This window comes from Dyella flagellata, assembly GCF_030160275.1.
Lineage (GTDB): Bacteria > Pseudomonadota > Gammaproteobacteria > Xanthomonadales > Rhodanobacteraceae > Dyella_B > Dyella_B flagellata.
Window position 1 is genome coordinate 1 of sequence record NZ_BSOA01000010.1, and the last position, 57,039, is coordinate 57,039.

The 57,039-nt window shown below is 58.7% G+C and carries 53 protein-coding genes and 1 pseudogene; 27 read left to right on the forward strand and 27 right to left on the reverse strand.

The features are described from left to right. The 6 genes from QQJ96_RS06240 to QQJ96_RS06265 form a co-directional block, all read right to left on the reverse strand. On the reverse strand, positions 1-3,569 hold a 3,569-nt coding region (locus tag QQJ96_RS06240; protein WP_284331106.1), incomplete at its 3' end, for an amino acid adenylation domain-containing protein. A 52-nt stretch (positions 3,570-3,621) separates the two neighbouring features. Beyond that, positions 3,622-4,992, reverse strand: a complete 1,371-nt coding sequence (locus QQJ96_RS06245; protein ID WP_284331107.1) for an MATE family efflux transporter — start codon at positions 4,990-4,992, stop codon at positions 3,622-3,624. 69 nt (positions 4,993-5,061) lie between these two features. Next, positions 5,062-6,144, reverse strand: a complete 1,083-nt coding sequence (locus QQJ96_RS06250) for a TauD/TfdA family dioxygenase (RefSeq protein WP_284331108.1) — start codon at positions 6,142-6,144, stop codon at positions 5,062-5,064. A gap of 177 nt (positions 6,145-6,321) precedes the next feature. Continuing rightward, a complete protein-coding gene (locus tag QQJ96_RS06255; protein WP_284331109.1) occupies positions 6,322-6,636 on the reverse strand; it encodes an MbtH family protein in 315 nt (104 codons plus the stop codon). 314 nt (positions 6,637-6,950) lie between these two features. Next, positions 6,951-7,703, reverse strand: coding sequence for a LytR/AlgR family response regulator transcription factor (locus QQJ96_RS06260; RefSeq protein WP_284331110.1), 753 nt, complete (start codon positions 7,701-7,703; stop codon positions 6,951-6,953). Next, a complete protein-coding gene (locus QQJ96_RS06265) occupies positions 7,700-8,899 on the reverse strand; it encodes a sensor histidine kinase (protein WP_284331111.1) in 1,200 nt (399 codons plus the stop codon). Before QQJ96_RS06265 ends, QQJ96_RS06260 begins: the two co-directional genes overlap by 4 nt. A gap of 153 nt (positions 8,900-9,052) precedes the next feature. On the opposite strand from QQJ96_RS06265, the gene QQJ96_RS06270 reads away from it, so the two are divergent. The 5 genes from QQJ96_RS06270 to QQJ96_RS06290 are packed head-to-tail and all read left to right on the forward strand — an operon-like array spanning position 9,053 to position 12,975. Further along, positions 9,053-9,976 carry a sulfurtransferase gene (locus QQJ96_RS06270; RefSeq protein ID WP_284331112.1) on the forward strand — a complete coding sequence of 308 codons (924 nt, stop codon included), beginning with the start codon at positions 9,053-9,055 and terminating at the stop codon, positions 9,974-9,976. A gap of 2 nt (positions 9,977-9,978) precedes the next feature. Continuing rightward, positions 9,979-10,488: a YeeE/YedE thiosulfate transporter family protein gene (locus tag QQJ96_RS06275; RefSeq protein ID WP_284331113.1), complete on the forward strand. Its 510-nt coding sequence runs from the start codon at positions 9,979-9,981 to the stop codon at positions 10,486-10,488. After that, on the forward strand, positions 10,485-11,024 hold the full coding sequence (locus tag QQJ96_RS06280; RefSeq protein WP_284331114.1) for a YeeE/YedE thiosulfate transporter family protein: 540 nt from the start codon (positions 10,485-10,487) through the stop codon (positions 11,022-11,024). The genes QQJ96_RS06275 and QQJ96_RS06280 overlap by 4 nt, the downstream gene beginning before the upstream one ends. After that, positions 11,021-11,605 carry a rhodanese-like domain-containing protein gene (locus QQJ96_RS06285; protein WP_284331115.1) on the forward strand — a complete coding sequence of 195 codons (585 nt, stop codon included), beginning with the start codon at positions 11,021-11,023 and terminating at the stop codon, positions 11,603-11,605. Before QQJ96_RS06280 ends, QQJ96_RS06285 begins: the two co-directional genes overlap by 4 nt. Next, a complete protein-coding gene (locus tag QQJ96_RS06290; RefSeq protein ID WP_284331116.1) occupies positions 11,599-12,975 on the forward strand; it encodes an aminotransferase class V-fold PLP-dependent enzyme in 1,377 nt (458 codons plus the stop codon). Before QQJ96_RS06285 ends, QQJ96_RS06290 begins: the two co-directional genes overlap by 7 nt. A 7-nt stretch (positions 12,976-12,982) precedes the next feature. Here QQJ96_RS06290 and QQJ96_RS06295 read toward each other — a convergent pair whose 3' ends face one another. The 3 genes from QQJ96_RS06295 to QQJ96_RS06305 form a co-directional block, all read right to left on the reverse strand. After that, the gene (locus QQJ96_RS06295) at positions 12,983-13,249 is read right to left on the reverse strand and encodes a Txe/YoeB family addiction module toxin (protein ID WP_284331117.1); all 267 of its coding nucleotides are present in this window, start codon (positions 13,247-13,249) and stop codon (positions 12,983-12,985) included. Between the two features lie 20 nt (positions 13,250-13,269). Beyond that, on the reverse strand, positions 13,270-13,521 hold the full coding sequence (locus QQJ96_RS06300) for a type II toxin-antitoxin system Phd/YefM family antitoxin (protein WP_284331118.1): 252 nt from the start codon (positions 13,519-13,521) through the stop codon (positions 13,270-13,272). A gap of 164 nt (positions 13,522-13,685) precedes the next feature. Further along, positions 13,686-14,435, reverse strand: coding sequence for an SDR family oxidoreductase (locus QQJ96_RS06305; RefSeq protein WP_284331119.1), 750 nt, complete (start codon positions 14,433-14,435; stop codon positions 13,686-13,688). A gap of 90 nt (positions 14,436-14,525) precedes the next feature. Between QQJ96_RS06305 and QQJ96_RS06310 the strand changes: the two genes are divergently transcribed. Next, on the forward strand, positions 14,526-15,188 hold the full coding sequence (locus QQJ96_RS06310) for a TetR/AcrR family transcriptional regulator (RefSeq protein ID WP_284331120.1): 663 nt from the start codon (positions 14,526-14,528) through the stop codon (positions 15,186-15,188). 77 nt (positions 15,189-15,265) lie between these two features. On the opposite strand, the gene QQJ96_RS06315 is transcribed toward QQJ96_RS06310, so the two are convergent. Beyond that, positions 15,266-16,168, reverse strand: a complete 903-nt coding sequence (locus QQJ96_RS06315; protein ID WP_284331121.1) for a LysR family transcriptional regulator — start codon at positions 16,166-16,168, stop codon at positions 15,266-15,268. Positions 16,169-16,327: 159 nt separating this feature from the next. Between QQJ96_RS06315 and QQJ96_RS06320 the strand changes: the two genes are divergently transcribed. The 6 genes from QQJ96_RS06320 to QQJ96_RS06345 all read left to right on the forward strand — a co-directional run bounded on the left by QQJ96_RS06320 (position 16,328) and on the right by QQJ96_RS06345 (position 20,763). Beyond that, positions 16,328-16,651 (forward strand): carboxymuconolactone decarboxylase family protein, encoded by a 324-nt coding sequence (locus tag QQJ96_RS06320; protein WP_284331122.1) that lies wholly within the window; start codon positions 16,328-16,330, stop codon positions 16,649-16,651. A 47-nt stretch (positions 16,652-16,698) separates the two neighbouring features. Next, positions 16,699-17,694 (forward strand): aldo/keto reductase, encoded by a 996-nt coding sequence (locus QQJ96_RS06325; protein WP_284331123.1) that lies wholly within the window; start codon positions 16,699-16,701, stop codon positions 17,692-17,694. Between the two features lie 384 nt (positions 17,695-18,078). Beyond that, the gene (locus QQJ96_RS06330) at positions 18,079-18,921 is read left to right on the forward strand and encodes a class I SAM-dependent methyltransferase (protein WP_284331124.1); all 843 of its coding nucleotides are present in this window, start codon (positions 18,079-18,081) and stop codon (positions 18,919-18,921) included. Positions 18,922-19,003: 82 nt separating this feature from the next. Further along, positions 19,004-19,339 carry an ArsR/SmtB family transcription factor gene (locus QQJ96_RS06335; protein WP_284331173.1) on the forward strand — a complete coding sequence of 112 codons (336 nt, stop codon included), beginning with the start codon at positions 19,004-19,006 and terminating at the stop codon, positions 19,337-19,339. A 4-nt stretch (positions 19,340-19,343) separates the two neighbouring features. Beyond that, entirely contained in the window at positions 19,344-19,844 is a 501-nt protein-coding gene (locus QQJ96_RS06340) for an SRPBCC family protein (protein WP_284331125.1), read from the forward strand. Between the two features lie 64 nt (positions 19,845-19,908). Then, positions 19,909-20,763 carry an alpha/beta fold hydrolase gene (locus QQJ96_RS06345; RefSeq protein WP_284331126.1) on the forward strand — a complete coding sequence of 285 codons (855 nt, stop codon included), beginning with the start codon at positions 19,909-19,911 and terminating at the stop codon, positions 20,761-20,763. A 55-nt stretch (positions 20,764-20,818) separates the two neighbouring features. Here QQJ96_RS06345 and QQJ96_RS06350 read toward each other — a convergent pair whose 3' ends face one another. Then, positions 20,819-21,406 (reverse strand): hypothetical protein, encoded by a 588-nt coding sequence (locus QQJ96_RS06350; protein ID WP_284331127.1) that lies wholly within the window; start codon positions 21,404-21,406, stop codon positions 20,819-20,821. A 287-nt stretch (positions 21,407-21,693) separates the two neighbouring features. On the opposite strand from QQJ96_RS06350, the gene QQJ96_RS06355 reads away from it, so the two are divergent. The 5 genes from QQJ96_RS06355 to QQJ96_RS06375 all read left to right on the forward strand — a co-directional run bounded on the left by QQJ96_RS06355 (position 21,694) and on the right by QQJ96_RS06375 (position 24,888). Beyond that, positions 21,694-22,173, forward strand: a complete 480-nt coding sequence (locus QQJ96_RS06355; RefSeq protein WP_284331128.1) for a DUF7010 family protein — start codon at positions 21,694-21,696, stop codon at positions 22,171-22,173. A 69-nt stretch (positions 22,174-22,242) separates the two neighbouring features. Continuing rightward, positions 22,243-22,401: a peptide-methionine (R)-S-oxide reductase gene (locus QQJ96_RS06360; protein ID WP_284331129.1), complete on the forward strand. Its 159-nt coding sequence runs from the start codon at positions 22,243-22,245 to the stop codon at positions 22,399-22,401. 563 nt (positions 22,402-22,964) lie between these two features. Further along, entirely contained in the window at positions 22,965-23,330 is a 366-nt protein-coding gene (locus QQJ96_RS06365) for a helix-turn-helix domain-containing protein (protein ID WP_284331130.1), read from the forward strand. Next, complete coding sequence (locus QQJ96_RS06370; RefSeq protein WP_284331131.1) at positions 23,327-24,625, forward strand: type II toxin-antitoxin system HipA family toxin; 1,299 nt, start codon at positions 23,327-23,329, stop codon at positions 24,623-24,625. The genes QQJ96_RS06365 and QQJ96_RS06370 overlap by 4 nt, the downstream gene beginning before the upstream one ends. A gap of 95 nt (positions 24,626-24,720) precedes the next feature. Then, a complete protein-coding gene (locus tag QQJ96_RS06375; RefSeq protein WP_284331132.1) occupies positions 24,721-24,888 on the forward strand; it encodes a hypothetical protein in 168 nt (55 codons plus the stop codon). A gap of 193 nt (positions 24,889-25,081) precedes the next feature. On the opposite strand, the gene QQJ96_RS06380 is transcribed toward QQJ96_RS06375, so the two are convergent. After that, positions 25,082-26,170, reverse strand: coding sequence for a helix-turn-helix domain-containing protein (locus QQJ96_RS06380; RefSeq protein WP_284331133.1), 1,089 nt, complete (start codon positions 26,168-26,170; stop codon positions 25,082-25,084). 288 nt (positions 26,171-26,458) lie between these two features. On the opposite strand from QQJ96_RS06380, the gene QQJ96_RS06385 reads away from it, so the two are divergent. From QQJ96_RS06385 to QQJ96_RS06395, 3 genes are all read left to right on the forward strand, one after another. Beyond that, positions 26,459-30,082: a hypothetical protein gene (locus QQJ96_RS06385; protein WP_284331134.1), complete on the forward strand. Its 3,624-nt coding sequence runs from the start codon at positions 26,459-26,461 to the stop codon at positions 30,080-30,082. Between the two features lie 204 nt (positions 30,083-30,286). Then, entirely contained in the window at positions 30,287-32,374 is a 2,088-nt protein-coding gene (locus tag QQJ96_RS06390; protein ID WP_284331135.1) for a pentapeptide repeat-containing protein, read from the forward strand. 367 nt (positions 32,375-32,741) lie between these two features. Beyond that, complete coding sequence (locus tag QQJ96_RS06395; RefSeq protein WP_284331136.1) at positions 32,742-33,005, forward strand: FAD-dependent oxidoreductase; 264 nt, start codon at positions 32,742-32,744, stop codon at positions 33,003-33,005. 96 nt (positions 33,006-33,101) lie between these two features. Here the strand turns inward: QQJ96_RS06395 and QQJ96_RS06400 are convergent, their stop codons facing one another. Next, positions 33,102-33,965: a hypothetical protein gene (locus QQJ96_RS06400; RefSeq protein ID WP_284331137.1), complete on the reverse strand. Its 864-nt coding sequence runs from the start codon at positions 33,963-33,965 to the stop codon at positions 33,102-33,104. Between the two features lie 370 nt (positions 33,966-34,335). On the opposite strand from QQJ96_RS06400, the pseudogene QQJ96_RS06405 reads away from it, so the two are divergent. Further along, positions 34,336-34,743: pseudogene (locus QQJ96_RS06405) on the forward strand (TolC family protein); the annotation flags it as partial. Here QQJ96_RS06405 and QQJ96_RS23580 read toward each other — a convergent pair. Next, entirely contained in the window at positions 34,627-35,070 is a 444-nt protein-coding gene (locus tag QQJ96_RS23580; protein ID WP_404649111.1) for a PIN domain-containing protein, read from the reverse strand. The pseudogene QQJ96_RS06405 and the gene QQJ96_RS23580 overlap by 117 nt on opposite strands. Before the next feature lie 8 nt (positions 35,071-35,078). Then, entirely contained in the window at positions 35,079-35,321 is a 243-nt protein-coding gene (locus QQJ96_RS06410; RefSeq protein WP_284331138.1) for an antitoxin, read from the reverse strand. Between the two features lie 538 nt (positions 35,322-35,859). Here QQJ96_RS06410 and QQJ96_RS06415 point away from each other — a divergent pair. Both QQJ96_RS06415 and QQJ96_RS06420 read left to right on the forward strand, forming a co-directional pair. Then, positions 35,860-36,366: a hypothetical protein gene (locus QQJ96_RS06415; RefSeq protein ID WP_284331139.1), complete on the forward strand. Its 507-nt coding sequence runs from the start codon at positions 35,860-35,862 to the stop codon at positions 36,364-36,366. A 275-nt stretch (positions 36,367-36,641) separates the two neighbouring features. Continuing rightward, complete coding sequence (locus tag QQJ96_RS06420) at positions 36,642-37,721, forward strand: tyrosine-type recombinase/integrase (RefSeq protein WP_284331140.1); 1,080 nt, start codon at positions 36,642-36,644, stop codon at positions 37,719-37,721. A gap of 70 nt (positions 37,722-37,791) precedes the next feature. Here QQJ96_RS06420 and QQJ96_RS06425 read toward each other — a convergent pair whose 3' ends face one another. From QQJ96_RS06425 to QQJ96_RS06455, 7 genes are all read right to left on the reverse strand, one after another. Beyond that, positions 37,792-38,757, reverse strand: a complete 966-nt coding sequence (locus QQJ96_RS06425; RefSeq protein WP_284331141.1) for a hypothetical protein — start codon at positions 38,755-38,757, stop codon at positions 37,792-37,794. A 25-nt stretch (positions 38,758-38,782) separates the two neighbouring features. After that, positions 38,783-39,727 (reverse strand): HNH endonuclease family protein, encoded by a 945-nt coding sequence (locus tag QQJ96_RS06430; RefSeq protein ID WP_284331142.1) that lies wholly within the window; start codon positions 39,725-39,727, stop codon positions 38,783-38,785. Next, positions 39,724-41,106, reverse strand: a complete 1,383-nt coding sequence (locus tag QQJ96_RS06435; RefSeq protein ID WP_284331143.1) for an AAA family ATPase — start codon at positions 41,104-41,106, stop codon at positions 39,724-39,726. Before QQJ96_RS06435 ends, QQJ96_RS06430 begins: the two co-directional genes overlap by 4 nt. A gap of 868 nt (positions 41,107-41,974) precedes the next feature. Then, entirely contained in the window at positions 41,975-44,671 is a 2,697-nt protein-coding gene (locus QQJ96_RS06440) for a TrlF family AAA-like ATPase (RefSeq protein ID WP_345782695.1), read from the reverse strand. Positions 44,672-44,788: 117 nt separating this feature from the next. Beyond that, complete coding sequence (locus QQJ96_RS06445) at positions 44,789-46,102, reverse strand: hypothetical protein (RefSeq protein WP_284331145.1); 1,314 nt, start codon at positions 46,100-46,102, stop codon at positions 44,789-44,791. A 116-nt stretch (positions 46,103-46,218) separates the two neighbouring features. Continuing rightward, entirely contained in the window at positions 46,219-47,313 is a 1,095-nt protein-coding gene (locus QQJ96_RS06450) for a nucleoid-associated protein (protein WP_284331146.1), read from the reverse strand. Positions 47,314-47,388: 75 nt separating this feature from the next. Further along, positions 47,389-48,318 (reverse strand): DNA-binding protein, encoded by a 930-nt coding sequence (locus QQJ96_RS06455; RefSeq protein WP_284331147.1) that lies wholly within the window; start codon positions 48,316-48,318, stop codon positions 47,389-47,391. A gap of 11 nt (positions 48,319-48,329) precedes the next feature. Between QQJ96_RS06455 and QQJ96_RS06460 the strand changes: the two genes are divergently transcribed. After that, the gene (locus QQJ96_RS06460; protein ID WP_284331148.1) at positions 48,330-49,064 is read left to right on the forward strand and encodes a site-specific integrase; all 735 of its coding nucleotides are present in this window, start codon (positions 48,330-48,332) and stop codon (positions 49,062-49,064) included. Next, on the forward strand, positions 49,051-49,524 hold the full coding sequence (locus tag QQJ96_RS06465) for a tyrosine-type recombinase/integrase (RefSeq protein ID WP_284331149.1): 474 nt from the start codon (positions 49,051-49,053) through the stop codon (positions 49,522-49,524). Before QQJ96_RS06460 ends, QQJ96_RS06465 begins: the two co-directional genes overlap by 14 nt. 58 nt (positions 49,525-49,582) lie before the next feature. Here the strand turns inward: QQJ96_RS06465 and QQJ96_RS06470 are convergent, their stop codons facing one another. Genes QQJ96_RS06470 through QQJ96_RS06485 form a run of 4 tightly spaced genes read right to left on the reverse strand, consistent with a single transcriptional unit; the run spans position 49,583 to position 53,943 of the window. Further along, positions 49,583-49,999, reverse strand: a complete 417-nt coding sequence (locus tag QQJ96_RS06470) for a Mov34/MPN/PAD-1 family protein (RefSeq protein ID WP_284331150.1) — start codon at positions 49,997-49,999, stop codon at positions 49,583-49,585. Positions 50,000-50,031: 32 nt separating this feature from the next. Beyond that, positions 50,032-51,708, reverse strand: a complete 1,677-nt coding sequence (locus QQJ96_RS06475; RefSeq protein WP_284331151.1) for a ThiF family adenylyltransferase — start codon at positions 51,706-51,708, stop codon at positions 50,032-50,034. 1 nt (position 51,709) lies between these two features. Beyond that, positions 51,710-52,873: a CBASS cGAMP synthase gene (locus QQJ96_RS06480; RefSeq protein WP_284331152.1), complete on the reverse strand. Its 1,164-nt coding sequence runs from the start codon at positions 52,871-52,873 to the stop codon at positions 51,710-51,712. After that, positions 52,867-53,943, reverse strand: a complete 1,077-nt coding sequence (locus tag QQJ96_RS06485) for a CBASS cGAMP-activated phospholipase (RefSeq protein WP_284331153.1) — start codon at positions 53,941-53,943, stop codon at positions 52,867-52,869. Before QQJ96_RS06485 ends, QQJ96_RS06480 begins: the two co-directional genes overlap by 7 nt. A gap of 559 nt (positions 53,944-54,502) precedes the next feature. Between QQJ96_RS06485 and QQJ96_RS06490 the strand changes: the two genes are divergently transcribed. Further along, positions 54,503-54,793 (forward strand): hypothetical protein, encoded by a 291-nt coding sequence (locus tag QQJ96_RS06490; protein WP_284331154.1) that lies wholly within the window; start codon positions 54,503-54,505, stop codon positions 54,791-54,793. Next, positions 54,790-55,368 (forward strand): Cap15 family cyclic dinucleotide receptor domain-containing protein, encoded by a 579-nt coding sequence (locus QQJ96_RS06495; protein ID WP_284331155.1) that lies wholly within the window; start codon positions 54,790-54,792, stop codon positions 55,366-55,368. The genes QQJ96_RS06490 and QQJ96_RS06495 overlap by 4 nt, the downstream gene beginning before the upstream one ends. Positions 55,369-55,635: 267 nt before the next feature. Here QQJ96_RS06495 and QQJ96_RS06500 read toward each other — a convergent pair whose 3' ends face one another. Continuing rightward, complete coding sequence (locus QQJ96_RS06500; RefSeq protein ID WP_284331156.1) at positions 55,636-56,316, reverse strand: hypothetical protein; 681 nt, start codon at positions 56,314-56,316, stop codon at positions 55,636-55,638. Positions 56,317-57,039 lie beyond the last annotated feature (723 nt).

Consider the following 57,039-nt stretch of genomic DNA (forward strand, 5'->3'; position numbering starts at 1 on the left):
AGATAGGCCGCGCCGGCCTTGAGCACGGCGAGCAAGGCAATCACCAGCTCGGGCGAGCGTGGTAGGGCGATGGCCACGATCTGTTCGCTGCCGATGCCGCATTGGATCAGGTAATGGGCCAGCTGGTTGGCCCGCACATTGAGCTGGGCATAGTTCAGCTGCGTCTGTTCGCAGACCAGTGCAATCGATTCGGGCGTCAGGGCCGCTTGTTGTTCGAAGCGTTCCGGCAGCGTAGCCGGAGGCACCGGCTTGGCTTGATGCATTGCCTGCACAAGCTGTTCGCGTTGTGCGGGCAATAGGATTGCCAACCGCTTTATCGGCGTGTGCGGCGCGGTTTCCAGCGCATTGGCCAGGCCATTCAGTGCCTGCTCGACGTAGTCACACAGTTGTCCCGGATCGAGCGGGGAGGCCGTTTGCGAAATAAAGCCAAGGGCATGCCCGGCGTCTTCGATGGTCAGCGTGATGGGATAGTTGGTGCGCTCTTCGAAGCGAAGCGGCTCAATGCCGGCCACATGCTGGATCGCTTCATCGGGCATTGCGGTGTTATGCACATAGTTGAGCAGGGCGCTGAACAGCGGTGCGGAAGCGGCGCACCCGCTGCAGCGCTGCGCAAGCGCCAGCGAAGCATGTTCATGCCGAAGCAAATCGGCCAGTCGCATATGGGTCTGCTGTGCACATGCCAGCACATGCGTATCGCCCAGGTCCAGGCGCAGCGGCAGGGTATTGATGAACAGGCCCATGGCACGATCGGCACCTTCGCCGGCATTCATCCGACCGAACAGCACGGTGCCGAACACCACCTGTTCACGGCCGCTGGTCTTGCCTACCACCTGCCCAAAGGCCAGGTGGCACAAGCTTGCCAGGCTGATGCCTAGCCGGCGCGCCTGCACGCGCAGGCGATCGTGCAGCGATGTCGGCAGCATTCGGCGGACTTCGCGCACCTCGGAACCGTCGCGGTGCACATCGCTCAAGCCGAACGGCAGGGTGGGTTCATCGATATCCGCCAACTGGCCGCGGAAGAACCGCTCATGTTCGGACTTGGGCAAGCCCAGCCGCACCTGCGCAATCAAGTTGCGGAAAGGCTGCGCTGCCTCCAGCGTATCCGCTCGCCCTGATAGCACGTCGCGCACTTCCGCCTGCAGCATTTCAACCGTGGAGTGGTCGCCGATTAGGTGATGCATGTGCTGTAACAGCAACCAACGCTCGTTCTGCGGATCGTGCGCAACGACGTAGTGCAGAAGGGGAGCGCAACCAAGATCGATGCGATAATGGCGGGCATCGAAATGCTGCAGCAATTGTTCGAGCACGTCGCCGTTTCGCGGTTCGAGGGTCAGCTCGGTTACCGGCAATTCGACCCGTCGCAAGACCACCTGCGCCGCTTCGTTCAAGTCCTCCCACATGAAAGCGGTGCGCAGGATGTCGTGCCGGCCGACCACCTGTCGCATGGCATCCAGGTAACGGTTCAGCAGCGCGCGATCGGCAAACGCAGTTACGTCCAGCAGCAGATAAGGGTCGCCCTCGCCATCCAGCAGATGGTGAAAGAGAATGCCTTCCTGCAAGGGCGACAAGCCGTAGACGTCTTGGATATTGGCGAGGCCGCCGCGCACGCGCGCAACGATCCGATCGATGTCCGTCTGAGTCAGGTCAATCAGCGGCAGCAGGTCCGGCGTAAGCGCCGTGCAGTCGGGCGTGATTGATGCGGCCGGCACGATCACTTCGTCATGGCTGCCCAGCGTCGCGGCCAGTGCGGCAAGGGTAGGGGCGGTGAACAATGCATGGGTGTCGGTGGCCAGCCCCATGCCGCGTAAGCGTTCCATCAAGCGGATCGCCAGCAGCGAATCGCCGCCGAGTTCGAAGAAACGGTCGTTTCGGCCGATCTGCTCGACACCGAGCAGCTCCTGCCACAATGCCGCCAGGATCGTTTCTAGTTCACCTCGCGGCGGTTCGTCGCTGCGATCGGCAAAATCGGAACGGGCCGGCGCGGGCAGCGCCTTGCGATCGAGCTTGCCGTGAGCGGTGAGCGGCAGGGCATCCAGAGCCACCAATGCCGCCGGCACCATGTAGTCGGGCAACTGTTCGGACAACGCGCGGCGTAAGTTGGCGGGGTCCGGCACTTGATGGTGCGAGGTCGCAACATAAGCGATAAGTTGCTTGTGTCCTGGCGGGTCTTCGCGTATCACCACCACCGCCTGCGCCACGCCAGGCTGGTGGAGTAGCGCGTTTTCGATTTCGCCCAGCTCGATGCGAAAGCCGCGCAGCTTGACCTGGTGGTCGGCACGGCCAAGGAAGTCGAGATGGCCTTCCGGCAGCCAGCGCACCAAGTCCCCGGTGCGGTACATGCGGCTGCCAGGCAGGCCGAACGGATTGGCGACGAAGCGTTCGGCACTAAGCATGGGGCGATGGAGATAACCACGCGCCAGGCCGGAGCCTGCGATATACAGCTCACCTTCCATGCCGGTCGGCACTGGCTGCAACGCGGCATCCAGCACGTAGACCTGCGTGTTGTCCAAAGGTGCGCCGATCGGCACACTAGACCCCACGCGATACGGCTGCTGCATGGCGTGGTTGGTTGCGAAAGTGGTTGTTTCCGTTGGGCCGTAGCCGTTGACGACGCGCAATTGAGGGAAGCGGTCGAGCAAGGTTTGCACCGCTGTCGGAGCAAGCACGTCGCCCCCGGCGACGATCTGCTGAAGGCCGGCAAAGCAATCGAGGGCCTCTTCCACCATGATGTGAAACAGGCCCGCGGTAAACCACAGCGAGGTAATCTGCTGCTGGGTGATGACCTGTTTCAGTACACGCAGATCGGTTTCGCCCGGTGGCGCGACGATCACCTGATGGCCGGCCAGCAATGGCACCCATATTTCAAAGGTGGACGCATCAAACGCTTGTGCCGAATGCATCAAGACGCGCTGTCGCGACGAACCTTGCCAGCGCCGATCCGTCGCCAGTTCCAGTACGTTGCGATGCGTGATGCCAATACCCTTCGGCGTGCCGGTGGAGCCGGAGGTGTACATCACATAGGCCAGCTGGTTGGCATGCACCGGCACGATGGGGGGTGTTCGCGGACGCATCGCAATGTGCGCGGCATCGTCATCGAGGCAGACCAGCTGCGCCTCGTGTGGCGGTAGGCGTTCGACCAGCGCCGATTGGGCCACGACCACACGAGCCCGGGTATCGGCCAGCATGAAGGCCAGTCGTTCGCGGGGGTAGCGAGGATCCAGCGGCACATAGGCGCCGCCAGCCTTGAGAATGCCCAGCGCGCCGATTAGCACGTCCAGCGAGCGTTCCACGCATAAGGCGACCATGCTTTCCGGACCGACGCCGCAGGCTTGCAACTGATGGGCAAGTTGATTGGCGTGGAGGTCGAGCTGGCGATAGGTCAGCGATTGCTCGCCTGCGACGGCGGCCACTACATCAGGTGTGCGCGCAGCTTGCAGCTCAAAATGCTGCTGCAGCGTACCCTGGGCGATCGTGCGTTCGGTGGCGTTCCAATCGACGAGAACGCGCAGGCGTTCCACCGCATCCAGGGGCGCGCTGTGCCTGTCCGGAGTTGTCGTTCCGTTATTCATCGATATGGCTTCCTCAGGGAGCAAATTTGCACCGAGGCCTGACGGCCACGCATCAGACAGGGCACTCCAAGGGCTGCTGGCTGATGCCGAAATCCAGTTTCTTTCGGAACTCCGCGCGAAGGAAAAGCAGCCCGATCGCCATCTCGGCGACGGAGCAGATCACCATCAAGTCCCACATCCAAGCAGGAGTGAAGCCGGGGCGGAAAGAAAGCATCCACGCAGGAACGATCAACATCAGCGAGGTAATCACCTCAGTGATGAGGCTCGCCTTGGTGTTGCCCATGCCGGTTAGCGTACCGAAGCAAGAGAAGATCGCCACCATGGGAAAGAGGTTGAACGAGGTAATGCGCAAATAGCTTGTCGCACCATCGATCACGGCAGGATCGCTGGAAAATGCAGCGCATATTGGCCTGGCGAACAACTGCGCCAACACGAACATCAGTGGCGTCACCACGAAGCCGATGACTGCCGAGGTTCGAAAGCTCTCTCTTACGCGGGTACCCAGCTTGGCGCCAAAACTTTGTCCGACCACGACGCTGGTTGCGCTGCTCAGTGCGATCAGCGGCATCAGCGAGGATTGCAGCAAACGTTGCCCGATGCCCAGTGCTGCCTGCTCGGCCGGACCGAACGGACGCAGCAGCTGAATGACCACCAGCATGTAGCAGCCGATCACCGCGTTTTGCAAACCGACCGGCAGCCCGATCTTGAATGCTTTCCACAAGATCAGTGGGCGCGAAATCCAGCAGCGCAGATCGAAGCGCATGTAAGCTTTGGCGCCGATGAAATGGGTCGCCAACACCAGCATGGCGGCCAGCGAGGAAACAAAGCTCGCCAGGCCCGCGCCCACGACGCCCAACCGCGGGAAGCCAAGCCAGCCAAAAATGAGCAGGGGCGAGATCACAATGTTGGCAAGCACCGATACCAGCTGGGCTACCATGCTCGGCCGCATGCGGCCCGACCCGCCCAGCGCGGAACCCATCACCGCGGACGGGATCTGGATGGCGATGGACGGTATGTACCAGTACAACAAATCGGCAATTAACGTAGCTGTCTTCAGATCCGGCGTCAGCAACTCGCCAAACTGCCGCCTGCAAAGCCATGCGCAAAAACCGACCACGCTGAGCAGGATCAGCGCTGCGCCGAATACCTCGTTGAACACACGAACCGCCTGATCTTTTTCCTGGCCACCCACCGCATGCGAAATCAGCACTCTGGCGCCGACCGTCATGACCGGTGCGAGGGTCATCACAATGGTGATGGGGCTAGCGGCAAGGGCTACCGCCGCTTGTGCGTCGGCACCCAATTTTCCCAGCCAAAAAAAATTGATCAGCGTGTACAGCGTGCCCGCCAGCATGTTGACCATCAACGAAGCCGACAGCTGCAGCAAGTGCCTAACCACCGACCCTTTGGTCAAATCCCTCATGGACTACTCCGATATCCCTAGCGACCGAATTGCTAGCCCGGGCCTGTACGACCACCCGTGAACGTCTTCTCAGCTGGCAAGCTCGGTGCCAGCTTCCAATGCATCCCGGGACATCATCTGGCCCATGGCGACGACGATCTTGCGCGGGCCCGTATAAGGATCGCGCGCGTGCGCGGCTAGCATGTTGTCGAGCATGACGACGTCGCCCCTTTGCCAGGGGAAACGTACCGCACATGTCTCATACAGCTCGCTGATCAAGCCCATGACTTCGTCTTCGATAGGCATTCCGTCCCCATACAACACATTGCGCGGAAGCCGGTCGGCGCCAAAAATGTTGATGAGATCGTCATGCATGGCTGTACCGAGGCTGGACGGATGATGCAGCTGCACCTGGTTGAAAAAGACCCGCTCACCCGTCACTGGGTGACGAACGATCGCGTGACAGAACGTGCGCGTCTGCAGCGTGCCGTCTTCAAACCACGTGAAGTCAGTGCCTGCTGCGCGGCACCTGGCCTCGACTTCGGCGCGATCCTCTGTCTTGAAAAATTCGCGCCAGTCGACGTCGAAGCCTTCGTTGAACGTGCGGATATACTGCAATCCCGTCCGATCGAACTTCTCGGCAAGCTCCTTCGGCATGCGGCGCACCATTTCCCGTGTATCCACCAGGGGGGTTGCGCCACCGGTCTGCGATGGAAGCTCACAAAAAAACCATTGCTTGCGCGGCCAGGATGCGAGATGCGAGCTTTCGTTATGGAACAGGATCATTTTCTGTTCCGGGTATGGCGTCGAGCGGTAAATGTTCTTGCCTTCTTCCTTTTTGGGAAGGTCGCCGTACTGGCCGTAAAGGCCGGGCGACATGGCCTCCGCGAAAGCCTCGAAATCGCTCGGCGTCGCCAGCGGGAATCCCCGGAACAGAATGGCTCCATGACGCTGCAATACAGCCTCTATGGCGTCCTTTCTTCGAGTCGCCCAATCGGCTGCGTTCGATATCGATTGATTTGCCTCGATAACGAGTGGAAGCGTTTTCTGCGGATTGAAAAACCAGAGCCGTACAGCTTCCTCAGGTGAATCGCACGCTTGCTGCGTAAACGATATCGACGCGACGGGGGTTGATTCCGAGGCGTCGTTGCGTGAACTGGGAAAATCAACCATGGAACATCCCCGATGCGTTCATGTTGGAGAAAGCGCCAAAATTTATTATGTGCGCGCACAAGTGACGATGCGTGCGAAATAGGCGCACGCATATTCAATGCGCGCCATAAGGCGGCGCGCAAAATTTGGGCGGCAATGAAGCGGCTGGATTATTTCAAGTTGCGCAAGGCGACTTAATCAGCCTGAGTGGCTGGCCGACTCCATCTCACGAATAAGGCTTGTCGGACGCATGTCCAACCAATTGTTTTCGATATATTCGGAACAGGCTTCCTTGCGGTCAGGTCCAAATTTGACTGACCATCCTTCCGGTACCTGGCAGAAATTAGGCCATAACGAGTACTGGCCTTCGTCGTTAATTAGTACGATAAAAATGCCGTCTTTATCTTCAAATGGATTCGTCATATTTCTTCCTTCGACATGAACGAAATGTTTCTTGTCACGGATGCGAAACACAAACGTGCTGCGGGGGAGAAAAACACCTCGCAACGTCATGCGGCCACTCTGAAAAAGATGACTTGCCCCTGCAGCGATGAATGGCGGAGTGAACACTCTCGTTACGTCATCGCGATCCTCACGAAGCTACCCACAGCATAGTGAAAGTGGCGTGAAACATTTTCACTCTTGCATTTGTATGCGCCGGCTTCGCTGATACTGTGACGCAGTAGCCGACTGCGCAGTGAAGCGTCTCAACCGAACCAGCAGGGATCGGGTCGCGGCCCTGTAGGAGTTGATCGTGCTTCATGGCCTGCCGAAATGCAGCCTTCTGCAGAACGAGGTGGTCCTAGCGTCCTTATGGGGGCCTGACATCACATGGCGCGGAAGCGATGGCGGAACGCGTCGCTCACGCGCAACGGTTCTGCAATGCCATGCAGCCAGACCAGTAGGCGGCCATCCCCATCCGGCTTGGCCTGCCGGATCGCCGAGACGCGAATGATGGCGTTGCGGTGAATCCTCCAGAACACTTCAGGATCGAGCTTGGGTATCAGATCCTTCAGCGGCGTCCGGATGTAGGCCGAATCGGTGGCAGTGGCTACGCGGGTGTACTTTTCCTCGGACTGGAAAAGAATGACATCCCCGATATGGATCATCCGGAGGGTATCGCCGACGCTGGCGGTAATCCAGGTGATCGTCTCCACCGGCTTCAGTCGGCCGGCGAGGCTGTCGATCAGTGCCGTCAGATCGACTTGCGTTGCGGGCTGACGGCTACGCAGGCGTGCCACCGTTTCGGTAAGGCGATCGGTGCGGATCGGTTTTAGCAGGTAATCGATGGCGCCAGCCTCGAAGGCCTTCAGCGCGAATTCGTCATGCGCGGTGATGAAGACGACCTGGGCTGGACTCGGGGCCTGCCGCGCTACTTCGAGGCCGCCAAGCCCCGGCATGCGGATGTCGAGGAAGGCAACATCCGGCTTTTTCGATATCCACGCATCGAGCGCACTGACGCCATCCTCGCATTCGGCGACGACGATCAGTTCCGGCCACAATGTTGCCAGTAAGCCGCTCAGCTCAGTTCGCTGCGGTTCTTCGTCTTCGGCGATAAGGGCCGTGATGGGTGCGGTCATGGGAACGTGAGCGGAATGTGGATGCGCGCACTCACCCCGCCTCCGGCACGTGATGCGATGTCCAGGCGCGCGAATGTTCCGAAACGATCGTGGAGCTGGGCGCGAATATTCGCCAGGCCCAAACCGGGCGTGGTGCCGGGCTGCAAGCCCCGGCCATCATCCTCGACGCTCACGCTCAGGAAACCGTCCGCGGCGCCGGCGACGATCTCGATCGTGCCGGGGCCAGGTTTCGGCTCGATGCCGTGGGTCATCGCGTTCTCCACCAGCGTCAGCAGGATCAATGGGGGAAAAGGCATCGCCCGAACCTCGTCGCTTGCATCGACGTGAACCTCGACGCGGCCAGCCGTACGGACTTTCATGATCTCAAGATAGCCCAGACAGAGATCGATCTGGCGACCGAGCGTGGCTTCTTCGATGCCTGTTGTGCGGATGCGTGGCAACGCGATGCGCAGATACGCCGCAAGCGCGTCGATGGTTTTCGCCGCTCGCTCCGGTTCGCTGGCGATCAGTGACCGCACCGATGCCAGCGTATTGAACAGGAAATGTGGTTCGACCTGCGCCTGCAGTAGGGCCAGTCGCATGTCGGCCGCATTCCGTTCCGCGCGCAGGCTTTCTATTTGGCGACTGGCTGCGTACTGGGCAATGCGTCGCTGTTCGCCAAGATAGTAGATGGCTGCGAAGCCGCCGCCCGCGACGATCAGTACAAAGATGGATGCGTCGATGGTGGTGGCGAGAAAGTTTGAGACGGCATGGCCGAGCAGGTTGGGCCCCATCGGGCGCCCGGCATAGGCTTGCATAAGATGGGCGTGATAGGCGCCCGCCCAGTTCAGGACGATGACTCCGATCCAGAGCCCAAACAGGATCGCCAGCAGCACCAGCGCGCGCTCCACGACGAGCGGCAGACGCCAATGCCGAATCAATGTGGCGAGCAAAGGGCCGGCCGAGACCGTGATCAGTGACGCGGCGCAAGCCCGCAGCGCCAGGCCAGTCCAGTCACTCCATGCATCCATGCCCGACGCATGCCAGGTGGCATACGCGCAACCGGCCAGGACCGCCAGCGGCCACAACACGATTCCCCGGCGCAGCAACCAGGGCCAGGTGAAGGTGCGGAAGTTCTGGTAGAGCGTCCAGCCCCCCAGATCCGACAACACGCTTCGCGGCAGTCGGGCATGTAAGTCGTCGTTGGGAAAGTCCATGAGTGACACGTTAGCAAAGCACACGTCATGGCGCACACGAACCATCCGCGCCTGGACCGTTTCATCGCACCGGCGAACGGTTTCGTCGCATGCCGATCCCGCTGCGCCTCTGCGTGGCCTATATCTGTTGCACACACAAAATCGGGGAACACCATGCAGATCAAGATGCTGGCGAAGGCTGCCGTTACTTTTGCGATCCTGGTCGGATCGGCGGCCCTGCCGTACGGTGCGCATGCACAAACCGCTGCGTCAGCCGCCGTGCAAGCCGAGCCTTGGGTATCCACAGCGTGGCTGAACAGCCATCTGCACGACCCGAACCTCGTGCTGCTGCAGATTGGCGAAGAGTCGGACTACAAATCCGCACACATTCCCGGTGCGCGCTTCGTCCGCCTTGAAGACGTCGCCGCCACCTCGGGTAAGCTTTCGCTGGAAATGCCAACGGCGCAGGAGTTGCGCCAGCGACTGCAAGGCCTCGGCATCTCCAACGATTCCCGCGTCGTGATCTACTTCGGCAACGACGAGGTCTCCGAGTCGACGCGGATCTTATTCACGCTGCAATCGGCCGGGCTGGGCGCCCATGCCGATCTGCTTGACGGCGGCATGCCGAAGTGGCGCCGCGAGGGTCGCCCCCTCACCGACCGGGCCACCGCAGCCACGTTGCCGGGAACACTGACGCCCTTCAAGCTTCAGCCAACCATCGTCGATGCCGCGTTCGTACGCGCGCACGCCCGACAGCCGGGGTACGTACTCATCGACGCGCGTGCCGCGATGTACTACGACGGCCTCAAAGAGTGCGGTGCGGAGGGCCACCTCCGCCGCGGCCATATTCCCGGTGCACACAACCTGCCGTTCACCGACATCACCAACGACGATCTGACCCTGAAGAAGCCGGCCGAACTGCTGGCCTTGTTCCGCAAGGCCGGGGTCAAGCCGGGCGATCGGGTGATTGCCTATTGCCATATCGGCCAGCAAGCCACAGCGGTGCTGCTCGCGGCGCGTGCCTTAGGGATCGATGCCGTGCTGTACGACGGTTCGTTCGAAGACTGGACGCTGCGCGATCTGCCGGTCGAGCGCTGACCATGCGCCCCCTCCGTCCTTATGCCGAACCCCATATCACCGGCGTGTGCCTGGGCCTGGTGCTGCTCGCCTGCTTCGCGCTGAGCGGGCAGGGGCTGGGAGCATCCGGCGCATTCGCGAGCGTTGCGAGTGGTGTCGTCGGCGCCGTCTCGCCGGAAACGGCTGGGCATAGCGCCTACTTCCAGAGCTACCTTCAGGACGGTTCGCCGTGGACTGCCTGGATCGTGGTCGAAATCATCGGCGTGCTGATCGGCGCCGCCGCATCGGCGGCTCTGGCAGGACGAACACGACTGACTTACGTGGGCGCAGTCCGTCCGTCCGGTGGCAAGCTGTGCGCTGGCGTCGCAGGCGGCATATTGATGGGCATTGGGGCGGCGCTGGCGCGAGGCTGCACCAGCGGCCTCGCCTTGAGCGGCGGGGCGATGCTGAGTGTCGCTGCCTGGATCTTCATGCTGGCACTGTTCTTCGCCGGCTTCCTTGCCGCTCCGCTCGTGCGCAGGCTCTGGCCATGAACGATCTGCTGATCGCAGGCGGCATCGGCGTGGCTTTCGGTTGGGCACTCGAATGCGCCGGCTTGGGCCATCCGCCGAAGCTTGCCGGCCAGTTCTATCTGCGGGATTTCACCGTGCTCAAGGTGATGCTGAGCGCGATGCTGACCGCGATGCTCGGTGTCTTTTGGGGCGGGCGACTGGGCCTGCTCGATCGCGGTGCGTTGTATGTGCCCGAAACGTATCTGCTACCGCAACTCGTCGGCGGTCTGGTCTTCGGACTCGGCTTTGTGCTTAGTGGCCTGTGTCCGGGCACATCCTGCGTCGCGCTGGCCAGCGGCCGCATCGAAGGTGCCGCGACGATGCTCGGGCTGTTTGCTGGCGTGCTGCTGGTCGGTTTGGCCTTCCCCGCAATCGAAGCCTTTTACCGTTCGACGCCACACGGCCCATTGACACTTCAACGCCTAACGGGGCTGCCTTACGGAGTCGTCGTCGCACTGGTCACGGTGCTCGCCGTTTCGATGTTGGCATGGATCGCGAAGTGGGAGGCAAGACGATGAAGTTCGTACGACAGCTGGGCATAAGTGCGCTTGCATTGGGCTTGGGGGCACCTTTCGCAGGTAGCCTCCAGCGCACGCAGCAGCGAGGGCTGGACCTGGATTCCATCGCTCGGGCGATCAACGAAGGCTCCGATCATGTCAGCGCGCGCCAGCTCGCACGGTGGATACGCGATCGCCGATCTGGACTGCGCGTCATCGACGTGCGCTCGCCTGCCGAGTTCCACGACTACGCCATCCCGACGGCGGAGAACGTGCCAATCGACCAGTTGGCGAAGGCGCACTTTGCGCCCGATCAGACCATCGTTCTTTACTCGCAGGAAGGAGCGCATGCCGGGCAGGCCTGGGTGATACTGCGCTCGCTCGGCGTGACCCAGGCGGTGTTCGTGCCCGGTGGGCTTGCCGACTGGCGTGAAGAGGTACTGAATCCGCGGCTGCCGGCGAACGCCTCGCCCGCGGAGCGTGCACAGATCGAGGATTTGAGCCATTACTTCGGCGGCACTCCCCGGATTGGGGGAGAGCAGGGCGGCGATGTTGCGAGTGCGGCGCAGATCGGGCGCGGTTCGCGGAGGCGCGGATGCTGACTCGTGCCGTTGAGCCCATCGATGCGGCCGATGCATTCGACTTCGCCGCTCTTCGCATCAGCGAATTCGCGCGTCTGGATACCGCCGGCATCGCCTATCTCGATTACGCGGCGAGCGCGCTGTACGGTGCCTCCCAGGCACGAGCGCATGCTGACCGGCTGGCACACGGGATTTTCGGCAATCCCCATTCGGAGCATCTGGCTTCCCGCAACAGTGCTGCCGCGCAGGCGTCCGCCCGCGTCGCGACGCTCGCCTTCTTCGATGCTGATCCGGACATCTACGATGTCTGCTTCACTGCCAACGCGACGGCAGCCATCAAGCTGGTCGCCGAGAGCTATCGATTTTCGTCACGCCGCGGGCTCATTCTCTCGGCCGACAACCACAATTCCGTCAACGGCATGCGGGAGTTTGCCAAGCGCGCACAGGCACCCATCAGCGTGTTGCCGCTAGATGCGGAACTCCGGCTCGATCGCGCATGTGAGAGCCTGCGGGCGAGCGTCGATCGACAGGGCGGGGGCTTGTTCGCATTCCCGCAGCAGTCCAACTTTTCCGGCGTGCTGCACGACCTGTCACTTATCGAAAAGGCCCAGGCACTTGGATGCGATGTCCTGGTCGATGCGGCAGCGGCCGGCCCATCCGGCGCGCTCAGCCTGAGGAAGCATTGCGCAGACTTCGTCGTGTGTTCGTTCTACAAGCTATTCGGCCTGCCGACCGGTGTTGGAGCATTGATCGCGAAAAAGTCGGCTTTGGATCACCTTCACCGGCCGTGGTTTTCCGGCGGAACTGTGGAGTTTGTGTCCGTCGCGCACGGGCGACATGCGCTTAAGCCGGGCCACGAGGGATTCGAGGACGGAACCCCCAACTTTCTCGACCTTGCCGCCATCGAATCCGGATTTGCCTTTCTCGCCCGCATACCGCGCGTGCACCTGCGTGCCCATATTCAGTCCCATGTGCAGCGTTTTCTGGGACTGACAGCGACACTGCGACACCGTAATGGGTCACCGCTGGTGCGTCTGTATGGCCCTGCGGGTATGGAGCAGCGGGGCGGTATTGTTGCCTTCAACGTGCTGCAGAACGACGGACGCGTCTTGCCCTACGAGCATGTCGAGCAGCTAGCGCGCGAGCATGGCGTCGCCATTCGGGGTGGCTGCTTCTGCAATCCCGGGGCGGCCGAACAGGCCTTCGGATTCGACGCCCTAGGAGTGGAGCGCTGCTTGGACAAACTCGAAGCTAGCTTCAGTATCGAGGCGTTCCGTAGCTGCATGGGACGTGCCGCCACCGTGGGTGCACTGCGTTTGTCCGTCGGCGCACCCACGACGCCCAAGGACATCGAGCGTGCCGTGGCATTGATCGCTGCTTGCGGCGAATAGGTTCGGCTTAGTGATCACCGTAGTGAAACTTGCAGGCGATGATGGAGATGCACTCATCATCAAAGGCGTAGACCAGGCGATCTTTCTTGTTGATGGACCGAGACCAAAAGCCGGCCAGGTCACCGCTCAGTTCGTGGGGATCACCCAATCCGCTATTCGGATTCCTTTGCGCATCCTTGATGAGGGAATTGATTTTCTTGAGAGTCTTCTTATCTTCGGCCCAATCCTGGTAGTCCTTCCAGGCTTCGTCCGTGAACTTGATGCTTCGTGACATTAAGTGGCCTCCTCTTCCTCCTAGTCGATCAGCTCTCGTTTCTTGGCTTTGTCCGCTTTGAACTGAGCAATGGACTTGGCGAGGTGATCACGGTTTGCTTTGCTGCTGAGCAGGTGAATGGTGTCTGCCATGGAGTTGTAGTCCGCAAGGGACATGACTACTGCATCCTCGTGGTCGCGGCGATGGATGATCGTGATGGAGCAGTCGCTCGCTACGGTATCCAACACCTCTTTGAGGTTATTACGGGCGTCTGAAAAGCTGACGACTCGCATTAGGTTCTCCTGTCTGCCTTATCTTTTCTTGACTTGTACAATATATTGAACAACTGAAGTCTAAGCCATGTTCCAAGGGACTACAAGTGCGTAGGCTGGGATGCCGATCCCAGCTTTCCACACGGCATCCCGATGCTGGAATTGTCATCCCAGCCTACGCGCTGTCATACCTGAGCCCAGCCGCCGTCGACGCTTAACTCGATCCCTGTCACATAAGACGAGTCGGAGCAGGCCAGAAACAGCGCGGCATTGGCAATCTCATCGGCCGAGCCGCTGCGGTGCATCGGAATTTGCGGATGGACTTGAGCCTTGGTCTGTTCGATCATCTCCTCGCTCATGCCTGCTTTGCGGGCCTGATCCGTATCGATGTAACCAGGCGCAAGAGCATTTACGCGAATACTCCTATCGGACAGCTCCACCGAGAGCGAACGTGCGAGAGAGCGCAGAGCCGCCTTCGCTGCCGCATAGACGGTTACGTACGGGCGTCCTTGCGTGCCCAAGGTTGAGGTAGTGAAAATCACCGAGCTGCCGGCGCCCATAAGGGGCAGAAGCTTCTGCACGGTGAAGTAGGCGCCCTTGAAGTTGGTGCCGATCATGAAATCGAAATCATCTTCTTTCGTCTCCTCGAACAAGGCTGGCCTTCCACCACCGGCATTGGCGAAAAGGATGTCGACGCGACCGTGCTTTGCATCGACATAGGCTCGGAGTGCTTCGATATCCGCGAGCTGCGCATTGTCGCAGCGAACAACATCCACGCCATGGCCGATGCCCCGCTTGGCTACGTCGAGCGCCTGCTGGTCGCGCCCGGTGATGACCACCGTCGCACCTTCGCGCACGAATAGTTTGGCGGCCGCCAGGCCTATTCCCGCGCTACCACCCGTGATGACGGCGACCTTTCCATCCAACTTGCCCATCTTTGTCTCCTGATTCCTAAGTTTGGGTACCGCGCCAACGGCGGCGGTAGACTTAAGATGTAGGGCGTTTTCGAGATGTGGTATTCGCTTATGGAAACTGGGTCGACGCCAGCGCTAAATCCCCGGAAATTGCCGCGTCAGGGCAGATCCATCGCGACCGTAAACGCCATTTTTGAGGCAACCGCTCAGGTTTTGCTGAGCGACGGGCCGGTTAGCCTGAACACCACTCGCGTGGCCCGTCGGGCGGGTGTTTCGATCGGGACGCTGTACCAGTACTTCCCAAACAAGCAGGCGCTGCTCTTCGCGACCCTGGAGCGGTACATGACGAGGTTGGTCGAGGCCATAGAGAACGCTTGCAGTGATAGCTTGGGCACCACGGTAGACCTGATGGCCGGTGCCGTAGTGAAGGCCTATCTAAAGGCGAAGATGGCGCAATCGGAGATCTCTCCCGCCCTCTACCAGGTCGCGATGGAGCTGGATCCCCGCCGATTGGCTGAATTGGCAACGCAGCGCAGTGAGAAGGCGATCGAGGCCATGCTCTGTAGCGCGGGCGATGATCGTCCAACTGATCCACATGTCGTTGCCCAGACCATGACAGCGGCCATCTACGGTACCGTGCCAGCCTTTTGCCCCCGCGTCTTGTCCCCGGTCAACGGCAGGGAAGCCGAGAAGCAGCTCACGATCATGTTTCGGTCGTATCTCAGCGCGCAGCAGGCGACTTCAGTCGGGCAACGCAACACATCGCTGGGATAGCAACTGATCGAGCTGGGGAAGGGGGATTGGAAGGAGTTGCCTGGGGTAGGGTGGCGATGTTCAGGGACAGCTTCCGCCTACGCCTTATGTGAGCGGTATCGAAGCGCATCGGCCAGCAAGGCAAATGCACGCGATGGTTGTCGCCGACTTGGGTAATACAGGTGATAGCCCGGAAACAGCGGGCACCAGTCATCCAGTACTTGGCGCAGACGGCCGGCTGCTATGTGCGGATGGACCATGTCTTCGGGCAGATAGGCGAGGCCAAAGCCGGCAAGCGAGGCGGCGAGGATTCGCTCGATGCTGTTGAAGGTCAGTCGGCCTGCCACACGCACGTTGAGTGCGTGGTTGTCCTTTTCGAATTCCCACGCATACAGGCCGCCATGCGTAAGGAAGCGCAGGTTGATGCAGTCGTGTCCGGTGAGGTCGCGTGGGGTAGTGATCGCAGACATGGCATCCAGGTAGGCCGGTGCGCCCACTACCACCAGCCGCGTGGGCGGGCCGATGGGCACCGCAATCATGTCCTGTGCCACCTGTTCGCCCAGGCGAATGCCAGCGTCAAAGCGCTCGGCGGCGATGTCGGTGAGCGTGGAGTCGCTGATCACTTCCACGCGGATGTCCGGGTACTGCCGCAAGAAGATCTCCAGCACGGGCCACAGGATGGTGGCGGCAGCGTGCTCGCTACTGGTGATGCGGATGGTGCCACTGGGCTCGTCGCGCAGTTCGCTCAACCCGGCGAGCGCGGCGTCGATGTTTTCGAAGTTGGGCGTCAACGCCTGCTGCAGCCGTTCGCCGGCTTCGGTGGCTGACACGCTGCGTGTAGTGCGGGTGAGCAGGCGCAGGCCTAACCGTGTCTCCAGCCCTTGAATCTTGTGGCTGAGCGCCGACTGCGACACGCCAAGCTGGGCGGCGGCGCGGGTGAAGCTGCCTTCGCGCACGACTGTGAGAAACGCCTGCAGGTCGTTGTAGTTCTCGCTGCCCATGGTCGGGCCCCATGATTTATCGATACAGATCATAAGTCCATTCGATATTTACCGTCTTATCAGATAGGTATGCGGGGGTCAGACTGGCGTAGCCGTCGCGGCCTGGCGCTCATCAATGGGCTGGTCGGCGAATGGGCTACGTTCTCAAGGAACCCGACCATGACCGACTTCACCCAGAAGACCCAAGGCCCATTCGCCGACATCGCGCCTGCACTCGATCAACTTACGCAGCAGGTGTTGTTTGGCGAAGTCTGGGAGCGGCGGGAACTGACCAAGCGTGACCGTAGCCTGGTCACTGTCGCCGCCTTGATCGCGCAATACCGCATCAACGAACTCCCGTTCCATCTGAAGTTCGCGCAGCAGAATGGTGTCACGCGCGACGAACTGATCGAACTCATCACGCACCTGGCCTTCTATGCCGGTTGGCCGGCGGCGAGTACCGCCGTAGGGATTACGCGCAAGGTGTTCGCGGAAAACAGCTGAGCGGCCCGCTTGCGTTGATCCATTTTCCAAATCTAGTGAGGTGACCTGTGCAAAAGCGTTTGCTTGGAAAGACCGGCCTGGAAGTCTCGGCCCTCGGCTTTGGCTGCATGGGGCTGAATTTCAGCTACGGTCATGCTCTTTCGGACGACGACGCCATTGGCTTGATTCGCGACGCCTTTGACCGGGGCGTGACTTTTTTCGATACCGCGGAAGTCTATGGACCGTTCACTAACGAAGTGCTGGTCGGCAAGGCCTTGGCGCCCGTTCGTGAGCAGGTGGTCATTGCCACCAAATTCGGCTTCGACATCGACCCCGCGACCGGGAAGAACAGCGGCCTCAACAGCCGACCGGAGCATATTCGCGCTGTGGCCGACGCCTCACTCAAGCGCCTTGGCGTCGACACCATTGATCTGCTGTACCAGCACCGTGTCGATCCCGATGTGCCGATCGAAGACGTGGCTGGTGCAGTCAAAGATCTGATTGCCCAAGGCAAGGTCCGCTATTTTGGTCTGTCCGAGCCGGGCGCGCAGACGGTGCGTCGAGCCCATGCGGTGCAGCCGGTCGCCGCCCTGCAGAATGAGTATTCGCTATGGACCCGTGGTCCTGAGACCAATGGCATTCTCGACGCGTGCAAGGAACTCGGCATCGGCTTGGTCGCCTATAGCCCGCTAGGCAAGGGCTTTCTTACTGGAGCGATGAGCAAAGACACCAAGCTCGGCGACAACGATTTCCGCAAAAACCTCCCGCGCTTCTCGCCTGAAGCGATGGCTGCAAACCAGGCATTGGTCGACCTGCTGAAGGCGATCGCCGAAGCCAAGTCCGCAACGCCCGCGCAGATCGCGTTGGCATGGCTTCTCGCCCGCGAACCGTGGATTGTCCCGATTCCGGGCACCACCAAGCTGCATCGACTGGAAGAGAACTTGCGCGCCGCCAACATCGAGTTGACGGCTGCCGATCTAGCCAGCATCGAGAAGGCTGCTGCGGCCATTCGGATCGAAGGGGAACGCTATCCGCCGCACCTGATGGCTATAACGGGCCGTTGATGGTCCAGCTGTCGCTAAGGATGGATGCCATTCCCTAAACATATATCTATCAAATTCATAGTGTTATATCTACAATCTCGATAATATATCACGTAGTCAACCGGCCAAAGGGGTGGCGTGCGCAGGCCAGGCATATCATGATCTATTTTGTCAAGAAAGTAACATAACTTAATGAAATTATTTAACTAAATAATCTCTTGGCGCGGACGTGAGCCACTTCTCCCTAGCCGCGCTGATAACGACTTACCAGATCCTTTAGCCGCGCACGCTCCTGGCTATCCATGGCGGCCTCGTCGATCATCGGCATTCGCATGGCTGTCATGTGGGGGAGGCGTCAGGTGGCTTGGATTCCTGGTCTATTCAATCCAGATATGCAGGCGGCCCATGAATAATTCCGTCGCGCCTTCTGGACTCCTTGGAGATACCGCAGCCCGTGACTACTCCGGGAAATTGAAGCTATTCAATGCATTCGCCAAGCCAGAGCTTTGCCAATCGATCGCGTACCTTGAACCGAAGCCGGGCATGCGTGTCCTGGATGCTGGATGCGGAACGGGTGAGGTGCTCGATTGGCTCTCAGCCACGGTCCAGCCTGAGGGAATGGCTATTGGCATTGATCTCGCTGCGGCACATGTAGCCGCAGCACGCGCCGTGGCCAGTCGAGGCACGCTGCTTGTACAGGCGGACCTGTTGATGGCTCCGTTGGCTCACGCGAGCTTCGATTTGATCTGGTCAGCCAATGTCATCAATCATCTGCGCGTTCCCTCAGTGGGAGTGGAGGCCCTGATTAGCTTGCTCCGCCCAGGAGGCAGCATTGCGTTGGGACAAAGCTCGCTCCTCCCGGATATGTATTTTGCGTGGGATGCAAGGCTCGAACGCGTATTGAATGAGGCTATTCGTCAGTACTACCGCGATCGTTATCAAGTTAACGAGCGCGAGCTGACAGCTGCTCGCGCGAATGTGGGGTTGTTGCGCCGATCCGGGTTACGAAACCTCAGGGCGCGCACAATCATGATTGAGCGCATGACACCGCTACGTGATGAAGACAAGAGCTATCTTGTCGACGTTATTTTTCGTCACGCTTGGGGGCCGCGCCTGCAGCCCTACATGTCAAGCGATGACTATGATGAGCTGTCGCGGCTGTGTGATCCTTTGCACCCGGATTTCGCGCTGAACCGCCCCGATTTCCATTTTCTGCAGACCTTTACTCTAGTAGTCGGCGAACGCTAGGCAGGCCCCGTTCGGGTTGCAGCTTAAGCCCGCGTGGGGCATCCGCTTGTAAATCACCCATGCGGGCTTTACAGTGAACCAAATGGTTCACTGTAAAGCCCGCCTCGACGCAACGTTTGCCGCGCTCTCCGATGTCACCCGACGCGGCGTGCTGGAGCAGCTCGGGGATTCAGACGCCTCCATCACCGACCTTGCCCAAAGGTTTCGCATGACCCTCACGGGCATGAAGAAGCATGTCAGCGTCTTGGAGCAGGCGGGGCTCGTGATCACGGAGAAGGTCGGGCGCGTACGAACCTGCAAGCTCGGCCCGCGCCGGCTGGAAGAAGAGGCCGCTTGGATCGAGCGACACCGGCAACTCTGGAGCGCGCGCTTCGACGCGCTGGACGAGCTTATCGAGCACTTGAAACGCAAGGAGTAGGCAGATGCCCAACGTAAAAGAAGGTAGTTCCGCCGCCATGAACCGCACCGACGTGAAACGCAAGTCCGACCGCGAACTCATCGTGACGCGAACGTTCGATGCTCCAGCACACATCGTGTTCGAAGCGTGGAGCAACCCGGAACTATTCAAGCTTTGGTGGGTTCCGAAGTCGGTGGGCATGTCGCTGCTCTCGTGCGATATGGATATTCGCACCGGAGGCAAGTATCGCCTTGTGTTCAACCATCCGGACTTCGATCAACCGATGGCGTTCTTCGGCACGTACAGAGAAGTGACGCCGCACAAGCGCATCGTATGGACAAACGAAGATAGCGCCCAGGGCGCTGTGACCACGGTGACGTTCGAAGAAAATGCCGGCAAGACGCTGGTCACCTTCCACGAACTCTATCCCACCACAGCGGCTCTCGAGGAAGCCCTCGCCGGTTCGGCGGAAGGCCTGCCCGAACAGTTCGCGCAGCTGGATGAATTGCTCGCAGACAGATCGTGACCACGGCCGCGGTCACCAGCATAGTGAGGACGATATGCTCAGACGCGATTTCCTGAAGACTGCCATGGCGACCGCGGTGCTGACTGCGGTCCTTCCCGTTCAAGCCAAGGAGACGCTCGCCGTTTCGAACGAGCATTTTGCCGACGTCAATGGCCTGCATCTCTTTTACAGCGTGCATGGCGCCGGCAAGCCGCTCATTCTTCTCCACGGTGGCATCAACCCGGACAGCTTCGGGAGCAATCTGGCCGAACTGGCCAAGGGCCGGCAGGTGATCGCCGTCCACCTCCAGGCACATGGACGCACGCCAGACACTGACAGGCCACTGCGCTGTGAAACGATGGGTGACGACGTTGCCGCCCTGATCGGCCATCTGAACTTCGGCAAGGCCGACGTAATGGGCTACTCGCTGGGCTCCCACGTCGCGCTGCAGACCGCTGTCCGCCATCCGGAGCTGGTCGACCGGCTCGTGCTCGTGTCCGCAGCGATGAGGCAGGACGGCTTTTATCCGGAGGCGGTGGCGGCCTTCAAGCAGTTGGAGGCCAACGCCGTCACGTTGGGCCCTAGCGTCAAGGCATCGCCGTTAGGGAAGACCTATCCCGATGTCGATTGGACCAAGCTCTTCAGGAAGGTCGGCGACCTGACCAAACGCCCCTTCGACTGGAGCGCCGGCGTCGCCAAGCTTCAGGCGCGTACACTGCTGGTCTTTGCCGACGCTGACGCCATCCGGCCCGAACACATGGTCGAGTTCTGGAAGGCGTTGGGAGGCGGCCAGCGCGATGCCGGGATCGACGGTTCCCTGCGGTCCGCAAACGAACTCGCAATCTTGCCGAATACCACCCACTACACGCTCCCTGTCGATCCGATGCTGCCGGAAATCGTTGGACGCTTCCTCGGAGCTACATCGAAGGCCGTAGGTTAGGGGCCCGCGAAGCGCTCACGGAGCTATGCCACGCGTTTAGTCGCGCGGCTCGGATTCACTTGATCCGGCGCACATCCTGTATCCAGTTGGTTTCCCAGGTTTTGCCGCCATCACCCGAGTAGGCCTGCTCCCAGTGCGCAGTGGTGGGCGTGATCCGCGACCAAACAAAGCGCACCTTGATCGGTTTGCCGCGCAGTGTATCGCTGGCGTAGAAGGTACCGATGCCGTGCACGAAACGGCCCTTGACCGGCGGGTCGAGTGCGCCATGGGGATTGCGGCCATCAATCCACCAGATCGCCCACAATCCCGTCTTCGGATCGTAAGCGCGCGGTGCTACGCCGCGATAGATGCCTTCGGGTGTATCAAACTCGGTATCGTCGACATTCGCCAATCCACCCATAAGACTGAACGAGCGGATCGTGCCGTCGAATTCCTCCCAGTCGTGACTGCCGACGAGGCGATCTTTCAGTCGTCGACTGTGCGTGCGCCAACTGCCGATGAAAAAGTCGAAATCGCGTACGCCGGAAAGGTCGGATGCCTGCTGCGGTTTCGGCGCATCCTGCGAGGCACGGGCGGGAAGGCCAGTAGCGATGATGGCAACCACCGCCAGGCTTGCTGAAACTGCGTAACGAAGAAGGGACATAAGACCGCCCTCAAGACTGTAGTGAGTGCGCGAGGGCTCCGATCTTACGCTTGGTGCTGCCGCTGTGGGTGTGCTTGAAGCACTGCTGGGCAATCAGCGGGCAGGGGCGATGATGCGAAGGTGCTTGATTCCGCCTGCAACGGTTTGACAGCTGTCACTGGCGGTGGCTTGGTAGGGTACCCATAATGGCGACACGATTCGGCGCTACTCGGGGATATTCAAAGCGTCGATCATCCGATCACAATCAAGGGAAGGGGAAGACAGTGGGATTTTGGGGAGCAATCATAATGAGCATCGCCGGTACCATCTTTTTGATGGTGACGGTCAATTTGTTGGGCGGTACTCACGGGGTGTTGGAAGCTGTACCTGTTTTGATACTGGCTGCCTATCTAGTCTACGCGTTTCGAGTTCGCCAACGTTTGCCAGCAATTCATGAGCCCACGAAGCAAGCTAGCAAGGTGATTATGTGGAGCAGCGTTGGAGAGGGTTTTGGCATCCTGGTTGCCATCAACATCGTTAAAAACATAGGTCATCCCGAGTGGGTGGTGCCCGCCATGGCCTTGGTCGTCGGCCTGCATTTTCTACCCATGGCTTTCGCCATCCCCTTCAAGCTGTTCTATGTGCTTGGCCTTACCTTGATCGCGGGTTCGATCGTAGGAACCTTGCTCTCACCGGCCGTGGGTCCCGTGCTCTCGGGTCTCATCGCAAGCCTGGGGTTATGGACGGCTTCTGTCCTCGCTTTACGCCGGGAAGCATCCTGGGCGTGATGCAAAACGGCTTTGTTTGATTTTCGCGCAGTTTGTAGCGCCCAAGCCTGGTGGTGAGGGCGCTCAAACGTGGGGCACGCCGCTCCCATAGCGATTCACCAGACCTGTCAGCAGTGCGCGCTCGCGGCTATCCATGGGCACCTGTTCCCTGACGGCCCGCCGCCGACGGGATTGCACTATTGCATCAATGGTGTTGCCATGAACTTTCTGCCGGATGCCGCCCCATAGGCGAAGCGATCTGGATAGCGAGGGTGCTACCGTGACCCTCATGGCCGTCATTCCCGGGGCTTACCTTTAATAAGGCCCATCCTTATTAAAGGCTGGCATCGTTTCCTTTAATAAGGATGGGCCTCATTAAAGGCTGGTCGGATTTCATGACTTAGCATCCATGACGCCAAGACACTGTTTCCGCAGCTGGTAAGGGCCGCTCTGGCGCGGGAGTCATTTCTTGACATATCTCGTCAAAAAAATAGTGTAAGTCCATGAAGATATTGCAATAAATTGCACAGAGCCTCGACCACGACGTGGATCCTTTCGAAGCCAGAAACTCAGCTCGAAATGTCGCGCGCCTACGGTTTCATTTCAGGTGCACGGTCGGCCCATGGATGCTGCAGGTGTTGCTTGATGCGCGCCATCAAGGCCATGTCCATTGACATCGTTTCCATTGATCCATAGGGCCTCGCGCCCGGACATCCTCGCGGCTATGGGATCGCAGGGCATAAGGTATCTTATTTGATACCTTATACTAGGTATCTCTTGACATACCTTAGCCAAAAATCTAACGTAAGCCTATGAAAACACTGCGTGAAATGATTTCAGGACGTCGGCGCGAACCGCCTTCCTTGATGGATTTTCCCCGCGAGATCGGTAGCCGTTTGCGGCGTCAACGCATGGCGTTTTCCTGGCGTCAGTCGGATCTCGCTGAGCGGGCAGGCGTGTCAGTTCAAACGATCAAGTCAGTAGAGAAGGGAGAGCATGTCTCCTACGAAAACCTGCTCCGCCTGCTATTGGTGCTTGGCCATGGAGTGGATTTTTTGCGCATGTTGGAATCGCCCCATTTCCCGACGCTTCGGGCTCAGGAGCGGTATTGGGAACTCGGCTCGACGAGTGTGCTCCACGGCAAACGCATACGGTCCACGACAGAGGAGGGGCGATGACCTTTTCCCAAGCGTGGCTAGAAGCGAAAAACCATCAACTCGAAATATGGGCTGAGCATCTTCCGGAGCCTGTCCTCGTCGGGCGGCTCAACTATGAAGTGGAAACAGGCGAGAGCTATTTCGAATGGAGTGAATTCGCACGAAAAAACCAACTGGCACTTTCTCCTATCTCCATGCCGTTGACCAGGCCGATCTGGTCCACCCGAGGAGCCGACTCGTTACCGCGGGAATACCTGGGCTTGCCCGGCATGCTCAATGACACGCTGCCGGATGGATGGGGGCTTTATCTCATGGACAAGGCCTTTGCGCGGTTGGCGATCAAGCCACAGCACATTTCTCCTGCCGTGCGCCTGGCTTATCTAGGTAACCGTGCGTGGGGCGCATTAACGTTCCGCCCGGTTATCGCGGATGGCCACGATCAAGAATTGACGCTTGACGCGCTTGGCCAGGACGTCGAGGCCGCCATCGAAGGACACGTTGAAGACGTTTCCAATGAACTGCTCAGGGCGGGAAGTTCACCCCAAGGCGCCCGCCCCAAAGTCATGGTGGATTTGTCGGACGACCTTCAGCGTGCGCGGGTAACCGTTGGAGTTCCGGAGAGCGGATTCAGTTCATGGCTGATCAAGTTTGCCGCTCGGGACGAGCCTGCTGATGCGCCCATCCTTGAGCGCGCTTACATGGATTGCGCCCGCGAAGCGGGACTGCGTGTCATGGACAGCATGCTGATGGATATTCATGGCAAGCCCGCCTTCGCCACTCGACGTTTCGATCGGACACCCAGCACCCGGATCTTCTGTCACTCCCTCGGCGGCCTGATCCATTTTTCGCACCGGGGCGCGGGCTTGGACTATGCGCACATCGCCGAAGTCATGGGAGAACTATCCGTTCCAGAGACGTCTTACCGCGAGGCTTACAGCCGCGCGGTGTTCAATGCCGCAATGAGCGTACGCGACGATCACTCCAAGAACTTCGCATTCGTCCTGGACCAGGCCCGTCAGTGGGATTTGTCGCCCGCGTACGATCTAACTTATATGGAAGGCCCAGCTGGCCATCACACGATGAGCTTTGCAGAAGGGACAACGCGAGACCCGACACGTGACGATCTGGCGAGGTTGGCGGGCTATTACCATATAGCTTCGAGCGAAGCTGCCCGCATTGTCGAGGATGTACTGGATGTCGCGGCACAGGTAGGCACGGTTGCGCGAGGTCTAGGTGCCAGCAGGGCCACCGTTGCGCCGGTCGTTCGTCGTCTTCAGGAAATCGCTCGGCCGCTCAGTCGTAGTCAGGGGCGCTGAAAGAAGGTGTTTGCCATTGAGCTGCGTGCAGACAAAAGCTCCACAAGACCCAGCTTTCTAGGCTGGTGGGCCAAGCGGCAAAAGGCGAATCGTTCGTGACCGCCAAGGCCGGCAAGCCTATGGTGAAGGTGATCGCCCTCGACGCACCAGAGCCTTCGCATGTCAGGCGGTTCGGCTTCCTGGCCGGACAAATCAGCGTGCCAGACGATTTCGACCGGATGGGCGAAACGGCGATCATGTCCATGTTTGAGGGTGGCGCATGAGGCTGCTGCCGGATACGTATTGTCCGAGCTCATGATTGAAGCCAGCTCGCAGTTTAAGCCTCGGAAAATCACGGACACTCGGTTCCGACGATCGAATGTGTTCGTGGCATGGTCCAAAAAAGCGGGGCGGCGGGTCCGGCTAATAGAGCCGACGCAATCCAATCCAACCTGCGAGCGATGGTGGAGTTGGAAGTCAGCCACGCAGCCACTGCAGTCCCATCGCCCTGAATTCCAGCGGGGCCACCCCATAAGCCCGACGGAACGCGCGCGTAAAGTCAGGGTGACTGTTGAAGCCAAGTTTTGAAGCCATATCAGTCATTCTCGATGACGGTGAACTGAGCAATGCTTCGGCGGCCTCACGCAAACGGCAATTGCGGATGTACGCGTGCAGGCCGCCTTCGTGCTCAAACATCCGGTAGAGCGTGGGACGGGCCAGGGGAAAGGCGCCGAGAATCTTGTCCGGCGAGAGTTCGTTGGAATACAAATGGTTGTGCACGTAAGCCTTGATACGGCACAACATGGCGGCGCGAGCGGCGGCGCGGGCACTATCGCTCAAGCGTGCCTGCTTCTGAAAGGCGGCCAAAATAAGTTGCACGCAGGTCTGCAAATGGCTTGCCGCCATCGTATCGTTCATCGTCCGCAGATCCCGGCACAGCACCGATAGGTGTTCGCGAAGCAGGTAGGTCAATGGCGTGGTGTAAGCGACGATGCCGCCGTGAATCGACTCGGCGTTGGGAATCGCCTCCTCAACCACGGCGCGCGGCAAGAAAAACGCCAATACGCGCGCGCGCGTAGGGCGTTTCATGTGCATGGTCTGATTCATGTCCAGCGCCAGAATGCCGGGCATGAATTGCGTCGACTTGCGCTGCTGGGACGGTCCCGTCACCGTTTCGGCAATCCCCTCCGCGGCAACGTGAAAAACGTAGTCGCGCATGCTGTCGCGGGAAATGCGCGCGGCGGTGCGTATTTGGGACATCGGGTCCGTGCGGCTGTCCAGATAAACCATGTCCTTGAGCGCATAGGTATCGATTTCCCCGCGGAAACCGTTGGCTACCTGCGCGCATGACAGCGGCACTTCGAGTATGCGTCCTACGTAGTCGCTCCACGCGAGCATCTGCAGGCCCACGGCTTCATTGGCCACGCTGAAGTTTTGGCGAACGATCAAGGGAGCGTTGGCATCGGTGTTGCGCCTAATCGATGCGTAGGCGTCTTGCCGATGGTGGGAAACCAGGGCCTGCTTGATCGCTTCGGAGTAAGCGCGGTCTGAATTCGGTAAGGCCACCCAAGAGTCCTTTTTGAGCCTGGCTTAAGGTCGCAAGGCGGTGAGCCAGCGCAGCCGACGTTTTCGTCCAAATGCATGCGTTGCATTATCGCCTGAAAAACGCGACTTAACCCTGTGTCTCACTTTTTGGCGAGGAGCTCCGAACGACCAGGCCGATGCCATATCCTGAAACGGATAAGCAGGTGCAACTCGCCGGCAAGGCGCCTTAAGTCATTGATGCATTGGCGTGTTCTGCGTGTTGCAAGCTTGAACAGGATGCAACGCAACGTTATCCAAGGGGGAATCCGCATGAGCACGACCTGGCAGTCTCGATCGACCGAAGCACACTTGATGCACTTCAGCTTGCCGCAGGTAGAAGCGTCGCAAGAGCTTACTTTGAATGTGTGTCTTCAGCGCTTTCCGCTACAGCGGCACAACGAACAAACCCGCCTTCAGGCGCGTCAAGCCCATGGTTTCCTGCGGCATGCCTCCGATAGGGATCTGACCCATTACATCGACGTGCGGCTACCCACCGACGCGGTGGCGCTGATGGAGGTGACGCGACCGACCATGGTGGACGGCGTGATAGCCGAGCAGACGGTGCACATGGGTATCCATCTGCCGCGCCGGGGCCTGCGCAAGGCCATCCAGCTTATCCGCGAGAGTGACACGTCGCCGGACGTTCATCCGAAGCTGGCGCGTTTCGCCCATTTGCTGAAGACCGATGGCGAGGCCGCCGATCTGTATCCCCAGGACCTTAGCGCTTGGCAAACACCCGTCGATTCTGCCGAGGCGCTGATATTTACCCATCCGGACATCATCTATCTCGACGCCAAGGGCGGCGAAGACGAGATGCCCGGTTACATCGTCAACAAGTGGGTGGCTGCGGCGCTGAACCACACGGGCGAGTTGGAATACGAGATCGAAAAACTGGGGGACAGGTGGATCAAGACGGAGCGGGCGCTAGGGCCCGATGGCGAAGCTTTGTCCGACGACAAAGGCCAGCCCGTTTTTACCCGCATCCTTCATCCCAACGTACGTCGCGCCTTGGGTGGCACGGTGGCCCTGGCGGTCAAGTGGGTCAAGCAGGACGAGAAGCTGCGCGGGGTGAAATGGACGCAGCAGTACGGCAAGACCACGGATAGTTACGCAGCTTCAGCAAGCGACGGCGCGGCGCCGCATGCGACCTTGCTTGCTGCCGAAGAGGCCGTTGCCGCGGCCGGACCGTACAAGTGGTCGCTTGCCAATCGCACGCCCGGCAGCGGACTGTCGGTCGACCCGAACTTGCGCTTTGCGCCTGCTCCACAGCAACAAGTGTTCAACACCACCGATACCTGGTTAAGCGCGGATCCCGCGCCGACCGCGTTGAGTTCGGAGGTGGTCAAGGAGTTGCTGGCCGGCCGCGTGTTCGTGCAGCTATCCACGCCCGAGTATGCCAACGGCTTGCTGCGCGCGCAGCTGGTCCCGAAAGGGACGGTGGAAGAGGGCAAGGAGGTGGAGTTCGAGGCGGTGTTCAGCGGCGCTTCGACCGTACCGCCGGTATCGACTGAGGCGAGCGCCACCGGTACCTTCCGGCTCAATGACTTGCGCACGGCAATGACGTTTACCATCAGCGCCAAAAAGCTGGGTGCATCGCCCAGTGGCGTGCTGGGGATCGGCGCAGCAGGGGAGCGAGGCACCGGCGTGCGTCCGTTCACCATCGCCGACGACAGCGCCTACGGCACGCTGACGCTAACGTGCACCAACGAATGGTTGCGGCATCTCTCGGCCTGCGTGCGCTACCTGGACGAAACCGGCAAGGTGATCGAGCCCAAGAATTGGTCTGAAAAGATTCCCGGTGGCTTGCGCCCGATTTTTCAGCAGGATCCCAACACCAAGTTCCTCGACCTGGTGTCGCCCGTGCGCACGGTGTTCGCCATTCCGATCCCGCCTGATCCGACCGAGATCTCGATACCGGTACCGGAGAATGCGCGCACCATCCAGGTGTATTTCGGCGGTCTTGGCAGCGGCGGCAGCTACGACACCGCGATCTGCCCGGTGGGTGTGGCGGTCACCGTGGTGGCCGAGATGGCGGTGCCGATGATTTTGCTTATCGCCGGCACGGCGGTGACCAATTCCAAGACCATGGTCGACCTGATCGCGAACAAGGAAGTGTTGTTTGCCGTGTGCACGGTGGCCGGCTTTCTGGTCGCTGGCAGCTCGGCGGCCTACATCGGTACCTCGCAAGATCCCTCGAGCGCCGTGAAGGACGTCGCCATCAGGTTGGGCCCGATGCTGCTGTCGCCCGCCACGGCGCTTGGCCAATACTTGCTCAAGAAAGTGGCCGAAGGTGCGGCACAGCGTGCGGTACCCTTTTTCAACGTGTTCGCCACGGTCGTCAACACGGCGGTTACCGCGGCGCAGTTGTGTCAAACCAGCATTGAAGTGGCATCGTCGCCGTGGGTGTTCAACGCGGAAATTACGCGGGCTATCGATCTGGAAGTCACCCTGCACCCGGACGATCGCTACAAGCGCTTCCCGGATCTGGCCAAGACCTATGCCGTGAGCGTGGTCTACGACAAGGGTGCGACCCTGCCCAAGCAGGTGTTCGAGCTGAAGAACGGCCCGCCCTGGAGCAACCCGATCAAGGTGAAGTTCTCCCAGGTGCCGGCCGGCGGAAGGCTCAAGGTGTATGTGTTTTTCTACGCCGAAAACGGCTGGCAGGCCGGGCAGGGCGAGTCGCCGTGGCTCGATGCCAAGGGTACCGACGGATCGACCCTGGTCATCAATCGACTGCAAATCACCACCAACGAGGTGCCGCTGGGCACCTGGTCGGTGTACAGGCATGCCTCCAAGATTGCCTACGATCGGGCCAAGGGCGCGTATTACTGGCTGGCGACCAAAACGCCGCCGACGGCTACCGCAACCACCCCGTCGCCTCACCCGGAAAAATCGATACAGCGATTGCTGTCCATTACCACGGCTCAGCGACCCGCGATGATGGCCTACAGCTGGCAAGCCACGGGCCTCAACCAGCCGCTTGACGACGCCAGCAAAGCGCCGACCAATCAATCCATGTACACGCTGCAGAATCTTTCCACGCTGGAGGACCCAGGCAGTGCCTATGCGACACCTCCGGTCGGCTTCAACAACGCACCGGGCGTGTTCTATGACCTGGCCAGCCCTGAGGACGGCAGCGGACGCAATTTCTTCGCCGATGCCACAAGGGGAAATTTCCATGCCGCGGACAATCCGGCCGGCGGCATGCATATACGCCGCGTCGCGCTGACCTACCGCGGCAAGCCGCCGACCTTCGCGACCCGTAGCAACGAAAGCTGGGGGCGCTTCCCCTTGCCGATGGATCGCTACATCCTGCACCCGCAGGGCATCGTGCTGGGCATCAACTACAGCACCCACAAGATCTTCATCCTGCGCCTGCCGGTCAAGCCCACGACGGACGACAAGGCACCGATCGCGACGATGTCCGCCGGCGAGGGTTGGCGCGAGGGCATGCTCAATGGGCCGCGCGCCATTGCCTCCGGCGTGGATGGCCGTGTACTGGTGCTGGAGGGAGGCAATGATCGCATCCAGGCCTTCGATGTCGAGGGTAAGCCCGTGGCCTATTTCAAGGACCCCGACGGCGGCAGCGCGAAGCTTTCCACGATGAAGTTGCGCGAACCGGAAAATTCCACCTATCTGGATCTCGCGGTGGAAGCCAAGGGTTATCTGTACGTGCTTCGCTACCGTGGTTCGGCGGAACCGCAAAACTATCGGGTCGACCTGTACGAACCCGACGGCCAATTCCTGGTTTCAACGCCAAGCGTAGCGGCCGACAAGATTACGGTGGACCTGCTGCGTAATATGTTCGCGCTCAACTACGAGGTCATCCTGGGCAAGGACGGGCGCACCGAACCTTCCGTCAGCCTGTGGATTCCGCCACCGCCGAAAGAATGACAGGGGAAACGAGTGCAAAGCATCGATCGCGAAGAAACCAGTGCCGCTCCGCAGGCCGACTTTGCACTCATGTTCCAGGGCAAGTACAAGCTGTCGATGAGGGTGACGCCGAGGCGCCAGTACCTGAGCGGCAGCAAGGACAGCCCAATAGTGGGGTTTACCACCTCGCCAACGCAGGCGATGACGTTTGCCCTGTACTTCGCCATGGATACGGGCGGCGGAGCCGCCCCAGGCGTGATCTTGCAGGTCACGCCCGAGCAGGGCGACGTACCGCTGCCGGGCGGCTTTATCAAGGTGGCCGGCCTCAAGGACGACGTTCAAGCGATGAACACGGTCTTGTACCCTGGCCAGGCGACCATGTTCGATCCGGATTTTCTCTCCGAGGGCAGCGTCCGTCTGCGGCATCGTCAAGCCAATCGCTATCTGATGGCCAGGACACCCAAGGGCGACGCTCAGATGACGTTCTGGCTCCCTCCGTTGGGCCGCTTCGACGACGAGCCATGGCAACTGGATGTGGTGCAACTGTGGAATCACCAGACGATGAAGGGTTCGGACCTGCGCTATGTGAGGGCGTTAAGATACGTTTGCGGGGAATCGAAAGACCTTTCCTTCGAAGCTGCGCGCTTGCAGCAGGCGGACTTTTCCGGCGCGCGCCTGATCCGCGCCAATTTCACCAAGGCCGATTGTGAAGCGGCTCATTTCGACCATGCCCGGATCAATGATGCGGACTTCACCGGGGCGGTGATCGCCAAAGCCAGTTTCGATGGCGTGGATGCCAGCGGCGCCAAGTTTCCCAACGCTACGTTCTCCAAAGACAGTTTCGGCGATCAAACGGGTTTGCATGGGGCCTCGTTCGAAAAAGCGACGCTGACCGGGGCGAAATTCGAGCAATGCATCCTGCCCCATGCCAACTTCAAGGAAGCCAAGCTTGCCGGTGCCAGTTTGCTGGAAGCCACGCTGCGAAACGCTGATCTGAGCGGTGCGGTACTTAATGGGGCGAAACTGGACGGTGCCGACGCCGGTGGCGCGAGCTTCGTAAAATGCAAGATGACCGGCGCCAGCCTGTCGAAGGTCAAGCTCGCTGGCGCCAATTTCAAGGAAGCAACCTTGACCAGGGCGTGCTTCAAAGAGGCGGAGTTCACGCTGCCCGAGTCGATCAAGCAGCCTGTCGACTTCACAGGGGCGACCTTGCTTGAGATCGATTTCAGCGGTTGCGACCTGCGCAAGGCAACTATTTCGGGTCGTCCGGAATTTCACAAAGAAAAAAACGCAAAGCCGGATGAAACGACACGTCGTGCCTTGTTTTGCGGAGCAGAAGTACCTCTGGCGGTGATTGGGGAAGTGAGCTGGCGCATGCTGGATCTATCGGGGGCGAAAATCCACGGCAGACCCAAGAGCATGAAAAAGTTCAATGCTGAATACACGATTTTTCCCGATAATTTTGACGTGAAAGAAGAGACGGACCTTACCGGAGCGAAATTCAAGTTCGCGCGCATGGTCGGCATCGTTCTAAGCAAGGTGACATCCGAGGCGGAGTCCGAAAAAGAAGAAACTTATCCGGACTTCACCGGTGCCGATCTGCAGCGTGCCGATCTGTCCGAGGCATTTCTTGAACACGCCATTTTTACGAGTGCGGTGATGCATGGCGTCAATCTGACCGGCGCGCAGCTCAGCTATGCCACATTCGAATCGGCCCGGCTGGATACCATCCAGCACGCGACGGCGGGCATACTCCGGGCAGAATTGAGTTACGCCAATTTGACCAACGCCAAATTCTCGCAGGCTTATCTCAATAAGGGCGGCGGGGCGGACGGCGCCAATCTGAGTTCCGCGATTTTCCATGGCAACAAAGCCACCGTGAGCAACGCAACGCTCCATGGATCGATCTTCAGCAATGCCTACCTCGCCGGCGTAGACTTCAGCAGCGCCAAGGCGATGGACGATATCAATTTTGCCGGGGCATGCCTGCTCAACTGCAAGTTCAACAACACATCCCTGCAGCGTGCGGTGTTCACCGGCGCGTGCCTGTTGGGTGCCGATTTCACCGAGGCCAATCTGAGCGGCGCCTCCATGTCGGGGGCCGTGATCGCCGCTGCAAGCCAAACAAACAAGCTGAAGGTGATCAATATTTTCCTCAATCCCAGAGAACTGGATTACGGCTTGACGAAAATTGCCAAGAAGTCCACGAACGAGCGAACCGTCTGTCCCTCCACACAAAACGGGCCGTGCGAGGAATCGGCTTGGAATAGGGTGACTGGACTCAAGGAATGGACTTATAAGAAACAGGGTTGAAGGGAGTCGAGATCCATTCTGGCCGTCAATCTGGTGAGCCCTGAAATGACATCAACGCGTCGCTTTGGCAGCCAAGACGACTAGGGACTGTTATCGGGGGTATGACAGGCTAGGCACGGATTCCGGTTGAGACAAGTCACGAACCCCAAAGGCCTGACTAAGCCGCGTGCCAGCTCGTTTTGCAATTTTACATAATATACATTATGCGCAATTAAGGAGGCGCCACGCGGCCGGAGTCCATCTGGCTTCACGGCGCTGCGCTCGCCCAGTCTTCGACAGCGAGCACGCCATCGGTAGTCGCCGGCAAGCATTGGGGCCTCGTCTGGTCCGGTCCGCAGTCGCACAATCAAATCAGGCTATTCCACGATTGGACCGACAAGCTGTCGCGGTCGACATCTTGTTCGCGCATCCGCGCAACAAGCCGTCCGCAAGCTTGCATGAATCACTGGGCCTCGCCACAGTCGATAAGCCCCTCGGCATTGTCCTCAAGGTCGACGAGCGCCGCGAAACCAGCATGCCCGGCATCTACGCCGCCGGCGACCTAGCCAACCCCCTCATGCCCTCGGTCACCACGGCATCATGGCAGGGCGCGATGGCAGGTATCTTCGCTCAGCAGTCGATGCTGGTTTGAGAACACAGAATATCTTCGAGGCATTTGAACTCATGCTGCGTGAAGGCAGGATACTCACTGCACGCTCAATAATATTGTGCCCCTTGCTCCTATCCTTTACTTTTTTCTTCCCCGCTTACTCCCTCTTTTTGCGCCACCTCTCCCGGCTCTTGCGCCACCTCGCCCGCCTCTTGCCCCGCCTCTTGCCCCACCTGTTTTTCCACTTGGGCGCTTCCGCTTCGCCCCGGACGCTGCAGTGGATGACGCGTCATCATCGCTCGATTCGGAATCTGATTGGAACGCTGCAGCGAGTGGCGCGTCATCATCGCTCGAATCGGAATCTGATTGAGCTGCTGCTCCGCTCGCGGCTGCTGCTCCACGTCCGCCTCTTGCTCCTCCTCTCCCACGTCCGAGGCTTGGTCGCTTCTGCCTCCCCCCGGACGCCGCAGCGAGTGGCGCGTCATCATCGCTCGAATCGGAATCTGATGAAAATGGGTATTCATTGTCTTCGGCTTTGGTTAACACCAGTTCTTTCGACACCTTCTTCAGTGGGCCATTTACGATGTTTTTACCCTTGAGAACGGCCACAAATCTAACCGTGGTTTCCGGATCTTTCTTTTCTGCGGCAGCCACAGCTCTTCTCATGGGGTTCTCAAAATCTGTGCGATACGGCCCATTGTTCGCGCCACCGTCTTGCCCAAATACGTTGTATTTGTCCTCGCCGTCACCACCATTCTGTTCCGCAAGGACGTGACCCGCTTGCGCCACAAGAAATTTATTGCTGTATTCGGCTGAGTTGATCGGTTCTACCCCGTTGATTTTTACATGGGCACCGTATGTTTCGACTCCATTCCATCCTATGCTCTTTGCGGACGAACCCTCCTTGAAATCCTTTGCCGGACCACGAGCTTCAACCTCCACCTGCACCACCTTATCACTCGCTTTCGTTTCTGCGGTCTTGACCGCGACTTTGCGTTGCAACGGACCGGGACTCCTGGGTACTCCGGCGGCCGATAAAGGACTGCTATTCTCAGATGCCCGCTGCAGGGTTTCCAGAGACCGTCGTTGCGCCGTTTGTCTAGGCCCGCTCTGGAGTCTCTCTAGGGCCTGATGTTGCGCCACTTGACGGGGGCTATCTGTCATTGCCGTATTTTCTTGCCGCTGTAGCAATGAGCCGTTGCCGGAAGCTGCTGGAGACCCTCGTTCCTTCGGCAAAGAATCCAGGGCTGACTGTTCGGAGGGGTCGTGTTGCTTCAAGGGCGGCCGCCGTAGATTCACCAAGATCCGGAACGCCATCCTAAAGAGTTTTGCTTAGGGCTCACCATCAGCAAAATGCTGATCTTTCGGCGTATTGGCTGCCTCCAATGCGCGTATCGGTGTCGCTGTTGCCGAGTACTACCCCAAGCTTTCGTTGAGCGGACTGATCGGCAGCGCCACATCCATGGCCGGCGGCAATCTGTTCACCGGCGGCGCCAACCAGGCCGCCGGCGTACTGGGCCTGCGCTGGTGCCTGTTCGACTTCGGCCGCATCAATGCGCAGATCCAGCAGGCCAAAGGCCAAAGGCCAACAAGCGGAAATGCTGGCCGCGTATCGAAAGGTGTGGTCAGCCTGATCGAAGGCTTGCAGGCCGACGAAAGCTTGCTACGCGCCGCTGATGAGCGAGCGCAGGCGCAAACGGAATCGGTACGCGCGGCGGTCGCCGCTTTCAGGGCGCTTGGTGGTGGTTGGCAACCGAGTAAACCCGATGCGGTAGCTGTTAGGTAGGCGTGTCATGCCGAACAACTTCTCGCATTCATTTGGAGCGCGGTAGACACATCGCGCCCAAAACAATGCCGGCCGATGTACAGGAAGCTCGCAAGTCACCGTAGACCGTGGCGGCCTGCGCAAGACCTCAACGCGCAGCAGAAACTCTCGAATGACCGTGGCAAGGCCGGCTGGATGTCCCTTGCGGGCTAGACCATAAAGTAGCTCTGCCTGGGTCACTGTCGAAATGACCATGCTGTCCAAAGGCACTGTCTCTAGTCGCTTACGGACTGCGGGGGGATGTCCTTTTATGACATAGCTCGCCATGTTCGTATCGAGCATGAAGCGGCTCAAAACAGATTCCTTTCTTCGGCAGGCCGGTCTTCGCGATCGTCCATAAAGTCGGCCGGGAGCTTGGTGCGATCGGCCAGTTCGAAGAACTCCTTCCAGGACGCGGGCTTCGCCGACAACACAACGTCACCCGTTTGAGGGTCCCGACGAATGAAGACTTCGGAGCCCTGGAAGCGAAACTCTTTCGGCAGGCGGACGGCTTGACTGCGTCCGGTGATAAATAACTTGGCGGTAGCAGTCATACGAGACTCCTTGGTAGCTACGGTAGCTACCAAAAATATATACCCACGCCGGCCACGTATCAGTGATACCTATTAGATGGATCGCCACGGGAGGTTCCCCAACTAAAGCTGTGAACCGGCACCAGGAGCCTCCCAAATTTTTCCCGTTTTGAACCACTTTCTGCCAGATCACAACTTTGGGTCCCGGGCCTGGAAATTCCGCCGCATAATCACAAGTTTGCTTACACGCGCACGTATCACGCTGATTTTTATGGCGCGGCCAAAGGTATGGACGTTTCAGCGCGGCACAGGTTCTCGTTTTGATGCCGGATCACAACTTTGCACTCACTTCGTTGCCAAATCACATCTTTAGTTGCCGAACTCACTGTCGACCAACAATCTGCCGCATTCTCGCCGGACTCGCCGACAAACTGCCTCGGATTTTACGGAGCGGCTGGAGCTCCTGATTCAAACGGCCCCAAAGCCGCCCCCGTTCAAACAATGCCTTCGAACAAGGCCAGGAAAGAGTAAGGTTAGGAACCATAGAGGCCACCCCACGATGAGCAGTCCCAACCACCACCTGGCCAGTCCTGAGCAAGTCGCCAAGCATAGGCGTGACACCATACTTGAGCTTGCACGGACCGAGGCGTGGCCATCCACTCACTCTTTCAAAGGTGATGATCCCGCCAAAAAGCGATCGACGGGGCAATTGCTGGGCATTTGGGACGACAAGGAGCACTGCTTTTATTACCCGCCGTTTCAATTTCTTGAGGACGGGTCTTTAAATCCCAAGCTGCCGGCACTTCTCTTGGCGCTAAGCGAAATTCCCTCTTATCGTCCGGCCGAAGATGCAGGAGGATGGGGACGTTTTGACTGGCTTGATGGCTTACGAGGGTCCATGAGTCTGCGTGATTTGGCGGAGGAACTCTCCGAGACCGGTATCGCCGAGCACGAGGATCTGCTTAGTCTCGAGGCTCGTAGACCAGCGGAAGTTTTTCTTACTCAGCCGGACGCTGTGATTGGTCTCGCGCTCAGAGACGCCGCAGCAATACGGGACCGCCGCTGATCGCGGAGATTGGTAGAGAGGCCTCTTCGCCCAAGGCAGAAATCCTGCGCTGAGATTCACCAGTGTCGTCGTGAACCATGGAGACGCCATGAATCTTGTAATTATGGTGCGCTACGCGCAAAACCATAATTATGGTTTGCCGAAGTCCAGTCTAGTTTTACGTCATAATTCTTTGAAATTGATAAAATTTTTCTCACAAAATAGATAGCGAATAATGGCACTTATTCGCTATCATGGGTCGCGGGCGCCATCTTGACCGCCCTCGGATGCCCACCATGACCGAGCCAAACACCCTTCCCCTCCGTCTCGTGGATGCGCTGCACGAGCTGACCTCGGTACCGGCCATCGCGCCCGAGATTCACGCGCCGCGACCCGCGCTGGCGGCGTCCGTCGAAGCCGTGCTCGAGCGGCTCGCGGCCTGGTCCGCGGACTTTGCGGAAGGCAGCGCGCCGGCGACGGTGAAAGCGGTGCGCTCGGACTGGACTCAGTACCTGGCTTGGTGCGAAACGAGCAGGGCAACTCCCCTGCCCGCCTCCGTTGACCAACTCGAGACATTTCTGTCGGCGGCGATCGGCAAGGGGCGCAAGCGCGCCACGGTGGATCGCTATCTGTATACGGTTGGACTTGTGCACATCGCGGCAGGTTTGCCGAGTCCGTCGAAAGATCCGGACTGGCCGGTCAAATGGAAAAAACTGATTCGGCGCCTCAAAGCCACCGGTGGTCATGTCCGTAAGCAGGCCGGTGAGCTCGACATGGCCGGTGTCGAAGCCATTCTAGCGACGCTCGGTACCAGCCTGCGTGACTTGCGGGACGCGGCGTTGCTATCGATGGCGTCGGACACCTTGTGTCGCGAATCGGAGCTGGTGGCCATTAGGGTCGAGCATTTGCACCACAACCGGCGACGCAACACGTGGTCGTTGCACGTGCCCTTCTCCAAGAACAACCAGGATGGCGCGGCGCCGGACTACCGCTTTGTGAGTCTGGAGACGATTGCGCGCGTTCGCGCGTGGCAGGCGGCAGCTGGCATCAACGAAGGCCCCCTTTTCCGGCCGATTGGCGGCCGCCCGAAGGCCAATGGCGAACTCGGCGATGCGTTACTGCCGCAGGAGGTGGCGCGGATTTTTCGACGGAGAGCGAAGGCCGTCGGACTGGAACACGCCAGAACGATCAGTGGGCATTCAACAAGGATAGGATCAGCCAACGACTTGGCGGAACACGGAGCCACTGGGATACAAATACAGCAAGCTGGGGGGTGGAAGACGGATCGCATGGTGACGTACTACACACGTCGATCCAGCGCTGGCGCGAATGCAATGGCGCGATTGCGCTCAAAAAGACAGGGCAATGAGGCTTGAATATGCCCGCATCCCAAAGATTCCGATTGTGACGACGCTGGCATTGGAAATGCTCGCAACAATCCCCGGCTTAAACAAAACCGTGAGCCCGCAGTAACCTCAACGTTGCGTACCCGTCCATCGCGACAATCCGGCATGGTGCGATCAAAAAGCGACGGAGCGCGAATGCTTCCATGGTTGCGCGTACGCGGGCGCCGATGCGGTGACAGTGCTGAACGACATAGATGTCAGCGGGCACTTCGAACAACCTGACGATTTGGTCAGCGTTTTTGCCGCAGTCAGACAATTCCATCTCTCTAAACCGCGATGGTCCCTTCAACAAAAAAGCCCCAACTTTGTGCTCACGATCAATTCGAAGGTTTGAAGACACAAAGTCACACATTTCTCCGCCCCAATCCTTCGGCGGGCCGGACTCGCCAAGGAGAGTCGTCAGCGCATGCTTCACTTGGCGTTCCGAGACATGTTGCATGTCGGACAAATCCTCCGTTTCGTACGACTGAGCATCCTTGAACTGTTCGATATCGCTGGCCCTCATCCAAAGTTGGCCCATGCTGCTAAGAGGAACTTGAAAATAGTTTTCCTCGATGAGATCGCCAATTGCGATAGGGATGGCACTGATGGTTTCGCCATCCGTCTCAGTGATGTAGGCGATCACGAACGACGCCGCACGTGAGGCTAATCGGGTCCACGCCGTGTCGTTTAGGAGTCCGTCGCGACCGAAATTCAACACCAGGGACTCGTTTAGACCTCCACCCGGCTGCGAAGTCATTGAGAGTTGTCCCGACTTATTCCTCTGGTTAAATCCCTTTCCACGGAAAGGTCCGTGATGAATGAACGCTTTGCCCGGCTTTGCGTTTCCCGAAGCAATTAACTCCGATAGAAATGGGGTCTTGTCGCTAGAGATCTTCGCCAGAAGGTATCGCTGCATGCTATGCAACCACTGCAGCCGTGCAAGGGGATTTCCAGATCCGATCGAAATCTCGCCGGCACCCAAGCCTAGCCAAGTACAAGCGCGCTGAGCGCTCATATAGAACATCAAAAATCGAGAGGATTCCCGCATATCAGACCGCCCCCCGTTGCTCTCCAGTTGCCGCGACATCCAGCTGCGCCAGCAACGTACTCAGATTGGTTCCGATCTTTCCTGTGAATTCCTCAAGGAATGTATTCGCGACCGCAGAATAGCGTCGATGGCTTTTACCCTCGTCCCGAAGCAAAACTAGTTCGGCAACAATCTCTTCCAGAGCCTCCTCAAGGTCTATCCCAATTTTTGTCGAAGTTCTCGCGATCTTTCGCTCAAGTAATTGCGCTCGTGCCATCAGGCCGCGCAGGACCTCCGTCCTATCTTCGACCAATGCGGGGCGGTTTAAGCCAAAGGCTCGGATGCTCGCCTCCCCGTATGGGTCAGGCGCGTTCTCCGCCTCCAACCATTGCGCGGCAACGATGCTCCTTCTGTCGTGGGTCGCCCACTTCAGGTGCACGCTCGGGTCACGTACGGTCGGGTTGATGAGTAGCGGATCCTCAGCATTGAGATCGTCTTGGGGGCGCTGAGCGCGCGCAGCCCCCTTTATTGGAAAGGCATTACCCTTGCCCGACAGAATCTCCCATGGTGTTGTGCGATCGTCGAATTCAGGGCCGCCAGGTTGAATCTCGTGGTAGCGCGAGCGATTACAGTCAATACATGACGGAAGCAGATTGTCCCAGTCCAGGGCGAGCCACCAGTATCCCGTATGGTCCGGCTCCTCTTTCACGCCCCCTTTCGGCCGATAGTGTTCGACGTCGACTTTTGCGCCGGCGGCATAACGATGCTCGCAATACGCACATTTCCCGTGAAAAAGGTCTTCCAATTTCTCAACGACATCATCGTTCTTATAAGCTTCGAACGGAAACGCCTTGTCAACGACGCGGCGGTAATACTTCCTCGCGCGCTCCAACTCCTTTTGCGCAGCACCGTTGGCTGAGGACAGCGAGGAAGGCGCTTCCACAGTGTGGCGATCGACATAAATCATAGTTCTGATGCCCGCTTGAGTGCTTCTAGGATCCTTTTCACCGAATCCTTCCTTGCGTCAAGGTGAGACCAGTACGACTGCTGGCTTTGCTCGTCCAGGTGCCGCGTAATCGCCTGAGAGACAATTTGACGATCAACACTACTGCCGATGATCTGTACGCCCGGATAGTTCGCTAAGAGCTCGTCGCGTTTGCGTCGTTGTTGGTCAGTCAATTGTGACTCTGGAATGGCCGCAAGTTCGGAGAGCTGCGCGGCGAGCTTGTCTTGTTCCGGATCAATCGCACTGCTCAGCCCAAAAAATTCGGACGTGAGCAACTGATCTACGCGGAGCTTGGACACATCTGGAAGTTCCGCCAGCGCATGCAGTTCACCCTCTTGATCTCTATACATAACCACAACTTCGCCATGCTTCATGCCCCGCAGGCACAGGGGATCGTGCGTCGTGAAGATGAACTGGACACGTGGTAGCGCCTTTCGCAACGCGCCAACAACGCGCATTTTCCATCGCGGATGAAGATGGCTTTCAATCTCATCGATGAGAACCACACCTTCGGCGAACTCAAGGTCTTGGCGATCCTTCAACAAGACGGACATTATGTTGACGATCAAGGCCAGTAGCGACTTATACCCATCACTTAGCTGCGACAGAGGAGCTACACGACCTTGCGTGCGAACCATTATCCGTCGACCGGTATCGTCCTCCCGATAAATGTCATCCCCATCTCTTAGCGCAAGGATAATGCGTAGCGCTCGGGCGACAGCATTGAACCGGTGGTCACTCAAGTCTCTAAGCCATGGCTCAGGATTAGGCAGCGTGTGAGACGCATCAAAGAGAGGGCTGATAGGGACTTGAAGCGAGGTCTTCTCCTCATCCAGCAAGCGCGTCACGCCATACGCCAAGACCATGGGCAAATTCCGTTTGCGATTACGCTGAACTGCTGAGGTCGAGGGCCACATAAAGTGGTGTTGCTCGCTATCGCCGAAGGTAAGCGCGACCGAAGGCGTCTTTCCGCCTGGGACATCCCAGTTCTTCGCTTCGCGGCGGACGTACTTAGTGCGGTCAAGCTTGAGTCGCTTCATCGCCCCGGGACTACACAACGAGAGAGCAACGGCTTGCAAGATCGAGCTCTTCCCCACAGAGTTCTCACCGAGCACCATCAGACATGGAGCGCCATCGCTCTCGCCTTTGTCGTTTAAGTCAAGCCTAAGAGTCTTTATGCTCTTAAAATCTGAAATGTGGATAGTAGATATTGGCTCGAGAGAGGTATTTCCTTCTGGTTCTCGTCCAAAGCGTGAAGCAGCGCGGCGAGCCAACTGTTGCCCCACATCTGTAGCCACTTTTTCAATACGAGGCGAGTTGCGCCTCGCAAGCAGCTGCATGAGACTTTCGGTAACGGCCGCGATTAAAGAACGCTTGTCGGGTATGGAGATACCCAAGTCCAAACACAATTGCCGAAGAAAAATAGATACGGCGCCAGGAAAGGCTACGCCTGTGTCAAAAAGCCATCTAATCTCTCTTTCCGTGGGCCGAGGAGAGGATAGCAGTAGTTTGATGGCCCGCTCGTTAGCTTCTCTTCGATGAACAATCAGTTGAGCCCGGTTGAGGTTCAATGTATCTATAGTGGCTGCCCCTCGAGAGCTCAACGGAATGCATGCGCCATTGCGCAAGAACAATAGATGCGACTCCGGCCTAGTGGTAAAGGGGTTAAGCAGCAAGGGTTTCTCGCTTGCAGCGGCCTCCCACGTGGACATCGGCTGAATGCGACTATTCCGCACCGGGAAAATGTTGCGCTTTGCGTGCTCGCAGACTTTGCATAGCAGAAGGAGATTTCGCCACTCGAGCGCAAACCAGGTGTAGTGGTCCGGGCTGTCCGGGCCCCGGTCTTCATCGGTTGCGTTGGACAAGGGGCGATAGGTCGTCACACGCGCCGATTCAAAGAGTTCGGATTCACAGTAGGCGCATCGCCCCTTCTGAAGGGATAAAAGACGCTTTGAGATCTCCCTGCTATAGAGCTCACGTGGAGGCGTAGGCGCGCGCGTTCTCGCGCGAGATGAGTCCGCCTTTGCATAGTGATTAGTGAGCTCCTGGTTCCATTTCTTGGCCTCAGCGCTGCGTAACACTGGTGGCACAGGTGATAGGGGTTTCTGAATCCGTAACAAGTGCTTCTCCTTCTATGGCTTTTGAGAGCCACCGTTGTGAGGATCCGTGCAAGGCCGTTTTCGGCGCCATTTGTGGCCAAAGCTCCTTTTACATGTCTCGGATCTTAAGGCCATACATTTTGGCTCGCCGCACGAAGGCCTCGTGAGCCCCTTCCAAAATCGCGCACGCCTTATCTCGTGTTTCCGGATGATCGATAGAACCGCGTGCAACTACCTTCCCGCGATCATTCTGCGCCTTCATTACAACGATGAGCTCAGCATCACCGAGAACGGCCACGTTGGGATTGTGCGTTACGATGATCACTTGGCGACGTTCCTTGGCACGCCTTAATACCGGAACAAGTGTTTGGTAGATAAATTCGCCGTCCAAGTTATCCTCCGGCTGATCGATGATCAGCGGTTTGTTGCTATTCGCCGAGAGAATCAGCGCGAGCAACACTGATTGCTGCTGGCCGAGTGACAACTTAGAGAATTCCCTGACTACATACTTCACGCCACCTTGGACATCCTGGACGGCGCGTGATACCTGCAAGCGCGGAAGGTCATGCAGCGGCACGCGTTCCAAGGCGTACTTGACTTCTGGTGCCGCTAGCTTTTGCAGAATTAGCCGCGCTTCCTCCGGCTTGAAGACCCCTATGCCTTCCGGCGTCTTAAGAGCCGTGAGGGACGTAATGTCATTGCGCTCGATGGCGGCGAGGAGCGTGGGCACCGTCAAGTCCCCCACTAATCGCCCTGCGCGAGCCTGTTGGCTTGTTCGCCACCCCATCGTCTGAATGATCAGATCGCAAGCCTCTGGCGAGTGAGCGTTCTTGGCGTATTTCAAGCTGACCTGAAGATCCGATAGCGCCTCGCGGAGCGTCGCGCTCGCTAATCGGCCGAACCCATCGCGCAACATGCTGACCTTTTCACGCGCGTTCCAGCGTCGTTTGAGTGCGGCGGCCCTTAGCTTTTGCCGTTCAGCTAAGTATGGTTGCCACGTTTTGAGGCTCGTGACGCGCTGTTGGTGCGCGGCCTCGTCCCTTGCCAGCTTAGAGATGTAGGACATGTCAAAGGAAATGTTCATGCCCTCAAGTTCGCGACGCTTGGCGTCAACACGTTGTTGCGACTCGTTCTCCTTTGCTTTCCACGCGCTGATGTGCTCTGACACTACGGCTTCAAAGCGCTTCAAGCCCAGGCTAATCTGAGCCTCGGTGTTTTCAAAAACGGCTTCAAATGCAGTGGCGCCAAGAACTATGGCTCCAAATTCAACGCCACCGACAGCCAAAAGTGACGGATCGCTTAGTTCTCTCAATTCCTTGAGTGACGCTTTGAAGGAATCGCGTCTGATGTCTTCTTTTACGTCCTGAAGCTTTTCAGCTATTTGCTGGCGTAGCTCACGCTCACTGGCCAAATGCTGTTGTAGTTCGATGAGCTCCTTGACCTCTGGCTTCTTCAGTGCCGTGAGCTGTTGTTTGGCCGTCTGGAGCAAACTTTCGTACTGCGGAATGAGTTGAAGCTGTTGTTCTGCCTTTTCGATTTCCGATTGAAGCGTAAGCAGCTCTTCTCGCGCTTCCTCTTCAGAACGCATTGCGTCGGTTAAGTCAATGAATCGATCCAGATAGCGCAAGAGTGCCAATGGATCCGATTGCGCTTCATTGCTGATCTTGGCGGCTTCACCTTGACCAAAGCAATCAATATCGAAAGATGTCGGGCCATTGATGGCATCATCGAGATTCTCGAGACAACCATCTTTCAGTCTGAGCAGACCGTGGATCGCCCCAGCTTGATCCTGCCAGAAGAGATGAAGCTCATCCGGCCACACTTCCGAGTCAATGACTTTGTTATCGCTGGGCGCACTCGATAGACAGCGAATTGTCTCGAACGAAGTTGATTTGCCCGTACCGCGCCCACCGATTATGCAATTGAGGTTCGAGCTAAAATGAATGACTTGTCCAGAAAGAAATCCGCCATCGATATGAACGCCGAGAATGCGCGGAACCGCCGGGGGAATCTGATCCTCAATTCGAACCCGTGCATCGGCATCCTCTAGAGCAACGCGCAATCCATCAAACGACGGCGTGTCCATCTTGTAGCGCGTGACCCGCTGCAGGTTCGCGGCATTGCGGCCGAGGGCATTGAGCTTATGGGAATCCGAATTTAGAACCCTTGCCAGGTACTGCTTCGATCCAAGCCTTAGGCACTCGATGCGTCGTTTACCAAACTCCGCGCGAGTCGCGTCCGGGTCGCCTTCGGCGTAACTGATGGGCGAGTTCGCGTGTTTCAGCTCGATGCCTAAGAGCGCTGGGTGACACAGAACATCAGCCTTATGTGGCGACCCGCCCGGCTGCTCGGTCTCGAAACCGGATGCCACGTCTACGTGTGCAAGAATGCCAAAGCCCCCCAGTGCCGGGAGTAAATTGAGGCAGTCCAGCACGGACTGCTGACAACGTGAATTGGGCATTCCTCGGTCCACGATGGACAGCTGGCCACACAGTTTTTGTAGCGACTCCAGATTCGGCAGGTAGCAAAGCAAATGCCCCTGTGCAGTGGAAAGCTCGATGCCAGGAATTACAAGTAGTGATGTACCGAGCGCTTCCGTTAGAGCTGCTCCGACATTTCCAATTTCATTGTGATCAGTAATCGCAATTATCGAAAGGTTTTCGCGCAGCGCAGTTTCTACAATTGCGCTCGCCGTCATGGATGTATCTTTGACGTCGTGCGATCCTCCGTACGAATGTATGTGCAAATCGGCTCGGAAAAATTGAGCGCCAGTCGATTGCGCTAAGACGTCCTCAAGAACTGCCATGTTCCTCGCCCCTGTTAACCAGTGATAAGGTAGATGTATCGAGAAATACCACGGATCGCCGAACACACTTATGTAGTGCGCGAGCTTACGGATAGACTCTTCCGAGCCAAGTTGAACTCAGGAGCCGCCTTGGCTCGAATTGAGTATCCACTGCAGAAGATCTTTCCAGTGGTAAAGCGATACCGCGAGACCTCCGTTCATAATGGCCACAGTGACTGCCGCAGCAATGAAGGTATTTCGTCTTGGTGTCACGCCGTCGTCCACGGCACTTTTGATGGCGTCGCTTGGTAGCTGTGACCTGGCTGCTTGCAACCATCGCAGCAGCTCTTTTCGCGTCAATGCCATATCGCGCCCTTGGACGGTGATTTGAATTATGGCAGACAAAACAAAGTAGATCGCAAGAAGTCGTGCGAAAGCATCCACAGCAGGGGACTTTAGTAGCTCTGCCAACTTGCCTGCATCCAGGCGCCCTATGAGCCCCAAGCCTATTAAGAGAAGACTCGCGAGCACGTCGCGCAGCGAATTCGAGACAAGGTCCCTCACTTTCGATGAATAAAGATCCGCTTGAGTCCGTACGTCTTTAAGAACGTCGCGTAGCTCCTTGGAAGCGGAATCCTTCTTCTCTAAGACAAATAGCCGATAGCGGTCCCTTGCCTCCTCGAGTGCCCCCTTTATCGCCCGGCGAGTCAAGGACAGCAAAGAGTCCGACGAGATGTGCTCCAATCCCAAGCGATCCACGATGAGTGCGTGTCGGGCCTCGGCGTGCTCCGCAAAGACCCAGCGGACCGTCGCCTGTATATTGCGCAATGCCTTCGCCGTGGGGGCGCCTTCTGTCCCCACGATGCTTAACTCGGCACGGCGAGCACCTCGAAGGATGCCAATGGGTGCACTATCGCGCACGGCAATCTCGTGCGTCAGCAGTTCAGCCGCATCAACCTCGGCCCAGTGACGCAATGGTGTAAACCACTCGCTTCCGAGATCCCCCTGAGTGAGCGCGCTGTCCGTGAGGCGTCGGCGGGATACCGAAGAGGAAAAATAGACTAAGGAGGTGAGCTGATCCCGAGACGGAAAGGCTGTTCTTGCCTCAATATCGAAGGGCGGCAACTCCGCCGTTAACGCCGCGGCGCGCAAGTTGGGGCCTGCGACACTCGCGTCAATGCCATCGATCAAGATAGTGAGTTGTCCAGTCCAGCTGAATCCCTCGGCGAGAATCAGTTGGCGATCCGCCCACTCTTGAAAGTTAGCGGCACTCAGAAACAGCAAGGTCGTGTCATCGGCAAGGCCAGCCACCGCCAGTACCTGAATGAGCGAGCTTTTGCCCAGCGATAAGCTCCAGGTGTCGCCCGGAGACAAATCATCGGCGTCACCGGGCTCATCGTTGATCCGCGGTGCAGTCAGTAAGCCAGCTTCGCCGGCCTGTTCCAAAAACATGCGCAACGCACCCGCCGAGTGATCATCACCCCTCAGCGATATCGCGTCGCGATGCTCCTCGCTAGTTGCTTCGGCAATAAGCTGCCTTAGAGCATCAAGGAGTGCGTGGTTCCCAATCACCCGCCGTCCTTCTCGGTGATGCGGCTCGTGCGAATAACGATGCGTTTGGCCTGATTTCCATGCTCCGGATCATCCTGCACCTCGATACGGCCCGCTCCCTGGTCGCCTTCGTAGATGATCCTCACGCCCTCCTCGGTGACGAGTTGCGTGCGCTTAAGCTTATTGGGTAGCGAGGCTGGCTTGGTGGGGAATTCCTGGCCAGCAATACCCTGGTCCCGCAGACGCTCCCTCAACGAGGCGGATGCGCGTGTTTTGCGCTCCCTGTCTTCGTCGCGGACGACAGCCTTGATGAAGTCGTCCGTGTCGAACTCTGCATGATCCTTCATGTACTGGGCGGCGCGTTCTTGGTAGCGACGCCAGGACTCGTCCGGCGGCAGCTCGGTCCGAGCGACCTCCTTAGCCCACGCGCTGACGGCGGTGACAGCCTTGCGGGTCAAGACGCTCGCATCTTCTCGCGGCACCACACTCAGGAACGCCCGAAAAAAATGCCGAAGTTCCGGCGCCGCCCCTTCATTCCTTTCGGAGGCCAGGACGTCCCAGGCATACTGATCGGAGATGTCGATGAGCGCACTTCGCTGCACGGCCGCTTTGTCCTCGACCAGCGCATTGACGATGCGCTGGATCTGGGCGGTGGTATCGCCCTCCTCGTCCTGGGCGAGGCTGTAAGTCATGGCCGGCTTGTGATCCAACTTCAGGATAAACACTAAGGGCAGCATCCGCCCTCCGGTTTCCACGGTGGCAAGTGCGACAATGATCACCCCGGCCGCCATTTGGCGACCGCGATGGTGCTTGCTGAAGGCGTCCGCAATCTCCTTGGACAGCTCCACATATTCGCCAGCAGCTGTGGTGAGGCGTTCGCACAGCCCCCGCACTGGCTGGTGTTCTCCGGCAAACACGAACTGCGTTCCTTGCGACGCAGCTCGCAACCTTTCTTCGAAAAAGACAGCCGTGGTGGTGCCATCCAACGTGACCTCGGCGTCCAAGCATTGAAGCTTTTCCTCAGGGAGTCGCGGGTCGTACACATGAAAAATGAGCCGCCTGACTCGAAGGCTGCTCAATTCGCTGGTTGAAAGCTGACTTTCCTTGGCCATGGGTCCCCTGTCCTAGACGAGCTTACGCCCGGGTAGTCTCACTAAGTGACACGCCTGCTGCAACAGCCGGGTCAGTCAGCGTCGCTCACGAGCTCCGGGGCCTCGAGGTGCCTTGACCGGTTTGGAGGGAGTGGGTTCGCGTCTCGTGGATCGTCCGGTGCTCGGTGTGCGGGATATCGGCTTCTCCACCTTAACGGCTTGACCGCGACGGGCTGCGGCCCGCTGACCCGCCACGACCGCCCCCAGAGCCGCCAGGCGGCCCGCCTGATGGGCGATGGTTTGCTCAGTCGTCCGCACGGACGCCTGCAGGGCATCACGCTGTGCCGCAAGCTCGGCGACCCGTTTGGCGTGTTCGCGTCGCGTCCGCTCTTGTTGCTGCCCTTGTGCTTTGACCTCTTGGCGAGCCTGGTCCATTTGCTGGTGCGCGCGGTCCTCGACCGAGCGGATATGCGCCTGGGTCGCGGCGCGTTCCGTTCGTAGCGCATCGAGCTCTGCCTGCTGGCGTTCAAACTGCCTTTGTAGCTGATCACGCTGTTGCCGCATGTCGGCTACCTGGGTCGTGAGTTGGTCGACCAAGCCCTGGCGTTCGACGAGCTGCAGCTCGGCCTGGGCCACCTTGCTCGCCCCCTCGGCCAGGTCCGCATGGGCTGCGGCGAGCGCGATCTCGCACAGCTTGCGTTCCTGTGTTAACGACGTTCGCTCAGCAAACAGGGTGTTCTGCTGCTCTGTCAGTGCCGCCTCGGCACTCGTGGCGGCGTGCATGAGCGCCAGTCGCCACGCCTCCGCGAACGCCTGCGCCACCTCGCCAGGCAACTCCGGCAGCAACGCGTGACCCTTCAAGCGCTGCGCCAGTTGCTCCCACCACTGCTCGAGTAGTTGCCCTACGCGCGCCGGACTGCCGCGACCGAGCTCAGTGCGCACACGCTCCACCGTCGGCCGTTCGCCGCGTGCGAGGACTGCGTCCGCCGCCGCAAACACGTCCGTTTCGGGCACTCCTACTGCCATGATTAGCTCCTTTGGCGATTAGGTACGATAAGTGCAGTTTATCCGACCTATTCACTGCTTTTGATACGGTGGACGTAATGGATCGTACGCTTGTACCGAGGACGATGCCAGCCGCCCCGCTGGACCTGGCCACGCTCGACGAGGCCAGCCAGGCCACGGCGGCGGCGTTTGTCGCCGCCGGCACTGCGGCCAACACCGTGCGCAGTTACCGCAGCGCCCTCACCTACTGGGCGGCCTGGCTGCAGGGACGCTACAGCGAACCGTTGGGCGACACGCCGCTGCCTTCGACGGTCGTGGTGCAGTTCGTGCTCGATCACTTGGCGCGGCCGACCGACGACGGCGGCTGGGACCACACGTTGCCGCCGGCGCTGGATGCGGCGCTGGTCGCGGCCGGCATCAAGGGCCGTCCCGGGCCGCTGGCGTACACCACAGCCAGCCATCGCCTGGCGGTGCTGGCCACTTGGCATCGCGTGCACGGCTGGGAGCCGCCGACGGAAGCCGCCGCGGTGAAAACGCTCCTGCGGCAGGCGCGCAAGGCGCAGGCCCGTCGCGGGGTCACGGTGCGCAAGAAGACCGCGGTGGTCGCCGAGCCGTTGCAGGCGCTGCTGGCCACCTGCACCGACGGGCTGCGCGGGGTGCGTGATCGCGCCCTGCTGCTCCTCGCCTGGAGCGGCGGCGGCCGCCGTCGCTCGGAGGTGGTGGGTTTGCAGGTCACCGACGTGCGCCGGCTGGATGCCGACACCTAAGCTCTATGCCCTCGGCACCACCAAAACCGACACCAGTGGCGTGCGCCGGGAAAAACCGCTCAAGGGTCCGGCCGCCCACGCCCTCGCCGCGTGGCTCGTGGCGGCGCCGGCCGCCACTGGCCCCCTCTTCCGCCGCCTGCACCGCGGCGGTACGGTCGGGACCACCGCGCTGACCGCCGATCATGTCGCGCGGATGGTGCAACGGCGCGCGAAGTTAGCGGGGCTGGACGGCAATTGGGCGGCGCACAGCCTGCGCTCGGGCTTCGTCACCGAAGCCGGCCGCCAGGGCGTGCCGCTCGGCGAGGTGATGGCGATGACCGAACACCGCGGCGTCGGGACCATGATGGGGTATTTCCAGGCGGGCAGTCTGTTGACCAGTCGGGCGGCGGACTTGCTGGCGCCATCGCCCGTCGACGCGACGACAGTGCGCTCGCCGTCGGCAGTCCAACCAACCGATTGACCAACGATCGAGCGCGTCACAGGTGTGGGTGCGTTGGCAAACCAGCGGTTTTTACGGATCAAAACGTCAGTTGCGTAATTTGGGTACCGACGCCCACACCAAACCAATCGGTCGTGTCGTTTCCAACGATGATGAACAGCATCGGCTTGCCTTGGGATGCAGCAAGGGCCTGCCAGCCTCGAATGTCGATGCTCGAAGGGCTCGGAAATGACTCCGGATGACTGTGCCATTCACCTAAGTAATCAATCTGACGATTGCTTTCTTGCCAGCGGCGCATTGCCACCTGGCGATGACCATGGGGCGCGCGATCAAAAGAAAATCGTGATCGACGATCATCTTGCATGGGACGCGTAGCCTCCACGATATGCAGGTGCAGGCCGCGCCGATAGCCTAACAAAATCCCGCCACTCTCCGGCTTTAGAGTAGTGTCTTGTCTAAACTGGTCCAAGACCTCCAGGACCGACGGCTCGATCAAAACGAACGCCTCTGCTTCGAAGGGATTGACGGTTAGGACTGGATTCCGCACGCTGCGCATCCGCTCAAAGGTTCGACGTCCTGGCTCTTGATGGGGCGAACATTTGCTCCCTCGACGACTCGCGTGCGGAAACGTAGCTTAAGTGAGTTTGCGAGCCAAGCCGTAACCATATCGATCGCAAGCGACGCGCCTGTCAGCGGCGCGGATATCGCATAGGGCGTAAAGGCTTCGCAGCCTCGAACTCGCACCTCCGGCGCAGTCACTATCGGATCAAACCGTTTGGTCCGAGCGGCATCCTCCTGACGCAAGCAGTGCAAGCAGGCATGCTTCTTGGTGTCGCACCAAATTGCTTGCGTGCATTCCCCGTTGCCAAGTATCCAGACGTGCAAGGCCTGCGGTCGGGATCGGGGTGGCAACGATAGCCGCTGGTAGTTGATTTCTTCGCCCAGGGCCTCCTCTCCGGTCGCATCGATGATCAAATCGCATGCGCAGTCCGACGCGTCGAATCGACGCTGCTGCGCATCGATATTCAGCAGCGGAAACTGGCCGAGCAGGTGACGCCTCAAAGCTTCACTCTTCGGCTCGAAAATCGATTCGAGCCCCAGAAGATGACGTCCCAAGTTTTCAGATTGCAATATATCCGGATCAATTAGCCGTAGCACGCCGTGACTCCCCAAGCCAGCACCCAGTTTGGCGAGAGCCAGTGCCAGATGTCCGCCAATAGCCCCACAACCGACAAGGGAGATTCGCTTGCCCTGAAGCCCCGTCTTCAGCAAGTTGCGATGGTGGATGTACTCGGCACTTACATTGAAGACCCGTGTACGCGCGATTGACCTTGTCCCCCCCGAGCCGTAAAGGTACTGCCGGTAAGTAGTTGGTCTGCGAAGACACCCTTTCCGCCTCGCCAGGTCGAGTTCGACTTCAAATCCACACCATCCGCACGGCGTTTGGATAAGAAAAATCATCGATTTATGCTTTAAGTAATCGGCCTTCCCCCAGATGTCATGGATCGTCTTGCGTACCTGCGGGTCCCACGACTTGATCCAGGCGAGCACTTCTTGCACGGTCGAGGGCAATCCGCTGGTCGGTAACGAGGGGCAATTCGAGCTCTTCAAAATCCAGCATTTCTCCCCGAGGGGATCGCATCGAGGCCAGCGCCTGGTGGCGCAAAGCTTTTCGACGGCGTCACGATCGCCAGACACGATCATCCAATGTTCGGTGTCAGTGCCAATCTGAAAGCAGTCGATAGGTCCATCTGTTACTGAAACCTCCCCCAACAACAGGGGAGAGGGTTCAGGGCTTTGGCCAACAGCCCAGTTGGCCTCGAACTCCTTGTGGAACTCCTGCTTACGATAAGCCTCGTCGGAAATAAGACGATCCAACTCAATTTGCGCTTGATGGATGCACTGCCATAGCGCGTCGTCAGGCTTGTAGCGATCGAGGACAACACTGCCGGGCGAGAAGTAGCAAAGCTCGCCAGACGCATCGACATGCGGCAGAACTGACGGCACAAACGACGGCCGGCTCAGCAACCGAATAGTCGGATAGGTTTGAAAGGTCCAGTCAATGATGTCCAGTCGCACGGGAATGTCGCCATGCCGGCAGTGGAGCGTGCCTTCGAAGCTACGGGTCGCGCCTTTACTTTGGGCCGACGTAAAGCCGAGCGCCCGCAGCTTCCTGAAGACCTTTCCGCGATCACCACCGTCCATGTTAGCCCGACCGGACGGCACCAACGACGGGAGGCGGCACTAAAGTAGGCGGCGTTTGGCGTACGACCTCCGTCCCGTCATCGGGATCGACCAACTCCACGTCATCCGATATCCGTAAGCCAAGTTGTCCGCGCAGATCGACGAGCGCTTGCCGCGCCGAATTGGTGGCGTAATGGCGCGCGGTGCGCAGTGTCGAAGAAAGTCTCTCTGCAAGATCAGCGGCGACTCGCCGCTCCGGGCCATTGAGGGGATTGAAGTTTTCTTTACCGCTATCTACTCCTGGTTCGTGAACGTCCCCCCGGAGCGATATTGCCAATTTTTTCGCTGTGGCCTCGAGTGCGAGATCATCGCGCCGTTCAAACGGCTGAAACGACTGTGCAGCGATAACCATCAGCAAGACAGAACTAGGGCCACCTGCCTTCCAATGAAAATCGCGCCACGCTTTCAGATACCGACAAACACGACGTAGCTGCGGCCCGTGTTCGTCGAAGCGGTCCAGAATCCACTTCGCGAGGGCGTCGGAGTCGGAGGGTTTCCATTCGCCACTACGCGTCGCCAGGTGAATCTCATCCATTTCATCCCAAAATGCGGCCGTCTCGTCAAAGCTCTCATCGAACGCTGCGCTATCAGAATATTGTCCAAACGCCTTTCTGGCCTCCAACTTGGCCAATTCAACGATCTTTTCGAACTTTTCGATCGGCGCCGCGTAGAGGGGAACGTCAATGTGCCCCCACGGGGCGATCTTGACGCGCACACAAGTATCTTTTGACGAATTCAACTCCCATCTATGGGTGGCGCAGAGGTCACTCAAAGCCCGTTCGACAAGATCAAAGTAAACCTTCGCCATCCGATGCGGCGGCCCCTTCTCAGTCCACACGGTGACGGGTAGATAGACGCCAAAGTCCCAGTCCATTTCTTGAGGCGCCTGCGCGGGTTGAATACACGTTTTGTAGCGCCAAGAGCCCTGTGTGCGAAAACGTGGCTCCACCATCCGATCCATTTGAAGCTCAGCCTTGGTCGCGTGACGGATCTTCGCGCGCAAATGGTCGCGGATTAGGGTTCTGGCGTCCTGCAGCGTCTTACGCTGATGGTCCGTCGGCTCGATCACCTGATCGAAGGACCGAGGATCGGTTCCGTAATAAAACAGCTTGTTCAACCTCAACATTGGACTTCACTCCTCATAGTAGGGGCGTTGCCAGCAACGTTGCGGATTCTGGATGTCGCCCTGTGATTGAAAACCTCACGAAACTTCTCGTTGCCGAGGAATCGCTTTGAACATTCGTCGGCCGACCCGAGCAAAACCTCTCTCGCGCTCTTATCCGCCTTGTCCAGCGCCACCGCCCGAGCGCGCTCGTCAGTCAGCACATCGTCAAGATGGAAATAATTCCCTTCTTCTAGAAGGTGTTCGAGTTGATGATGGACAAGCGCTTCCTGGGCAGAGATCGCCAGACCGAAAAGCTTCTTAGGGGTTGCGGCAGGCAATATCCCACCCCAATCGAGCATTCCGCCTTGTCGATTCTTCGCTGGGTTGACGGTAAACCGGGAAGACATGGTTCCGATCGCAACCAGCCGCGCTTGTTCGTAACCGATATCAAGGAAATGATGCGCTTCATGAAGCGCCAGCATCCCCGGCGCATTGGCGAACAGGCCACCGTCGACGTATTGGCTGTTGTTGAACGAATGGCGCGGAAAGTACATCGGCGCTGCGCTCGTAGCGAGAGCCACGTCGACCAGCCGATGGTTCTGATCCCTAAAGAAGTCCTCATGATGAGGTGTTTTGAATAGAACGGGTCTACCTGTGCTGTAGTTGATCGCCGGGATGATAACCGGACGCGCACAACTCCCTAGCGTTTTTTGGCCGAAGACGTCGTCGCTTTGGAGAAGCTCTGCAAGCCTTTCCTGGGTGTACGTCGAGCGCCAGAAATTCATGAAATTGATGCGGGCCTTGAAGATTTCTTCACCGTGAGTCTCAAACAACCGCACCATGGTTTCGGCAGGAACGCCAACGGCCACAGCGAGTGCGAGAATTCCACCAATCGAAGTTCCCGCAATCAGATCGAAATACGTTGCGGTCGGCTGACCTGTAAATTGTTCAAGATCGGCCAAAATACGCGCACAGAACAGCCCTCTATAGCCGCCACCAGACAGTGCCAATATCTGAAATGGTCCGCCCACTTTTACAGCGCTTTGAGGGGACTGGTTTCCTGCCCCGCCCTCCTTACTTAGCTCGTTCATCGGCATTCGCCCCGCTTCTCCAGTACCCCTACTGAGATCGAACCTAACGGGGGCAGGTCTCGCCCTATGAGACGGGCGTGATCGGGTCGCCGAAGGTTTGCTTTAACGGGAATTTGAGGCACAGTTCACATTTTCAAGCCCCCCCCCTCCCCCTCCCCTTGCCTTTCATATAGTCCGCTCGCGGTGGGTTTGGTTCATAAATTCAAGCTTTCAGAACTAACCGGCGAGCTTTCTACTGAGCCAGGGCCACGACCACGCACCTCTTGCGGCCGGGCATCTTCTCGCTGAGGTTGCCGCGTCGCTTTATTTTTGTTCGCGCGTACCACCTGAGCCATGCAGATAGCTAGAATCGGGGCTTAAGACGAGATCGGATCCGATCGTTCCGTCGACCTAGGGTGGACTTGCGCAGGGAGGGGCAATGCAGGACTTGAGGGAACTGCTTTACCGGGTTCAAGGCAAGGCGGGGCCGGCCTTTTCGGGTATAGGGGTTCTGGTTTGCGACCAGCCCGACCTTCTGCCGATATGTTCACTGCGACCACGCTCGGCGCCACCAAGTCACGTGGCGACAGACGACTACCTCGCCCATATCAGTACGCTCACCAGCGAATTTCACGATGGGTTCCACGTAATATCAACACAGGGGCAATTGCTGAAGATCGCGCAGTACTTCTCCCCGCCGATCGTCACCAATGCTGAGATTGACTATGGAAAAGTATTTGGAGGGCGCTATCTCGCGGCGCTCTTTGGATCCGCCTTATCACAAGTGACTGCGGCAGGTATCGCAAGCAATGGATTCGGCATAGCGGTGTTTCGCAGAGGAGTAGAAGTTCATTTTGAGGGCACGACATGATCAACCTTTTGCCATTCAATCGCCTGGTGACCTGGATCGCGATAGGGTATGCGGGTGCGCTCCTACTGGCGGCAGTCATTTCCGGATCTCCGCTTAACTTTCATGTCGTCTTGCGGAATGGAACAACGCTCTATCTGGTGCTAATGCTGGTGACGTCGGTTGGCTGGAAGTACATCTGGAAAAAGTTTCCGAGCCTCAATCAGCGATTCTTTCCGCTCCTTGAGGGTGAGTGGGACATGACGATTCACTGGCGACAAGGTCAAAAGTGCGGAGTCGCGAAGGCAAAAGCGACCATCAAGCAGACGTTCTTGGCGATCAGTATGGAGGTCTCGGCGGACGACTCAGACTCCGAGACATTGATGGCGCAACCCAAGAAAGACGCAGAGTCGGGAAGACCTATTCTGTACTACGTCTACCGCGTCACGCCTAAATTGAAGACTGAAAAAAGCCCCGCTCCGTACTTAGGATCGGCGATTCTCAGGTTCTTTCCTGCCAATGGGGTCGGACAGCTCAAGGGCAACTACTTTACGAGCGCACGAACCGACGGACACTTTGAGCTGTCTCGTCCTGCGTAGATTGTGCGCACCATTCTCCAGCCCAGGTCTTTTCGCGCCAACCCTACCGTCACGGGCATTTGGACAAATCGCCGGGAACGCCGGCTTTAAGGAGTCACGAAGAATCGATAACGATGAGAGTGCATGGACTGCAGATGTGGGGCGGGTTCAGGCCCTGTTCCTGACAAACCACTGAGTTCGCGAGCGCTCTGCAGCCGGGAGTGCTGTCATCCCCGACCACAGGGCGCTCAACTCTGCTGAGCCGAATCCCTTCGAATAGGCTCCGCGCTAGCTGCCGTTGGCAAGCTCGTCGAACGTCAGGTCCAGATCTTCGTCGTTGGCAATGCGATGCGTTCTCCAGCTGAGACTCCAGTGTTCGTCCCCGAAAGCCCAGCTCAACGCAGAATGATCCGGTAGACGACCGCGACCGAAAAGCATCACGCCGTCGACGACCACCGACAGGTGGCCACTCAGACCCTGGGCATCTTGCAGCAGAAAGTCTTCCATCAGGTACCACCATTGCCCCCGACGCACGAAAGACAGATGACGTCCACGATGGATAAATTCAGGACCTGCCGGAACAGCTTCTACATCAGCGCGACTTAGTTGATGGCGCGCGAGAAACTCATCGATCGTAGCCCACGTGACGGATGGCGGTGGATCGATTCGACCCTCACACACCGCCCTCCCAAGCGTCATCACGAGCTTCAAACGGTCGTCAGCCCAGAAGACGAAATGGTGCACTATCGCTGCAAGTTCATTGATCTCAGCGGCATCCATTGGAAACTTAGCACACAGGCGAACCTGGCGCTGCTCGTCAGAGCTAACCGGATCAAGCTTGCCATCGTCTTTGGCGATCATGGCTTGCGAATAGGACTTTTCGACCAGCAGTTGCGCGACCAGGTCACGCCCATGCGACATGCTGAATTTCAAGCCACGAGAACGGGCGTAGCCGAGAATCTCGGTCACGAGAGACTTCGAAAAAAACAGAGGATGTGACTGCACGTTAGCCTCCAAGCATCGCCGGAATGTTGGGGCTCGATTAAACCAACCCGGCTGGGTGGCAACGTGGCGCACTGCGGATTCGCAGTGCAAATGGAATCGCACTAATGCTGTCGCGGTCGAGCCAACCGCCCCTGGCAGGGTCCGCTGGGCCCGTTAAGGACCTGCGCTCTAGGATGTAGCCTAACCTGGGCAAGCAGCGATAGGCAAGTTCCCTCCCACCGGCGAACTCGACAGGTCGATCCGCGGGGCATTCGAAGGCGTAGCAAGCCATTCGCGTACTGCCCATCGAAACAGCCTAAGACGGTGTTCACCGAACAAGCTTTACCCGTCTCCATTGAAAATCGGCCTATCGGGCTATCCTCAACTCTGAAACCATGTTCGACGAAAAAGGCAACGTTTTCCTTCGTCGTGGACGTTAGCGTCAATTCCCGATAATCAAAAGCTCGAGCAGCGGCCTCCATGTTGCGAATCAGCTTCGGCAGCAATCCTAGGTCGTGATGTGTCTGATGTGCTGACTTCCTCGACGGTTCGGCGATTGGCCGGGAAGGGTCCAAAAACGCAACGTCCGCTAGTTGACCCATCCCGAGTGTCCCCTTACCCACGATAATATGAGTGAATCGCTTACTGGCACGTCTACCGCTTTCCCGCTGATGGATTTTGAAATCCACGTGATTGTCTGGCCGCCTT

Coding starts and splice junctions, on each gene's coding strand:
- QQJ96_RS06330 (WP_284331124.1), top strand. CDS start 18,079: ATGAATAATTCCGTCGCGCCTTCTGGACTCCTTGGAGATACCGCAGCC.
- QQJ96_RS06340 (WP_284331125.1), top strand. CDS start 19,344: ATGCCCAACGTAAAAGAAGGTAGTTCCGCCGCCATGAACCGCACCGAC.
- QQJ96_RS06300 (WP_284331118.1), bottom strand. CDS start 13,521: ATGCGAGTCGTCAGCTTTTCAGACGCCCGTAATAACCTCAAAGAGGTG.
- QQJ96_RS06445 (WP_284331145.1), bottom strand. CDS start 46,102: ATGTTTTTGGAACAGGCCGGCGAAGCTGGCTTACTGACTGCACCGCGG.
- QQJ96_RS06465 (WP_284331149.1), top strand. CDS start 49,051: ATGCCGACACCTAAGCTCTATGCCCTCGGCACCACCAAAACCGACACC.
- QQJ96_RS06355 (WP_284331128.1), top strand. CDS start 21,694: ATGAGCATCGCCGGTACCATCTTTTTGATGGTGACGGTCAATTTGTTG.
- QQJ96_RS06415 (WP_284331139.1), top strand. CDS start 35,860: ATGAGCAGTCCCAACCACCACCTGGCCAGTCCTGAGCAAGTCGCCAAG.
- QQJ96_RS06430 (WP_284331142.1), bottom strand. CDS start 39,727: ATGATTTATGTCGATCGCCACACTGTGGAAGCGCCTTCCTCGCTGTCC.
- QQJ96_RS06290 (WP_284331116.1), top strand. CDS start 11,599: ATGCTGACTCGTGCCGTTGAGCCCATCGATGCGGCCGATGCATTCGAC.
- QQJ96_RS06410 (WP_284331138.1), bottom strand. CDS start 35,321: ATGACTGCTACCGCCAAGTTATTTATCACCGGACGCAGTCAAGCCGTC.
- QQJ96_RS06475 (WP_284331151.1), bottom strand. CDS start 51,708: ATGGACGGTGGTGATCGCGGAAAGGTCTTCAGGAAGCTGCGGGCGCTC.
- QQJ96_RS06255 (WP_284331109.1), bottom strand. CDS start 6,636: ATGACGTTGCGAGGTGTTTTTCTCCCCCGCAGCACGTTTGTGTTTCGC.
- QQJ96_RS06305 (WP_284331119.1), bottom strand. CDS start 14,435: ATGGGCAAGTTGGATGGAAAGGTCGCCGTCATCACGGGTGGTAGCGCG.
- QQJ96_RS06335 (WP_284331173.1), top strand. CDS start 19,004: ATGGTTCACTGTAAAGCCCGCCTCGACGCAACGTTTGCCGCGCTCTCC.
- QQJ96_RS06315 (WP_284331121.1), bottom strand. CDS start 16,168: ATGGGCAGCGAGAACTACAACGACCTGCAGGCGTTTCTCACAGTCGTG.
- QQJ96_RS06285 (WP_284331115.1), top strand. CDS start 11,021: ATGAAGTTCGTACGACAGCTGGGCATAAGTGCGCTTGCATTGGGCTTG.
- QQJ96_RS06425 (WP_284331141.1), bottom strand. CDS start 38,757: ATGTTCTATATGAGCGCTCAGCGCGCTTGTACTTGGCTAGGCTTGGGT.
- QQJ96_RS06265 (WP_284331111.1), bottom strand. CDS start 8,899: ATGGACTTTCCCAACGACGACTTACATGCCCGACTGCCGCGAAGCGTG.
- QQJ96_RS06260 (WP_284331110.1), bottom strand. CDS start 7,703: ATGACCGCACCCATCACGGCCCTTATCGCCGAAGACGAAGAACCGCAG.
- QQJ96_RS06250 (WP_284331108.1), bottom strand. CDS start 6,144: ATGGTTGATTTTCCCAGTTCACGCAACGACGCCTCGGAATCAACCCCC.
- QQJ96_RS06435 (WP_284331143.1), bottom strand. CDS start 41,106: ATGCAGCTGCTTGCGAGGCGCAACTCGCCTCGTATTGAAAAAGTGGCT.
- QQJ96_RS06365 (WP_284331130.1), top strand. CDS start 22,965: ATGAAAACACTGCGTGAAATGATTTCAGGACGTCGGCGCGAACCGCCT.
- QQJ96_RS06440 (WP_345782695.1), bottom strand. CDS start 44,671: ATGGCAGTTCTTGAGGACGTCTTAGCGCAATCGACTGGCGCTCAATTT.
- QQJ96_RS06420 (WP_284331140.1), top strand. CDS start 36,642: ATGACCGAGCCAAACACCCTTCCCCTCCGTCTCGTGGATGCGCTGCAC.
- QQJ96_RS06275 (WP_284331113.1), top strand. CDS start 9,979: ATGCGCCCCCTCCGTCCTTATGCCGAACCCCATATCACCGGCGTGTGC.
- QQJ96_RS06385 (WP_284331134.1), top strand. CDS start 26,459: ATGAGCACGACCTGGCAGTCTCGATCGACCGAAGCACACTTGATGCAC.
- QQJ96_RS06480 (WP_284331152.1), bottom strand. CDS start 52,873: ATGTTGAGGTTGAACAAGCTGTTTTATTACGGAACCGATCCTCGGTCC.
- QQJ96_RS23580 (WP_404649111.1), bottom strand. CDS start 35,070: ATGCTCGATACGAACATGGCGAGCTATGTCATAAAAGGACATCCCCCC.
- QQJ96_RS06310 (WP_284331120.1), top strand. CDS start 14,526: ATGGAAACTGGGTCGACGCCAGCGCTAAATCCCCGGAAATTGCCGCGT.
- QQJ96_RS06350 (WP_284331127.1), bottom strand. CDS start 21,406: ATGTCCCTTCTTCGTTACGCAGTTTCAGCAAGCCTGGCGGTGGTTGCC.
- QQJ96_RS06455 (WP_284331147.1), bottom strand. CDS start 48,318: ATGGCAGTAGGAGTGCCCGAAACGGACGTGTTTGCGGCGGCGGACGCA.
- QQJ96_RS06485 (WP_284331153.1), bottom strand. CDS start 53,943: ATGAACGAGCTAAGTAAGGAGGGCGGGGCAGGAAACCAGTCCCCTCAA.
- QQJ96_RS06245 (WP_284331107.1), bottom strand. CDS start 4,992: ATGAGGGATTTGACCAAAGGGTCGGTGGTTAGGCACTTGCTGCAGCTG.
- QQJ96_RS06295 (WP_284331117.1), bottom strand. CDS start 13,249: ATGTCACGAAGCATCAAGTTCACGGACGAAGCCTGGAAGGACTACCAG.
- QQJ96_RS06345 (WP_284331126.1), top strand. CDS start 19,909: ATGGCGACCGCGGTGCTGACTGCGGTCCTTCCCGTTCAAGCCAAGGAG.
- QQJ96_RS06450 (WP_284331146.1), bottom strand. CDS start 47,313: ATGGCCAAGGAAAGTCAGCTTTCAACCAGCGAATTGAGCAGCCTTCGA.
- QQJ96_RS06270 (WP_284331112.1), top strand. CDS start 9,053: ATGCAGATCAAGATGCTGGCGAAGGCTGCCGTTACTTTTGCGATCCTG.
- QQJ96_RS06495 (WP_284331155.1), top strand. CDS start 54,790: ATGATCAACCTTTTGCCATTCAATCGCCTGGTGACCTGGATCGCGATA.
- QQJ96_RS06370 (WP_284331131.1), top strand. CDS start 23,327: ATGACCTTTTCCCAAGCGTGGCTAGAAGCGAAAAACCATCAACTCGAA.
- QQJ96_RS06390 (WP_284331135.1), top strand. CDS start 30,287: ATGGATACGGGCGGCGGAGCCGCCCCAGGCGTGATCTTGCAGGTCACG.
- QQJ96_RS06280 (WP_284331114.1), top strand. CDS start 10,485: ATGAACGATCTGCTGATCGCAGGCGGCATCGGCGTGGCTTTCGGTTGG.
- QQJ96_RS06320 (WP_284331122.1), top strand. CDS start 16,328: ATGACCGACTTCACCCAGAAGACCCAAGGCCCATTCGCCGACATCGCG.